Source organism: Paenibacillus sp. 32352 (genome assembly GCF_002042965.1).
GTDB classification, from domain to species: Bacteria; Bacillota; Bacilli; order Paenibacillales; family NBRC-103111; genus Paenibacillus_S; species Paenibacillus_S vulneris.
Genome location: NZ_MZNT01000004.1, coordinates 288,358 through 346,028 on the forward strand (window position 1 = coordinate 288,358; position 57,671 = coordinate 346,028).

General features: G+C 50.1%; 57 protein-coding genes and 1 other annotated feature (2 of these 58 only partly in view). Of the genes, 13 read left to right on the forward strand and 44 right to left on the reverse strand.

All coding sequences use genetic code 11. The features are described from left to right. The 5 genes from asnS to B1728_RS11990 all read right to left on the reverse strand — a co-directional run. Positions 1–210 carry the 5' portion of an asparagine--tRNA ligase gene (gene asnS / locus B1728_RS11970; protein ID WP_079910438.1) on the reverse strand. It extends 1,089 nt beyond the left edge of the window, so 210 of the gene's 1,299 nt are visible here — the first part of the coding sequence; the start codon lies at positions 208–210; its stop codon lies beyond the left edge, outside the window. A gap of 40 nt (positions 211–250) precedes the next feature. Continuing rightward, the gene (locus B1728_RS11975) at positions 251–1,465 is read right to left on the reverse strand and encodes an acetate/propionate family kinase (RefSeq protein ID WP_079910439.1); all 1,215 of its coding nucleotides are present in this window, start codon (positions 1,463–1,465) and stop codon (positions 251–253) included. Further along, a complete protein-coding gene (locus B1728_RS11980) occupies positions 1,462–2,334 on the reverse strand; it encodes a 3-hydroxyacyl-CoA dehydrogenase family protein (RefSeq protein ID WP_079910440.1) in 873 nt (290 codons plus the stop codon). Before B1728_RS11980 ends, B1728_RS11975 begins: the two co-directional genes overlap by 4 nt. A gap of 235 nt (positions 2,335–2,569) precedes the next feature. Then, positions 2,570–3,589, reverse strand: coding sequence for a Gfo/Idh/MocA family protein (locus B1728_RS11985; protein ID WP_079910441.1), 1,020 nt, complete (start codon positions 3,587–3,589; stop codon positions 2,570–2,572). Positions 3,590–3,636: 47 nt separating this feature from the next. Further along, a complete protein-coding gene (locus B1728_RS11990; protein ID WP_079910442.1) occupies positions 3,637–4,407 on the reverse strand; it encodes a sugar phosphate isomerase/epimerase family protein in 771 nt (256 codons plus the stop codon). A 214-nt stretch (positions 4,408–4,621) separates the two neighbouring features. Here B1728_RS11990 and B1728_RS11995 point away from each other — a divergent pair, with 214 nt between their 5' ends. After that, positions 4,622–5,473 carry an AraC family transcriptional regulator gene (locus tag B1728_RS11995; RefSeq protein WP_079910443.1) on the forward strand — a complete coding sequence of 284 codons (852 nt, stop codon included), beginning with the start codon at positions 4,622–4,624 and terminating at the stop codon, positions 5,471–5,473. Positions 5,474–5,670: 197 nt separating this feature from the next. Further along, entirely contained in the window at positions 5,671–6,087 is a 417-nt protein-coding gene (locus B1728_RS12000; protein WP_079910444.1) for a YjdF family protein, read from the forward strand. Between the two features lie 75 nt (positions 6,088–6,162). Here the strand turns inward: B1728_RS12000 and B1728_RS12005 are convergent, their stop codons facing one another. The 4 genes from B1728_RS12005 to leuC form a co-directional block, all read right to left on the reverse strand. Beyond that, on the reverse strand, positions 6,163–7,539 hold the full coding sequence (locus B1728_RS12005) for a UDPGP type 1 family protein (RefSeq protein ID WP_256865334.1): 1,377 nt from the start codon (positions 7,537–7,539) through the stop codon (positions 6,163–6,165). 18 nt (positions 7,540–7,557) lie between these two features. Further along, the gene (locus B1728_RS12010; RefSeq protein WP_079910445.1) at positions 7,558–8,433 is read right to left on the reverse strand and encodes a GNAT family N-acetyltransferase; all 876 of its coding nucleotides are present in this window, start codon (positions 8,431–8,433) and stop codon (positions 7,558–7,560) included. A 216-nt stretch (positions 8,434–8,649) separates the two neighbouring features. After that, on the reverse strand, positions 8,650–9,255 hold the full coding sequence (gene leuD / locus B1728_RS12015) for a 3-isopropylmalate dehydratase small subunit (protein ID WP_079910446.1): 606 nt from the start codon (positions 9,253–9,255) through the stop codon (positions 8,650–8,652). A 30-nt stretch (positions 9,256–9,285) separates the two neighbouring features. Beyond that, entirely contained in the window at positions 9,286–10,704 is a 1,419-nt protein-coding gene (gene leuC / locus B1728_RS12020; protein WP_079910638.1) for a 3-isopropylmalate dehydratase large subunit, read from the reverse strand. A 470-nt stretch (positions 10,705–11,174) separates the two neighbouring features. On the opposite strand from leuC, the gene B1728_RS12025 reads away from it, so the two are divergent. Next, positions 11,175–12,077, forward strand: a complete 903-nt coding sequence (locus B1728_RS12025) for a LysR family transcriptional regulator (RefSeq protein ID WP_079910447.1) — start codon at positions 11,175–11,177, stop codon at positions 12,075–12,077. Between the two features lie 32 nt (positions 12,078–12,109). Here B1728_RS12025 and B1728_RS12030 read toward each other — a convergent pair whose 3' ends face one another. From B1728_RS12030 to B1728_RS12045, 4 genes are all read right to left on the reverse strand, one after another. Continuing rightward, the gene (locus B1728_RS12030) at positions 12,110–12,640 is read right to left on the reverse strand and encodes a GrpB family protein (protein ID WP_079910448.1); all 531 of its coding nucleotides are present in this window, start codon (positions 12,638–12,640) and stop codon (positions 12,110–12,112) included. Further along, positions 12,637–13,146: a GNAT family N-acetyltransferase gene (locus B1728_RS12035; RefSeq protein ID WP_256865335.1), complete on the reverse strand. Its 510-nt coding sequence runs from the start codon at positions 13,144–13,146 to the stop codon at positions 12,637–12,639. Before B1728_RS12035 ends, B1728_RS12030 begins: the two co-directional genes overlap by 4 nt. A gap of 120 nt (positions 13,147–13,266) precedes the next feature. Next, the gene (locus B1728_RS12040) at positions 13,267–14,064 is read right to left on the reverse strand and encodes a carbon-nitrogen family hydrolase (protein ID WP_079910449.1); all 798 of its coding nucleotides are present in this window, start codon (positions 14,062–14,064) and stop codon (positions 13,267–13,269) included. 61 nt (positions 14,065–14,125) lie between these two features. After that, a complete protein-coding gene (locus B1728_RS12045; protein WP_079910450.1) occupies positions 14,126–14,914 on the reverse strand; it encodes a class I SAM-dependent methyltransferase in 789 nt (262 codons plus the stop codon). A 202-nt stretch (positions 14,915–15,116) separates the two neighbouring features. Between B1728_RS12045 and B1728_RS12050 the strand changes: the two genes are divergently transcribed. From B1728_RS12050 to mtnB, 7 genes are all read left to right on the forward strand, one after another. Further along, a complete protein-coding gene (locus tag B1728_RS12050; protein ID WP_079910451.1) occupies positions 15,117–16,319 on the forward strand; it encodes a pyridoxal phosphate-dependent aminotransferase in 1,203 nt (400 codons plus the stop codon). Positions 16,320–16,682: 363 nt separating this feature from the next. Next, complete coding sequence (proB, locus tag B1728_RS12055; protein WP_079910640.1) at positions 16,683–17,798, forward strand: glutamate 5-kinase; 1,116 nt, start codon at positions 16,683–16,685, stop codon at positions 17,796–17,798. Between the two features lie 41 nt (positions 17,799–17,839). Further along, positions 17,840–19,108: a glutamate-5-semialdehyde dehydrogenase gene (locus B1728_RS12060; RefSeq protein WP_079910452.1), complete on the forward strand. Its 1,269-nt coding sequence runs from the start codon at positions 17,840–17,842 to the stop codon at positions 19,106–19,108. A 37-nt stretch (positions 19,109–19,145) separates the two neighbouring features. Next, on the forward strand, positions 19,146–20,012 hold the full coding sequence (gene proC / locus B1728_RS12065; protein WP_079910453.1) for a pyrroline-5-carboxylate reductase: 867 nt from the start codon (positions 19,146–19,148) through the stop codon (positions 20,010–20,012). 15 nt (positions 20,013–20,027) lie between these two features. After that, positions 20,028–21,305: a 2,3-diketo-5-methylthiopentyl-1-phosphate enolase gene (locus B1728_RS12070; RefSeq protein ID WP_079910454.1), complete on the forward strand. Its 1,278-nt coding sequence runs from the start codon at positions 20,028–20,030 to the stop codon at positions 21,303–21,305. Beyond that, entirely contained in the window at positions 21,302–21,964 is a 663-nt protein-coding gene (locus B1728_RS12075) for a 2-hydroxy-3-keto-5-methylthiopentenyl-1-phosphate phosphatase (RefSeq protein ID WP_079910455.1), read from the forward strand. The genes B1728_RS12070 and B1728_RS12075 overlap by 4 nt, the downstream gene beginning before the upstream one ends. After that, complete coding sequence (mtnB, locus tag B1728_RS12080; protein WP_079910456.1) at positions 21,961–22,602, forward strand: methylthioribulose 1-phosphate dehydratase; 642 nt, start codon at positions 21,961–21,963, stop codon at positions 22,600–22,602. The genes B1728_RS12075 and mtnB overlap by 4 nt, the downstream gene beginning before the upstream one ends. Positions 22,603–22,753: 151 nt before the next feature. Here mtnB and pyrE read toward each other — a convergent pair whose 3' ends face one another. The 7 genes from pyrE to pyrR form a co-directional block, all read right to left on the reverse strand. Then, complete coding sequence (gene pyrE / locus B1728_RS12085; protein WP_079910457.1) at positions 22,754–23,416, reverse strand: orotate phosphoribosyltransferase; 663 nt, start codon at positions 23,414–23,416, stop codon at positions 22,754–22,756. A 42-nt stretch (positions 23,417–23,458) separates the two neighbouring features. After that, positions 23,459–24,154: an orotidine-5'-phosphate decarboxylase gene (gene pyrF / locus B1728_RS12090; RefSeq protein WP_079910641.1), complete on the reverse strand. Its 696-nt coding sequence runs from the start codon at positions 24,152–24,154 to the stop codon at positions 23,459–23,461. Between the two features lie 139 nt (positions 24,155–24,293). After that, complete coding sequence (gene carB / locus B1728_RS12095) at positions 24,294–27,509, reverse strand: carbamoyl-phosphate synthase large subunit (RefSeq protein ID WP_079910458.1); 3,216 nt, start codon at positions 27,507–27,509, stop codon at positions 24,294–24,296. Then, on the reverse strand, positions 27,496–28,683 hold the full coding sequence (locus B1728_RS12100) for a carbamoyl phosphate synthase small subunit (RefSeq protein ID WP_079910459.1): 1,188 nt from the start codon (positions 28,681–28,683) through the stop codon (positions 27,496–27,498). Before B1728_RS12100 ends, carB begins: the two co-directional genes overlap by 14 nt. Positions 28,684–28,800: 117 nt before the next feature. After that, the gene (locus tag B1728_RS12105; RefSeq protein ID WP_079910460.1) at positions 28,801–30,087 is read right to left on the reverse strand and encodes a dihydroorotase; all 1,287 of its coding nucleotides are present in this window, start codon (positions 30,085–30,087) and stop codon (positions 28,801–28,803) included. 98 nt (positions 30,088–30,185) lie between these two features. Continuing rightward, positions 30,186–31,094: an aspartate carbamoyltransferase catalytic subunit gene (locus B1728_RS12110; RefSeq protein ID WP_079910461.1), complete on the reverse strand. Its 909-nt coding sequence runs from the start codon at positions 31,092–31,094 to the stop codon at positions 30,186–30,188. After that, positions 31,091–31,627 carry a bifunctional pyr operon transcriptional regulator/uracil phosphoribosyltransferase PyrR gene (pyrR, locus tag B1728_RS12115; RefSeq protein WP_079910642.1) on the reverse strand — a complete coding sequence of 179 codons (537 nt, stop codon included), beginning with the start codon at positions 31,625–31,627 and terminating at the stop codon, positions 31,091–31,093. The genes B1728_RS12110 and pyrR overlap by 4 nt, the downstream gene beginning before the upstream one ends. A 398-nt stretch (positions 31,628–32,025) precedes the next feature. On the opposite strand from pyrR, the gene dapD reads away from it, so the two are divergent. Then, on the forward strand, positions 32,026–32,736 hold the full coding sequence (dapD, locus tag B1728_RS12120) for a 2,3,4,5-tetrahydropyridine-2,6-dicarboxylate N-acetyltransferase (RefSeq protein ID WP_079910462.1): 711 nt from the start codon (positions 32,026–32,028) through the stop codon (positions 32,734–32,736). Between the two features lie 78 nt (positions 32,737–32,814). Further along, positions 32,815–33,975, forward strand: coding sequence for an N-acetyldiaminopimelate deacetylase (locus tag B1728_RS12125; RefSeq protein WP_079910463.1), 1,161 nt, complete (start codon positions 32,815–32,817; stop codon positions 33,973–33,975). Between the two features lie 62 nt (positions 33,976–34,037). Here the strand turns inward: B1728_RS12125 and B1728_RS12130 are convergent, their stop codons facing one another. The 5 genes from B1728_RS12130 to lspA form a co-directional block, all read right to left on the reverse strand. After that, complete coding sequence (locus B1728_RS12130) at positions 34,038–34,433, reverse strand: ArsR/SmtB family transcription factor (protein ID WP_079910464.1); 396 nt, start codon at positions 34,431–34,433, stop codon at positions 34,038–34,040. Next, the gene (locus B1728_RS12135; protein WP_079910465.1) at positions 34,430–34,852 is read right to left on the reverse strand and encodes an SRPBCC family protein; all 423 of its coding nucleotides are present in this window, start codon (positions 34,850–34,852) and stop codon (positions 34,430–34,432) included. Before B1728_RS12135 ends, B1728_RS12130 begins: the two co-directional genes overlap by 4 nt. Positions 34,853–35,027: 175 nt before the next feature. After that, complete coding sequence (locus B1728_RS12140) at positions 35,028–36,182, reverse strand: aminotransferase A (RefSeq protein WP_179135986.1); 1,155 nt, start codon at positions 36,180–36,182, stop codon at positions 35,028–35,030. A 15-nt stretch (positions 36,183–36,197) separates the two neighbouring features. Then, positions 36,198–37,145, reverse strand: a complete 948-nt coding sequence (locus B1728_RS12145; RefSeq protein ID WP_079910467.1) for an RluA family pseudouridine synthase — start codon at positions 37,143–37,145, stop codon at positions 36,198–36,200. Between the two features lie 5 nt (positions 37,146–37,150). Then, positions 37,151–37,642, reverse strand: coding sequence for a signal peptidase II (gene lspA / locus B1728_RS12150; protein ID WP_079910468.1), 492 nt, complete (start codon positions 37,640–37,642; stop codon positions 37,151–37,153). A gap of 109 nt (positions 37,643–37,751) precedes the next feature. Between lspA and B1728_RS12155 the strand changes: the two genes are divergently transcribed. Next, positions 37,752–38,507, forward strand: coding sequence for a TraR/DksA C4-type zinc finger protein (locus B1728_RS12155; RefSeq protein WP_079910469.1), 756 nt, complete (start codon positions 37,752–37,754; stop codon positions 38,505–38,507). 60 nt (positions 38,508–38,567) lie between these two features. On the opposite strand, the gene ileS is transcribed toward B1728_RS12155, so the two are convergent. The 19 genes from ileS to spoVE form a co-directional block, all read right to left on the reverse strand. Next, positions 38,568–41,336: an isoleucine--tRNA ligase gene (gene ileS, locus B1728_RS12160; protein WP_079910643.1), complete on the reverse strand. Its 2,769-nt coding sequence runs from the start codon at positions 41,334–41,336 to the stop codon at positions 38,568–38,570. A gap of 167 nt (positions 41,337–41,503) precedes the next feature. Continuing rightward, positions 41,504–41,751, reverse strand: a binding site (T-box leader). An 82-nt stretch (positions 41,752–41,833) separates the two neighbouring features. After that, positions 41,834–42,313 (reverse strand): DivIVA domain-containing protein, encoded by a 480-nt coding sequence (locus B1728_RS12165; protein ID WP_079910470.1) that lies wholly within the window; start codon positions 42,311–42,313, stop codon positions 41,834–41,836. 115 nt (positions 42,314–42,428) lie between these two features. Beyond that, positions 42,429–43,211, reverse strand: a complete 783-nt coding sequence (locus tag B1728_RS12170; RefSeq protein WP_079910471.1) for a YlmH family RNA-binding protein — start codon at positions 43,209–43,211, stop codon at positions 42,429–42,431. A gap of 9 nt (positions 43,212–43,220) precedes the next feature. Then, complete coding sequence (locus B1728_RS12175) at positions 43,221–43,490, reverse strand: YggT family protein (protein WP_079910472.1); 270 nt, start codon at positions 43,488–43,490, stop codon at positions 43,221–43,223. Positions 43,491–43,516: 26 nt separating this feature from the next. Next, positions 43,517–43,945, reverse strand: a complete 429-nt coding sequence (locus B1728_RS12180) for a cell division protein SepF (RefSeq protein ID WP_079910473.1) — start codon at positions 43,943–43,945, stop codon at positions 43,517–43,519. Between the two features lie 139 nt (positions 43,946–44,084). Further along, positions 44,085–44,768 carry a YggS family pyridoxal phosphate-dependent enzyme gene (locus B1728_RS12185; protein ID WP_079910474.1) on the reverse strand — a complete coding sequence of 228 codons (684 nt, stop codon included), beginning with the start codon at positions 44,766–44,768 and terminating at the stop codon, positions 44,085–44,087. 29 nt (positions 44,769–44,797) lie between these two features. Beyond that, complete coding sequence (gene pgeF, locus B1728_RS12190) at positions 44,798–45,655, reverse strand: peptidoglycan editing factor PgeF (RefSeq protein ID WP_079910475.1); 858 nt, start codon at positions 45,653–45,655, stop codon at positions 44,798–44,800. A gap of 172 nt (positions 45,656–45,827) precedes the next feature. Beyond that, positions 45,828–46,130, reverse strand: coding sequence for a YlmC/YmxH family sporulation protein (locus B1728_RS12195; RefSeq protein ID WP_079910476.1), 303 nt, complete (start codon positions 46,128–46,130; stop codon positions 45,828–45,830). Between the two features lie 184 nt (positions 46,131–46,314). Continuing rightward, positions 46,315–47,097, reverse strand: a complete 783-nt coding sequence (sigG, locus tag B1728_RS12200) for an RNA polymerase sporulation sigma factor SigG (protein ID WP_079910477.1) — start codon at positions 47,095–47,097, stop codon at positions 46,315–46,317. Positions 47,098–47,269: 172 nt separating this feature from the next. Continuing rightward, positions 47,270–47,992, reverse strand: a complete 723-nt coding sequence (gene sigE / locus B1728_RS12205) for an RNA polymerase sporulation sigma factor SigE (RefSeq protein ID WP_028549292.1) — start codon at positions 47,990–47,992, stop codon at positions 47,270–47,272. Positions 47,993–48,063: 71 nt separating this feature from the next. Beyond that, on the reverse strand, positions 48,064–48,984 hold the full coding sequence (gene spoIIGA, locus B1728_RS12210; RefSeq protein WP_079910478.1) for a sigma-E processing peptidase SpoIIGA: 921 nt from the start codon (positions 48,982–48,984) through the stop codon (positions 48,064–48,066). Between the two features lie 136 nt (positions 48,985–49,120). Next, entirely contained in the window at positions 49,121–49,567 is a 447-nt protein-coding gene (locus tag B1728_RS12215; protein ID WP_079910479.1) for a flavodoxin, read from the reverse strand. A gap of 221 nt (positions 49,568–49,788) precedes the next feature. Further along, the gene (gene ftsZ, locus B1728_RS12220; protein WP_079910480.1) at positions 49,789–50,922 is read right to left on the reverse strand and encodes a cell division protein FtsZ; all 1,134 of its coding nucleotides are present in this window, start codon (positions 50,920–50,922) and stop codon (positions 49,789–49,791) included. 45 nt (positions 50,923–50,967) lie between these two features. Next, on the reverse strand, positions 50,968–52,218 hold the full coding sequence (gene ftsA / locus B1728_RS12225) for a cell division protein FtsA (protein ID WP_079910481.1): 1,251 nt from the start codon (positions 52,216–52,218) through the stop codon (positions 50,968–50,970). Positions 52,219–52,399: 181 nt separating this feature from the next. Then, positions 52,400–53,326, reverse strand: coding sequence for a cell division protein FtsQ/DivIB (locus B1728_RS12230; RefSeq protein WP_079910482.1), 927 nt, complete (start codon positions 53,324–53,326; stop codon positions 52,400–52,402). A gap of 281 nt (positions 53,327–53,607) precedes the next feature. Then, a complete protein-coding gene (gene murA / locus B1728_RS12235) occupies positions 53,608–54,876 on the reverse strand; it encodes a UDP-N-acetylglucosamine 1-carboxyvinyltransferase (RefSeq protein ID WP_079910483.1) in 1,269 nt (422 codons plus the stop codon). 15 nt (positions 54,877–54,891) lie between these two features. After that, positions 54,892–55,797, reverse strand: a complete 906-nt coding sequence (gene murB, locus B1728_RS12240) for a UDP-N-acetylmuramate dehydrogenase (protein WP_079910484.1) — start codon at positions 55,795–55,797, stop codon at positions 54,892–54,894. Between the two features lie 219 nt (positions 55,798–56,016). After that, entirely contained in the window at positions 56,017–57,084 is a 1,068-nt protein-coding gene (locus B1728_RS12245) for an undecaprenyldiphospho-muramoylpentapeptide beta-N-acetylglucosaminyltransferase (protein ID WP_079910485.1), read from the reverse strand. A gap of 5 nt (positions 57,085–57,089) precedes the next feature. After that, positions 57,090–57,671, reverse strand: partial view of a stage V sporulation protein E gene (gene spoVE / locus B1728_RS12250; RefSeq protein ID WP_079910486.1) — the 3' portion only. Its footprint extends 516 nt past the window's final position; only the last 582 of its 1,098 coding nucleotides appear in the window; its start codon lies off the right edge, out of view; the stop codon is at positions 57,090–57,092.

Below are 57,671 nucleotides of genomic sequence, written 5' to 3' on the forward strand. Positions count from 1 at the left end.
GCTTTCTTGCGTCAGCTTGCCAGCCGTTTCCCAGACCTCCTCAGGCACTTCGCTCTTAACGACTACCGCCTGTATAAACCCCGAGCCGTCACGCAGCTGCAAAAACTGGATTTTACCGCTTGAACGCTTATTATGCAGCCAGCAGCCGATCGTCACTGTACCATCTTTATGCTGATCGACATCACGAATCATGGACAAATTTCGGCTCATCCAATGGATCATCCTTCCTACATACAGAATCGTTATTTCATTATACTACATTTCTGCTATTTAACAGGAGCTGGTGCGTATCGCGGGCAATAACCAGCTCTTCGTTCGTCGGAATTACAAGAACCTGTACCCTGGATTGCTCGGTAGAGATGATGCGCTCTTCATTGGAACGCTGCTCATTAGCCTTCTCATCCAGCTCCAGTCCGAGGAACGTCAAATTGCGGCATACAGCCTGACGCAGTGCAGCCGAATTTTCACCGACTCCGGCCGTGAATACCAATACATCCACTCCGTTCATAGCCGCTGCGTATGAACCGATGTATTTTCTTAACCGGTACTCATACATATCGAAGGCGAGCGAAGCGTTGCGGTCGCCTTCCTTCATAGCATCCAGTATTTCCCGCATATCGCTGCTGATACCCGAGATGGCCATAAGTCCGCTATGTTTGTTCAGCATCGAATTGACTTCGCTCAGCGTCAAGTCCTCTTTTCCCATTGCAAAAGGAACGATCGCCGGATCAATATCACCGCTGCGTGTTCCCATCATCAATCCTTCCAGAGGTGTCAGACCCATGCTCGTATCGAAGGATCTTCCGTTCAATACGGCGGTGCAGCTGGCCCCGTTACCGATATGGCAGGAGATCAGCTTCAGCTGCTCAAGCGGCTTTTGCACCAGCTCGGCGGCTCTTTCGCTTACATAAGCGTGGGAGATGCCATGGAAGCCGTATCTGCGGATTTTATGCTTTTTATATAGCACCATAGGGATTGGATACAAATAAGAGCCCCTCGGCATCGTCTGATGAAACGCCGTATCGAAAGCGACCACTTGAGTCACCTCCGGCATATTCGCTTCCACCGCATTGATGCCGAGCATATGCGCCGGATTATGCAGCGGTGCCAGATCGAACAGATTGCGAATTTCTCGTTTCACATTCTCATCGACAATCACTGAGCCTGTGAACGATTCTCCGCCATGAACAACCCTGTGTCCAACGGCCTGAATCTCCTGAATGGATTCTAGAACGCCGTACTTGGGATGCGCAATCATCTCAAGCACCTTGCGGATGGCAGTCGTATGCTCCAAGATTTCCGATACTTCACGTACCTCCGAGCTGCCTGCGGGCTCGTAGCACACAATAGCGGAATCCATTCCTATGCGTTCTACTTTGCCCTTGGCAAGAACCTCTTCATTCTCCATATTATACAGCTGGAATTTAAGCGAGGAGCTGCCTGCATTGATTACGAGGATCTTCATAGACGGTCACCATCCTTATCATAACGGAAGAAGCCTTGTCCTGTCTTTACTCCAAGCTGGCCTGCGCGTACCATTTGCTTTAGAATCACGGCAGGACGGTATTTAACATCACCGAATTCCCTGAACATCCGTTCCATGGCTACCAGCAGAGCGTCCAAGCCCATTCGATCCGCTGTTTCGAGCGGCCCGTAATGGAAATCGTAACCCATTCGCATCGCCGTATCAATATCCTCTGCACTCGCTACCCGTTCCGACAGCGTATGCATGGCTTCATTAATTAAAACGCAAATCAGCCTGGTCGTGACAAAACCCGGCGATTCATAGACCTGAATCCCCGTTCTTTGGATCGTATTTTCAACAAATTGCTTCGTAAACGAAAACGTTTCTTCCGACGTTTTCAATCCTCTAATAATTTCCACCAAACGAATTTTTGATACAGGGTGTAGAAAATGGATGCCAATGACTCGATCCGGGCGCTTCGTGGCGGCGGCGATTTCCGTTAAGCTTAGCGTGGACGTGTTGCTCGCCAATATAGTCGATGATGGACATATGTCGTCCAAGCGCTGGAACAGCTCTTTCTTTTGCTCCAAATCCTCACTGATCGATTCGATAACCAGGTCGCAATCCGCAAGACTGTACATGACGGTATCTTTATGAATTCTGGATAAAACAAGCTTTTTTTCTGCTGTGGTGATAGCCCATTTCTCCAGCTGTCTATCAAGGCTCAGTTCAATCTGCTCCAAAGCCTGCTCCAGCTTCTCGTATGTACGGTCAATTAATAGTACATCCATTCCTTGTGCTGCCAGCATCTCAGCGATGCCTTGGCCCATTGTACCGGCACCGATAACTCCGACTTTGCTGCAATGCATGCCGTTCCCCCCTTAACCGCTTTCATTCGCAATATTTCATTATAAACCAGTGGTTAATTAAGACAGGCCGCTTAACCTGCTTGAGCTTATTATACACCCCTGAAAGCCCAAATGAAAAAACTTCTTGTGGCATTGTTGTGAAGTGCTGGCATACCGTACAGCCCCCTTGGGGCACACAACAAATAAGCCCTGCGCCGCGGCTGCAGCACAGGACTCGAACATTCCCTTTGATTATTTAAAGGCTTATTACTTTCTTTGTATCTTGCGAGGCAAAAGCAGCCAAAATCACATTCAGCGACTTCAGGCCTTCCTCTCCGGAGATGCTTGGAGGCGTATTTGTCGTAATGCAGCGAACGAACTCATCGATAACGCCGCTGGCCGTCTGCTTCTCATTAGTAGCCATGGCGCCTACCTTGTATTTCTCGACGGAGCCGTTGCGCAGCTCGACAATGACCTGATCATCCGCATGAGTGCCGATTTTCATAACCCCGTTCTCGCACCACAATGTCGTGCTGTTATCGCCGCCCTTGTAATAAGTCCAGCTGGCCACCAGCGTTCCTATCGTGCCGCTTTTCATCCGAAGCACGCAGGTCGCATTATCGTCCACATCGGTATCTTCCTTATGGAGAGTGCTGACGAAAGCAGCCACTTCCGCCACTTCATCCTCGAGCAGCCAGCGGATCAGATCGGATTTATGAACGCCCAGGTCGCCCATAGCCCCCATGATCGCCTCTTCCTTGCGGAAAAACCAGCTCTCCTTGCCATCCACGCTCCAGCCTTCAGGACCCGGATGACCGAAGGCGGTGCGGAATGTGAGCACCTTGCCCAGCTTGCCTGACTGCAGAATTTCTTTAGCCTTCATATGAGGCGGCATCAGGCGTTGATTATGGCCTACCATCAGGTAAACCCCGTTGTTCCGCGCCGCTTCGATCATGGCCAAGCCTTCCTCTTCGGAGACGGCCATCGGCTTTTCTACCAGGACATGGGCTCCAGCTTTCGCCGCTGCAATAGAGACAGGAGCATGGAGTGCATTCGGTGTACATACGCTGACTGCATCCGGCTTGATTTCATTAAGCATTTCATTGTAATCGGTATAGGCTTTAGCGCCATGCTTCTCAGCAAATTTGTCCGCCCGTTCCTTGATAATATCAACAAAGGCAACCAGCTCAACATTCGGATTCGCCTCATATTCCGGAATATGTCTACGCTCGGAAATCGCGCCGCAGCCTACTACGGCAACTCTCAATTTACTCATGATCGATCTTGCTCCTTCGAATTTAGAATGGGAGAAATGGTTCATTATTAGAATTGGTTCAAATAGTTTTGTTGAAGCCACTTCAAGCTGGTGCCGATGCTTTCCAAAGGCGGATTCTGACAGCGGTCCTGCTCGACGATCAGCCACTCCACTCCTGCTTCGGAAGCCGCTTCAATCACAGCCGGCAAGTCGATTTCCCCTTGGCCCAGCTCTACCGTATTAATCTGGTTATTGATCATGCCTTTAAAATCCTTCAGATGAAGCAGCGGCAGTCTTCCTGTATAGTCCGCCATGTATTGAAGCGTATCCAAACCGGCATATTGCACCCAACCGGCATCCATTTCCACCAGAATATCCTCCGGCGCGGAAGCATACAGAGCATCGAATACATACTGGCCTTCGATTTTCGTCTCAAATTCGAAAGCATGGTTGTGGTAGGCGAACTTCAATCCTTTAGCTTTAGCCTTGCGGGCCGCTTCACCCAGGAAAACAAACAAGCTTTTCCACGCTTCCGCATTCTCCCGTTCCTCGGCCGCTACATAAGGACAAATTAAATACTCGGCTCCGATAGCAAGCAAGTAATCGATTTCTTTATCCAGATCCTCACGCATTTGATTCAAGCTGACATGAGCTCCGATAGGCTTCAAGTTCAATTCATCCAGCAGCTGCTTCAATTCTTGGGCTGGAAGCCCGCCGTAACCGGCAAATTCGACCCCTTCATATCCCAGCTCGGCTACTTGCCGCAGCGTTCCTTTGAAATCCTTCGACAAATCGTCGCGAACCGTATACAGCTGTACGCCAATACCCATTCTTCTCATTTGCTCATCCTCCAGGAAAATTGATCTATTTGATATTATTTTAATCCTAAATGCCCTATAATGACTATGAACGATGTGCTTGTTACATGAACTATTTTGCTATAATCACTTACATTCTAAGTGGGGCCTTGGCTTTTAGAGCGGGTTTAAATACTTTGCGTGGAGCCTCGAAATTTTGAGAAATTCTATACTTTTAAAAAGAAGGTGTCCCGCTATGCAGTCTCAAATTCTATCTTGCGGCTACTCCTATCATTCGCAAAAATTCCAGACCGGACATAGGGAAAAAATGAAGCATTACTTGTTTCGACTGCAAACAGAAGGGTTCTGCCAAGCATGGGTCAACGGAACCATGTCGGGAGTGGAAACGGGCGATTTGCTGCTCTACCAGCCCGGTGACGTGTATGACCTGAAAATTGACGAGCATACGAATAAGCTCGGGCAAACGCTGATCTCCAGCGGAGATTATTACATCATGTGTAAGGGGGAATGGCTCGAGGCCTGGTGGAGAAAAAGCAAAAAACCGCAGAAGGTCAGAATCGCAGCCGCCGAAAGGCTGCTTTCCCTGTGGCGGCAAATTATATTGGAAAAGCGCCGGATCGAGGACGAGAATAAAGAGCTGTCCGATTACTTGCTGAAAGCGCTCTGTCTATACATCGACCGTGCCATCACGGAAACGCGGACCCTGCACGGAAGCTCGTTCCTGGCTTCGCGCATGAAAAGCTTTATCGAGGAGCATGCGATACTGCCGTTCAAGGTGGAGGACGTCGCCCAGCACGTCGGGCTCAGCGTTTCGAGGGCCGTGCATTTGTTCAAGGAATGTTTCGGCAAAACCATGATTCAATATACGCTGGAGATCCGTTTATCCACCTCCATCGAGCGAATGAACTATACCGACATGACGCTGGAACAAATCGCCGAAACATCCGGCTTCGGAAGCTACTCATATTTCCACCGGGTCTTTCGAGAGAAGTACGGAATTTCGCCCAAGGCATTCCGGATGCAGCAGGCTGCGGGAGAGAAGAATCCTTCCTCCCCGGATGCGAATCCGCATACTTCGTCATTATGACTGCTTGCCCACGGATGATCCGAGATAGGGATTTTCCTGCTTGAAGACCGGCGATCTGCTGCTATATACTGCACATAGGAGTGTAAAAACACGGTCCGGTCGGTAGTCCGGGCGCACTGGGCTTTTGCCTCGTGTCAGTAACCTTCCCCCCTCGGGATGTCCCTCACTCCGCACTACACATAGAGGGGGAAGCTTAGATGAAGCTAACCGTTTTTTTCGATGAACAGCTCCAATTCTGGGTAGGTGTCGTGGAATCCGAGGACGACCAACGTCTGAGGGCCGTCAGGCATATCTTCGGCAAAGAGCCGAAGGAAGCTGAGATTCTCGATTTTATCCATCTTGAGTTGCAGCGGCTGTTGGATGCAACAACCCAAACCGTACAAACCTCGCCTCGCGAGGAACGGCGGATCAATCCGAAGAGGATGTCGCGACTTGCTGCGCAGGAGATACGCCAGCGGGGAGCATCCACCTATGCCCAACAGGTCATGAGTATGGAGTATGAGCACCGGAAATTAGAACGAAAGAGCGATTCCAAGCGCCGGCAAGAGGAATTAAAGGAAAGAAAATATGCTCTGAAGGTGCAGAAAGCGAAGCTCAAGCACCGGGGCAGGTAGCAAGAAAGCAAGGCTGCATATCGGCAGATGGAATAGGAAAACGTCCTATCCCATCAGGCTGATATCAGCCTTTTTTCATATCCCGAGGCTCCGTAACACATCCTGTGTCAAACCTTCTCCCGCATACGAGACCAAAGGGGAAATTTCTACCTGTCGATCGTCTAATCTTTCCGCCGTTACACCTGCTTCCAGCAGCCATTTACGGTGAAGCTCAAGCAAGAGAAGTCTGGCGGAATCCGGACTGTCCTCACCTTCCCTATTTTTCACAGGAGCAAATTCCTCCTCACGCCGAACCTTCCAAACCGTCATATCGCCGGCTGCCGGGTAAAAGTCGAAGACAAAACGTTCCATCTTGTAGGCATTCGGCTCCGACGGATTGATTAGAGCCCCTGATGTATCAAAATGCCGGATTTTTTTGTGGGCCAGTTCATAAGGCAGATTCAGGTCGGCTGCTTTCTCGATGAAATCAAGGCGAAACAGCTGAATCGAGATATGACCCTGACGGTACAGAAGACGGCCCTGATCGTCCTTCGCATACATTACTTCCTCCGGGATAACCGTGTACTCGACGACCGACGGCAGCCCGTTACGATAGCAAAAGATGCCTACCGGTTCCTCGGGATACAGCTTATCCACCGATTTTGCAGCTACCGGAAAGGGATGGCTTGCAGCAGCCCCAATGAACAAAGGATCAGCGACCCTCACCAGCGCATTATCTACATTATAGTAAAACAACCATTCCAGACCTCGCCGCTTCATGTCGAGCATGGCTCCCGTTCTCTTAAGAGCTGCGAAGCAATCGCCGTTCCCGCTTGGCGCAAGGCATATTTCGTCTTTGGCCGACATCAGGATTTTGCCATGCTCATCTATCGCAGGCATAGCCCCCTGTACGAAAAACGTACAGTGTTCCCTGGGATAGCCAAAATAGTAATGCTGTTCGAAAAAATGGACGGTCTGTTCGTGGTTTTCCGGACTTGTCATGATATACCATGCAATAGGCTTCCCCGCTTTTTCCGACAGATGGATCAAGCGCTCGGCCTGGAGCTGGAACAGCGATTTGCCAGACGGAAGCCCGATATCATATGCACCCTTCGGTCCTTCATAGCCCAGACGGCTTCCCTGGCCTCCTGCTACAACGATGGCGCCGACTTTCCCCTGTTCTAGCAGGTTCCAGCCTGCAGAGGCATACCTCTCACGCTCCTCCTCAGTATACTCGTCCCAGCTTGATGCCTGCATGGGTGTCAATTCCATGCCCGCCAATGATTGCGCCGGTGAATCCTTCCAGCGCTGCCATGCCTGCTCGACAGCCTGCAAGTCCAGCTGCATGATCCTGCTAATCAGCTTCCGTCTGGACGCATCGTCCAGCTCGTCGTAGTGCCGAAGCAGATGCTCCTGACCATACCGGCTTAATAGCATTTGTGCTTCTTCTTTTCGTGTGTCCATCGTGTTCATTGCTGCGGCTCCCCCTTATTACTCCTGCTTGCCGCCAGGCTCTCCGGCGAAACGGTACATGACAGAATCCCTGACAGGATGGTAGCCAATTTGAGAATAAATATGGTTAGAGGTCGGATTCGCCAAGTCTGTGTATAGGCTGCAAAAGGAATAGCCTTCGTCCAGCATGCGCTGGCTAAGCGCCGCAACACAGGAGGAGGCATAGCCTTTGTTCCGGTGCTCCGGGGGTGTATAGACATTGCTCAAGACGATGCCGTGCTTCGTCGGCCGGGTTGTTTTGGCCATGCTGACCGCCCCATCATCATCCCAAAGATAGACGGCTGCTTGTCTAATGAAGCCGACCGTCTTGTTGGACGCTTCCTCCGCCGTGATCCGCTCATGAATGGAATCGGCGAATTGCTTGATCCAGGCTGCTATGAGTTCCTGATCAAGTGCGGTAGCCAGCCTCAACCGTCCTTTGCTTCCGCTGACGGGAAGCACCCGATCCAGCTGGTAAATTCGTTGATTCATCTTAAGGACCGGCACCAGACGATTGCTCTCCGCCCATTCCTCTGCAAAGCTTCTCGCTATCTCGTTAGGACCTATTACGCCGGGTACCTGTGCTCCCCTTGCTCTAAGATCGGCCACCGCCGCTTTTACAGCTTCAAGACTAAACGGCTCTGTTCCGTACAGAATGGCATTCTTGGAATTTATGAGTACAATGAGCCGGATTCGTTCATCGCCGTCCTCTACAACCATCTTGTAAGAATCCAGGGCAACTCTTCCTTCCGCTTCCCCCTTAGCTTCCATATGAAGCAGGCCCAGAAGAAGGTTGTTCACGGCTTCATGCTTTTCCAAAACAGGCTCCACCTTCTCAAGGAAACGGGAAGCACGGTCATAATGGTACACATTCATCGCCTCTCTACCCCCCTCGGATAATAGTAAATTTTATCCATGTTATCATATGATCCTGGAATCAACAATAGGAAACTCAACTCCTCCTGCAACCACTTGCCCCTATAAAGTGGGACCTTGCCTTCGAAGCTGGTTGGAGGTGCTTCGCAGGAGCTCTCTAATAAAAAAACGGTTTTTGCCCCATGGGAGCAAAAACCGTTATAAAGGATTTCGTTCTTATTTATACGCAAGACGTGCTTTATGAGCTTCTTCATAAGCAGCGATTGCATCTGCGTGCTGAAGAGTCAAGCCGATGTCATCCAAGCCTTGCAGCAGGAATTGACGACGGTGCTCATCCAGGTCAAAATCAATGCTCAGACCTTGGTCGTCCGTAATTTTTTTGTTTTCCAGATCCACTGTCAGCTTGTAGCCTTCAGTCTTAGCCGTGCGTTGGAACAGCTCTTCCACTTGCTCCTCGCTCAGCTTGATCGGCAGGATGCCGTTTTTGAAGCAGTTGTTGTAGAAAATGTCCGCATAAGACGGAGCAATGATAACTTTGAATCCGTAATCCTGGATTGCCCAAGGAGCGTGCTCACGGGAAGATCCGCAGCCGAAGTTGGCACGGGAGATCAATACGGAAGCACCTTGATAACGAGGCTGGTTCAAGGAGAATTCCTTAATAACCTCACCTTGCTTGTCAAAACGCCATTCAAAGAATAGAAATTGTCCGAACCCGGAACGTTCAATCCGTTTCAAAAATTGCTTAGGAATAATCGCATCTGTATCTACGTTTACGCGGTCAACCGGACCTACGAGGCCTGTATGCTTGCTAAAAGCTTCCATGTCGTTATCTCCTCACTCAAATAAATTGAATTAAGCTTCTTGCTTCACTTTGAAATCCCACTTGCGAACATCATAGAAATGTCCTTTGATTGCTGCGGCAGCGGCCATAGCCGGGGATACCAGGTGCGTACGTCCGTCGCGGCCTTGGCGGCCTTCAAAGTTACGGTTGGATGTCGATGCGCAGCGTTGACCTGGTTTCAATACGTCCGGGTTCATCGCCAAGCACATGCTGCAGCCCGCATCGCGCCACTCGAAGCCAGCTTCGGTGAAGATTTTATCCAAGCCTTCTTTTTCCGCTTGAATTTTAACGCGTCCGGAGCCCGGAACTACGATTGCAGTCACATTCGGGGATACTTTATGTCCTTGAGCTACTTTGGCAGCAGCGCGAAGGTCCTCGATGCGGCCGTTCGTACAGGAACCGATAAATACATAATCAACAGCCAAGTCCGTCATCGGAGTACCTGGAGTGATGCCCATATATTCGATCGCTTTTTCAGCGGCTTTACGTTCGTTCTCTGTTGCGAAGCTTTGAGGATCCGGTACAAGCGCTGTAATATCCGTACCCATACCAGGGCTGGTTCCCCAGGTTACTTGCGGAATCAGGCTGTCCGCGTCGAATTCTACCACACGATCGTATACGGCGCCTTCATCGGTAGTCAGCTGCTTCCACTGTTCTACTGCTGCGTCGAAAGCAGCGCCTTGAGGAACGTATTCACGTCCGCGCAGGTAATTGAAAGTGGTTTCGTCTGGTGCGATCAAGCCTGCTCTTGCACCTGCTTCGATGGACATGTTACATACTGTCATGCGCTCTTCCATCGACAGATTGCGGATCGCTTCGCCTGTATACTCGATAACATAGCCGGTAGCGAAGTCCGTACCGTATTTGGCAATAACGCCCAAGATCAAGTCTTTAGCGGTAATACCAGGGTTCAGCTTGCCGTTGATGCGAACTTCCAGCGTTTTGGCTTTCGATTGCTGCAAGCATTGAGTAGCCAGAACGTGCTCCACTTCACTGGTACCGATACCGAATGCCAAGGCACCGAAAGCACCGTGAGTGGAAGTGTGGCTGTCGCCGCACACGATGGTCTTACCAGGATGAGTCAAGCCAAGCTCAGGACCCATAACGTGAACAACGCCTTGATCGATGCTGTCCAGGTCAAACAGCGTTACGCCGAAATCCTTACAGTTCTGCGACAAAGTGTCGATTTGCTGCTTGGAGATAGGATCCGTAATATTGTAACGGTCTTTGGTAGGAACGTTGTGGTCCATCGTTGCGAAAGTCAAATCCGGACGGCGCACTTTGCGGCCGGACAAGCGAAGCCCTTCAAAAGCTTGCGGAGACGTTACTTCGTGCACCAGCTGCAGGTCGATATAAATAATGCTAGGTTTGCCTGCTTCCTGATGAATTACGTGATTGTCCCAAATTTTCTCGAACATTGTTTTTGCCATCAGTTTCACCTCATTGTCATGAATGCGAATCAATTCATCTATGCCACTTAGTTTAGCATTTCTTTATTCATTGTTCCAAGATATAATATCTATAAGCTTGATAGGATAAACTTATAAATAAATCCTCCAATGCGACTAGAAACCTCGACAAGCTAGGATTGCTCCTTCATGGATTAATTGAAATGGGAAGCATAGAGCTAAAGTAAGTGCCGGACTCTTTTTCTACCATCCGCGGAACCCCCATTTTTAATAGGCAGCCCTTCTTTACCCCAAAAAAAGACCTCCGAAAAGGGAGGTTGAGGAGTGAATCATATGGGATGCTAATATCTTATGCAGCTTGTTTAAAAGAGTTCTAGATTCCCATCTATTTGCAACCCCCAAGATCACTTTGAATCAGCGGAAGTATTCAACTATAATATGATTATGTTTGATAGGTATTAACTATCAATTACACAAAGGAGTATTTCCCTATGGAATTAAGACAGCTTCAATATGCGCTGCAAATCGCTATAGACAAAAACTTCTCCCGCGCCGCAGAAAAACTGCATATCGCCCAGCCATCCCTGAGCCAGCAGCTATCGAAACTGGAAAAAGAAATCGGTGTCCTGTTGTTTCAGCGGACCACGAACTCCGTCGAGGTAACCTATGCCGGATCCTTATTCGTTGAAAAGGCTCAAGCTATCCTCGACATGGTCGAGCAGCTGAAGCGGGAGATGGAGGATATCTCGCAGATGCGCAAGGGCAAGCTGGTCGTTGGCAGCCTTCCGATAACGGGCGCTCATGTCCTGCCCCTCGTTCTTCCCGTGTTCCAGGCACGATACCCGGAAATAGAAATCATGCTGGTCGAGGAAACGACTGCCAATCTGGAGCATCTCACCGCCAGCGGTCAAATCGACATCAGCCTGCTCTCTCTCCCGTTAATGGATGAATCCCTGGCCTATGAGCCTCTGATTGAAGAGGAGATCATGCTTGCGCTGCCCCGGCATCATCGGCTTGCCCAGGCAACCCAAGGCGCCCATCCAACCGTTCAGATCGAAGAGCTGGCTAACGAACCTTTTATCGCGTTAAAAAAAGGGCAGGGCTTCCGGCAAATCGCCATAGAATTATGCCTTAATGCCGGCTTCACCCCGAACATTGTGTTTGAAAGCAGCAATATCGAAACCGTACAGTCGCTGGTCGGCGCGGGCATGGGCATTGCCTTCGTCCCTCACATGATTACGCGGAGCGCATGGAGCGACATGGCACCGGCTTACTTGTCCTTGTCCCACCATCCGACACGAACGCTAGTTATTGCTTACCGTAAAGGCCGTTACATGTCCAAAGCCGTAGAAGCTTTCATGGACACCTTCAAGGAAGTTGTCAATCAGCAATAAAGTACAGGCCGCCAACTGAATCTGATTAGAGATTAACGGTTATTACGCTGTTCTTCCGCCCAAAGGGAGGCTTTCTGCACAAGGCTGTTCAGCATGGCTTCCTTGCCGTCCTGATATAGATGAACGCTCTCAGGAAATTGCTTCATGAGCTTCAGCTTCAGCTGTCCATATTCCGCTGCCTCTTGGGGGTGGTTCATCATATAAGCCTTAAACTCCAAATGGGCCGCGATGGCAGCGTGACCAGCTTCAAACACATGAACGTGATGCGTTCTTTGCTCCCCGCCTTTTGCATAATACCTCCGCCCGGGTATCCCGTTCTCCCCTTTCGGCTCAAAGCCTGCCGCCAGCATAGCTTCATTCAACAAACTTACGTTCTCAAGATTCCTGACTTCAATCAGAATATCAATGATCGGCTTCGCATAACCGATAGGCGGAATGGAGGTGCTGCCAATGTGATGAATACGAACCAGTTCTTCGGCAAACATTTCCTGTAGAATCTCCGCCATTTGGGAATATTGCACGGCCCATTCCGGAGTCCACTCTTGAATTACCGTTTTCCTCATGGATGACTCCTCCTGAAATCTCCGGTGAAAAACTCGAATGTCGGAAGTCCTCTGAAGATCGTCTCCGTCCGTTCCCCCCGGGAGCAGCTGCCAATCACTTTTCTCCAAAATTTCTCCGACACGGTATTTCTCGGCAAATACGACAGGCTCCATTTTCCTTGAAAATGGGCGAAGATCTGCTGCGCGGCCCGGAATCCGATCCCCTTTTTCCGATAAGCACGCATAATGAAGAATTCAGCCACAGAGTAGCACGGCGTCCCGTCCGCTAGCGGCTCGTGCTCGCGAATCAGCGCAAAGCCAGCCATTTTGCCATCAACCTTAAAGAAAAAGGCGAAGCGTCCTTCCTCTGTCCAGTAGTTATCGATGTATTTGTAATCGTACAGCCCATGCGAATTCACATCCACGTTATCTTCAAATTCGCTCATATCATATTGATAGAGCTCCATAATATGCCGCAAAACGGATTTCTCTTCATAAGAAACAGGCTGCAGCTGCAAGTTCAGCATTGTATCCTCACCCCGAGTAGAATCATTTCATATCTACATTACAGCAAGATGGCATGAAATCCACGGGATACTTTAACTATAATAGAAAAAGCAGCCTAGCGGCTGCATTATAATAAGGTATTAATATAGGGCTGGACGACGGTCCTCGAACACCGGAATTTTATTGCGGACCTGGCTGACAAGCTCCCGATCGATTTCTGCGCGCAGAACCGCCTCCGATTCGCCGCCTTCGACCAGAATCTCGCCCCATGGATCTATGACCATCGAGTGGCCAAAAAATTCGGTTGTTCCGCTAGTTCCGACACGATTGCACGAAACGACGAACATTTGATTCTCGATCGCTCTCGCGGTTAACAACGTACGCCAGTGATGCAGGCGCGGGTTAGGCCACTCTGCAGGCACGAACAAGATTTGTGCTCCTCCAAGCGCCAGCTTGCGGCTCAGCTCCGGAAAACGAATATCATAGCAGATCATCATGCCGGCAGGTACCCCATCCAACTGCAGCTGCCCGATACGTCCGCCTTCCTTCAAATATTTTTCCTCGTCCATCAAACGGAACAAGTGAATTTTGGAATAGTCCGCAACCGGTTTCCCTTCGCGGTCAAAGGCATAGATGGTATTAAAGATGTCATCGCCCTTTTTCTCGGCAATAGATCCCCCAATAATATTTACACCGTGCTTGCGGCTGAATTCCGACAGCAATGCTGCCGTCCGCTCTCCATTAGGGTCCGCAAGCTCATGAATTTGCTCCAATGCGTAGCCGGTATTCCACATTTCAGGAAAAATAATTACATCCGGCTTAGGCCCGCCTTCTACAGCTTCACTAAGCATCGTTTCCAGCTTGGAGAAATTTTTCTCCGGTTCGCCAATAGCGACATCCATTTGTAGAAGTGCAACGTTCCAGCGTTTTTGTGTCATAGCATCCTTCACCCTTTATCAGATCTGTTACCCTCTATCATAGTCGAAGAAAGTATGAACTTCAATGCTTCCCGGCTATCCATACCGTCCAGCGGTCCCGTTCTTCAACGGGCTCGCCATCTTGATGCCCGGTCATGTCCTGAATATACCGCGTGAGAGTTACCAGTTCCTCGTCCGTCAATTCATGCAGGATGGAGCGCCCCGTGCGCCTCCTTATATCGTCACAATAATCGGAGAAATGTAGATAGGCGCGTCTTAACTCCCATAGCTTAAGCTCCCTGATTTCCGTGAAGCCTGCCGATGCCAAGGCTCGCCCAACTTGTTCCGAACGGTATCTTCGGTTAACCTCCCTATCTGATAGCCTGGGAAACATCTCGAATAAATAGCCGCGCAAATGATGTCTGCTGCCCTCAAGCAAGCAATCGTCGGGCGTTCGGTCCTGAACCACCAGCGCTCCATCTTCCTTCAAGATTCGGTACGCTTCTTGAAAGGCATCCGACAGCTCCTCGGGGGATAAATGATGGATCAGCGCCCGCTCCAATATCAGTTCTACCGATTCATCCCCGAGCCCAGTCTCCCACGCCTTCCCCAGCTGGAATCGAATTTCGGGATGTGCTGCGCATTGAACAGCCGCCGCTTCCAGCATAGCCATAGAGAAATCGATGCCGATCACCGATGCGGCACCCAATCTCACAAGGGCTTGGGAATAAATGCCTCCACCGCATCCGATATCCGCGGCTTGAACGCCCTTTACATTGACTTCTTCATTCATTAGCTGTTCCCAGCTGATGTCAGCCTTTCGCCCTGTATACATGGAACGTTGCTCTGGATCGTGAAAATTCATCGGCATACACTATTCCTCCTTATCCATTGTCCCGCCAAATGAAACTCGATACTATATAATGAAACCATTATTCTTATTCTACCACGGTTCTCCTTAATATGAAAGGGAACCGATCGGAGTTGTATACATGCATTTGGATTCGTGATACATTAATGCTAGTTCGGTGGAACGACTATACTACAGAAAAATACATGGAGTGTGACCATAGATGAGTGCTTCTTCATCCAACATTTCCGGCTTTACCATTCAGCCCGCTCTACGTATGCAGGAGCTGCCTGCACAATTTTTCGCCAAGCTGGTTGGAAAAGCTAATTTGCAAATAGCCGCAGGACATGATGTCATCAATCTCGGACAAGGCAATCCCGATCAGCCTACTCCGCCCCATATAGTAAAAAAGCTGCAGGAAGCCGCGGAAAATCCGCTGTATCACCGCTATCCTCCTTTTAACGGCTTCTTGTTTTTAAAGCAGGCCGTCGCTCAGCGGTACAAAGAGGATTACGGAGTGGACCTTGATCCGGAAACGGAAGTAGCAATCCTGTTCGGCGGGAAAACCGGACTCGTCGAAATCAGCCAATGCTTGCTGAACCCAGGCGATGTATGCCTGGTGCCGGACCCGGGCTACCCTGATTACTGGTCGGGCGTCGCTCTCTCCGGAGCGCGTATGTCCTTCATGCCGCTTCGCGAATCCAATGCCTTCCTTCCAGATTACAGCTCCATCCCAGCCGATGATTTGAACAAGGCCAAGCTGATGTTCATCAATTATCCTAATAATCCGACGGCCGTGAACGCACCGGCTTCCTTTTACGAGGAGACGATCCGCTTTGCGGCCAAACACGGAATCGTCGTTGCAAGCGACTTCGCCTACGGCGCGCTAGGATTTGACGGGCAGAAGCCGGTAAGCTTCCTGCAGCTGCCAGGGGCCAAAGAAGTCGGAGTCGAGTTCTACACGCTCTCCAAAACCTATAATATGGCAGGCTGGCGGGTCGGCTTTGCGCTGGGAAATAAAGAAATTGTCCGCCTGATCAACCTGATTCAGGACCACTATTACTGCAGCCTGTTCGGCGGCATTCAAGAAGCCGCTGCTGCCGCTTTGACGGGTCCGCAGGACTGCGTCAGCGATCTTCTTGCCATGTACCAAGGACGCAGAGACGCTCTTTATACGGCACTGGATGCCATTGGCTGGAAAGCCCCTCGCTCGCAGGGCTCTTTTTTCACCTGGCTCCCTGTACCGAAGGGTCATACGTCCGCTTCTCTTTCCGATCTGCTGCTGGAGGAAGCCAAAATTGTCGTCGCCCCCGGAATCGGATTCGGCGAAAGCGGCGAAGGCTACGTGCGGCTGGGCTTGCTGACTCCGGAGGCTCGGCTGCAGGAAGCGGTAGAACGTGTTGCAAGGCTGAATCTGTTCGGCTGAGCGGAAGCGGACGAACCTTTACAAATCGGTCTGCAGCATGCTATGCTATAAGGAATAGTAAAAAACGTGATGATGGGAATAGTAAGAAGTCCCTTCGCGCTCAGAGAGTAAATTCCACCGGCTGAGAGAATTTACCGCGAACACTATCCGAACCCGCCCCGGAACGGCCAACGATGAGTTGGACGGCTGTTGTCCTTGCCGTTAAGAAGGCTATCAGAGCTGGATGTTTATCATCAATTAAGGTGGTACCGCGGAAGTGACAAGCTTCCGTCCTTAGAGGACGGGAGCTTTTTGTGTTCTTATCTTTTCCAGCGTTGTTGATCACTTGATTATTTATTCAGGTAGAAAGAAGTGATTCATTCCATGCAGCAAACCATCGTCATTAAAATCGGGAGCAGCTCTCTAACGTCCGACGAAGGAGGTCTGAACCGCAGTAAAATCGTATTTTTCTCCGCCGAGTTGGCGCGGCTTCATGCTCAAGGCTATCAGGTGCTGCTCGTTACCTCAGGCGCTGTCGCCGCAGGGTTTCGCGAGATGGGATACATAAGCCGGCCGAAGGTGCTGCACGAGAAGCAGGCGTCTGCGTCGGTAGGCCAAGCGCTGCTGATGCAAGCCTATCATGAGGCGTTCGCAGCGCACGGCATCGGAGTCGCGCAAATTTTGCTCACGCGGTCTGATTTCTCCAATCGCCAGCGGATCCATAATGCTTCAATGACCATTGAAGAACTGCTTCGTCATCGCATCATTCCTATCATTAACGAGAACGATACCGTAGTTGTCGACGAGCTGAAATTCGGGGACAACGATATGCTCTCCGCCCTGGTAGCGAATCTGGTCCGTGCCCGCCAGCTGGTCATCATTACAGACATTGACGGTCTGTACAGCGATAATCCCCGCAGCAACCCGAATGCCAGAAGATTCGATCGCGTTACCGAAATCGGCGAGGACATCTATCGGATTGCCGGCGGCTCCGGCTCCTCCGTCGGTACAGGCGGCATGCGTTCCAAAATCGAAGCGGCACGAATCGCCATGCGAGGTGGCGTACCGGTATTTATCGGACGTGTCACGGACGAAGGCGATCTGGCGGCTGCCATCCAAGAGGAAGGCAAGGGAACGTATTTCGTCACCAGCGAGCATAATCTGCCGATGAAGAAGCAGTGGCTCGGGTTTCATTCCATGCCGCAGGGACGCATAACGGTGGATGAAGGAGCAGAGACCGCGCTTGTCATCGGAGGCAAAAGCTTGCTTCCCGCCGGTGTGAAGGAAGTATCCGGGGACTTCCACCCGGGTGACGTCGTGGAGGTGGTGAATCTCGAGCAGCAAACGATCGGCCGGGGAGTCGTCAACTATGCCGGCTGGCAGCTGCAGGCTGTAGCCGGTCTTAGCACCGATGAAGTACAAAAACGGATCGAGGTTCACCGGATGGAAGTAATCCACCGCGACGAATGGATCACGCTGACCGTCCATAAACAAATCTGACTTTCCCTAAAATGAACTTTTATAAATAAGGAGGAAACACTATGTCAACTCAATCCGCAACTTCAAGTGAAGTCGTTCAGAAAGCGACTCTGGCCAAACAAGCCGCACCAAAGCTAAGCATATTAACGACAGAGCAGAAAAACCGCGCCTTGCTTTTAATGGCGGACGCGCTTGTAGCCGAAGCCCCATCCATTATCGAAGCCAATGCGGTGGATTTGCGTGAAGGCAGAGCTAACGGAACCAGCGAGTCGCTGCTTGACCGCATCGCTCTCAACGTGCAGCGAATTGAAGGGATTGCACAAGGCTTACGCGAGGTCGTCGAGCTGGACGATCCTATCGGCAGCGTCTTGGATGAATTCACCCGTCCTAATGGTCTGCATATTCGTAAAATCCGCGTTCCTCTCGGCGTCATCGGCATCATCTATGAAGCCCGCCCGAACGTTACCGTAGATGCCGCAGGCCTCTGCCTTAAGACTGGCAATGCCGTCGTACTGCGCGGCGGCTCTGCAGCTTTGCATTCCAATAAGCGGATTGTTGAGATCATGCACGAAGCGCTTCAACGCTCGGATGTCCCAGCGGACGCTATTCAGCTCATTCTCGATCCGAACCGTTCCTCGGTTGACGAAATGCTTAAGCTGAACGGCCTGCTTGATGTACTGATCCCTCGCGGCGGCGCTTCCCTCATTCAAAACGTCGTCAAGAACGCGACAGTGCCTGTCATTGAAACCGGAGCCGGCATTTGTCATACTTATATAGACGAAACCGCACAATATGATATGGCGTTAAATATTGCCCTAAATGCCAAAGTACAGCGCCCTTCCGTGTGCAACTCCATGGAAACCTTGCTTGTCCATGAGAGCTTTGCGGAGAAGCACCTGGCCTCCATTGCGGAGCAATTCGCCAACAGCAAGGTAGAGCTTCGGGGCAGCGATTCCGCAAGGCGGATCGTTTCCGGTATGAAGGCGGCTTCGGATGAGGATTGGGATACCGAATACAACGACTATATTCTCAATGTTCGCGTCGTTCGTAATCTAGATGAAGCGCTGGAGCATATTCAATTGCACGGAACGAAGCATTCCGAATGTATCGTGACGGAGAACGCAGAGCACGCGTCCCGCTTCCTCCAGGAGGTGGACGCCGCCGCTGTCTACCATAATGCTTCAACCCGATTCACCGACGGATTCGAGTTCGGCTTCGGAGCGGAGATCGGCATCAGCACGCAAAAGCTTCATTCACGCGGTCCTATGGGGCTTCCTGAGCTGACCTCCAGCAAATACTGCATCCAGGGCAGCGGACAAATTCGCGGCTAACCATTACTAACTTCCTTAATAAAAGGAGACTTTCCCTATGTCTTTATCCAACGCTAAAATTACCTTTGTAGGTGCAGGCTCTATGGCGGAAGCGATTGTTCGCGGTCTCACCTCCCAGAAGGACGCCGATGCTTCCCGCATCACCATGTTAAACCGGCAGGATACGGAGCGCCTTCAGAAGCTTCACGAAAGCTACGGAGTCAGCTATGTTACTGAACTTACAGACAAAGACCGGGTAACTTCGGAAGCGGACGTTGTCGTGGTCGCTTTCAAGCCTAAGGATGCCATTGAAGGCCTGAAGGCGCTGGCTCCTCTGCTCAACCGCTCCCAGCTGCTTGTCTCTGTCATTGCTGGTCTTTCCATTGCAACGATAGAAGCCATTTTGGGCTCTGCCGGTCAACCTATTGCCCGCACCATGCCCAATACCTCCAGCTCGATCGGGCTGGGCGCTACAGGAATCAGCTTCTCTTCCCAGGTGACAAAAGAGCAGCAGCAGCTGGCGATCGATATGTTCGCATCGACAGGTATCGTCTCCGTCGTCGAGGAGTCTAAGCTCGATATCGTAACGGGAGTATCCGGAAGCGGGCCCGCTTATATTTACTATATGATGGAAGCCATGATCGAAGGAGGCATCCGGGGAGGTCTATCCCCAGAAGCGGCAAGAGAGCTTACGGTTCAGACAGTCTTGGGCGCAGCCAATATGGTTAAGCTCACCGGTGAAGAACCTGCCGATTTGCGCCGCAAGGTCACTTCCCCTAACGGTACGACACAAGCTGCGATTGAGATGCTCGATCAGTACGATTTTTCTTCAGGAGTGGCCAAGGCCGTGCTGCGCGCCGCTGAGCGTGCAGGTGAGCTGGGAGAAGCTATAACCTCTCAGGCTGCAGCCGTTCAATCTAAATAAAAGTAGGTGTGCCTCATGTCCAATTCTTACTGTGTTGCAACATACCGCTGCTATGATGAAAAAGCGGATTTCGCAAAAAAAGCGCAAGGGATTGCTGTCGGCCTTACCGTCGGCAGCTGGACGGACCTGCCCGAAGCCAAAAAAGCCGAAATGGAGCGTCATCTTGGAAAAGTCATCGACGTCCAGGTCCATGAGCCCGGGGCGAACGCTCCGTTATCGGAGCGCTATGCGGACATCTCCATTGCTTATCCGGATGCCAATTTCAGCCGGGACATCCCTGCCTTGCTCGTAACCGTGTTCGGCAAGCTTTCGATGGACGGCCGTATCAAGCTGATCGACCTGTCCTTCTCCGAAGCTTTCCTGTCCGCTTTTCCGGGTCCTAAATTCGGCCTGCAGGGTGTTCGTGATCTCCTTGGTGTCCACGATCGGCCTTTATTAATGAGCATTTTCAAATCCGTAATCGGTCACGATTTATCTACCCTTCGCGAGCAATTTTATTTGCAGGCGGCAAGCGGTGTCGATCTTGTGAAGGATGACGAAATTTTGTTCGAAAACCCGCTAACGCCGATTGAAAAGCGTGTGGAAGCCTGCATTCAAGCTGCCAAACAAGCAGAAAGCGAAACCGGTCAAAAGCTTCTCTACGCAACGAACCTGACCGGACCTACGTTCAACCTGCTGGATCAAGCGCGGAAAGCTATTGACGCAGGGGCTAATGCACTGCTGTTCAATGTGCTCTCTTACGGCTTCGATGTGTTAAGCGAGCTGAGCCGCCATCCGGACATTAAAGTACCGATTATGGCTCATCCCGCTATGGCAGGGGCTTTTTATCCGTCGCCGCATTATGGCATTGCTGCAAACGTGCTCTTAGGCAAGCTAATGCGTCTGGCAGGAGCCGACCTTGTGCTGTTCCCTTCTCCATACGGATCGGTTGTCATGCCGCGTGAGGAGAATATGGCTATCAAGGAAGTGCTGCTCACTCAGCAAGCATCCGACTATGTATACAGCTCTGAAGCTTCTTCTTCGAATGGTGCATTAAGCTTAAAGACCAGCTTCCCTGTCCCTTCTGCCGGCATCCATCCCGGTCTGGTGCCTCTCATTCTGAGAGATTTCGGCGAGCAAGTGATCGTGAACGCCGGAGGAGGCATTCATGGCCATCCTATGGGAACTATCGCCGGAGGACGAGCCTTCCGTCAAGCAATAGCCGCCTGCCAAGCTGGAATTCCGCTTAGACAATATGCGGAGAACCATCCCGAGCTTCAAGCCGCCATCGACGCCTGGGGGATTAAAGAATGAGCAATAAAACGATCATCTTTTGCGATTTTGACGGCACCATCACCGTTAACGACAATATCGTCGCCATCATGAAGCATTTTCAGCCGCCAGGCTGGGATCAGCTGGTAGAGCAGGTTCTCTCCAAATCGATCTCGATTCGCGAAGGTGTCGGTAAAATGTTCGCCTTGCTGCCGACCTCCCGCAAACAGGAGGTTGTCGATTATGCCATCAACAACGTCGTCATTCGTCCCGGATTTAAAGAGCTGCTTGACTACTGCAAGCAGCAGGGCATCGAGTTTTATGTTACCAGCGGGGGCATTGATTTTTTCGTCTATCCGGTTCTGTCCTCCTTCTCGATCCCTACGGATCATATCTACTGCAACTCCAGCGACTTTAGCGGAAGCCATATTGAAATTTTATGGCCTCATGCCTGCGACGACCAGTGCCACAATGAATGCGGAATGTGCAAAACAGCGATTATCCGCAAATATTCACATGACGAATACCACCGTATTCTGATCGGGGACAGTGTCACTGACTTTGAAGGAGCCAAGCTGGTCGATACGGTATTTGCCCGCTCGATCCTCATTGACTTATGCCGGGATTTAGGACTGAATTATTATGCATTTCAAGATTTTCATGATATTATCAAGCAGCTTGAGGAGTTGAAAGGAAAGTGAGCGGTATCTTGAAATTGGAAGAAAAGCAGCAGGCGTTTGCCGAGCTGAAGGAAGTCAAAACAATTTTGGCGGCAAAAGGGTGGTTTCCGGCTACGAGCGGCAACCTGTCTATCCGTGTAGGCGATTTTGCTCCGGAAAACTTTACTTTTGCCATTACCGCGAGCGGTAAAGATAAATCTGTTAATACCCCGTCGGACTTTTTGCTTGTAAATGAAAAAGGACAGCCAACCGATGCAACGGGACTTAAGCCGTCCGCAGAGACGCTGATCCACTGCGAGATTTATAAAGCGACCGGCTGCGGAGCTATTTTTCACGTTCATACCGTATTTAATAACCTGGTGTCCGAGCTGTTCTGGGAGCGTAAATCCATTCCCGTGGAAGGCGTAGAGCTCATCAAAGCGTTCAACATCTGGGAGGAAGACGCGAAGATCGAAGTGCCGCTCCTTCCTAACTATGCCGACATTCCTAAAATCGCCGAGCTGGTTCAAGATGCTATCGTCCCCCGTGTTCCGGGCATCATGCTGCGGAAGCATGGGATTTATGCATGGGGAGCCAATGCTTTCGAGGCGAAGCGGAACCTGGAAGCCTTCGAATTTTTATTCGAATACGTGTACCGTTGGGAGCTTTTGAAAAAATAATATGCTATCAAAATAAGCGGCTTCGCCCTTTTGGGAGATGAGCCGCTTTTTTGCATCTCCTCATCATTTTCCAGACACGACAAAAAAACCTTCAACCCGCTGCCATTTAGGGCAGCAGATTGCAGGTTTGGTTTTTCTTAATGTATGGATTTTACGCCTGTTTCCCATACTCGCTCGGATTTAAGCGCCATGCCTTCAAAAGCTCAAGATCCTGCTGTTGAATGCTGCCTTGTCTTAAAGCCACATCCACCAAAGTCGTATAGTTGCTCAACGTTTCGAAAGGAATTCCGGCGCCTTCAAACGCTTCTTTCGCTTTCTCGAACTGATAGGAGAAGATCCCCAGTACGCCTTGCGTGTGTGCTCCCGCTTCGTTAACAGCAAGGGCAACCTTCAGCGAGCTGCCGCCGGTAGAAATCAGATCCTCGATAACGACCGTCTTTTGACCTGGACGAATCACGCCTTCGATCAAGTTTTCTTTGCCATGGCCTTTGGCTTTATCCCTTACGTAGACCATAGGCAGGTTCAGCTTTTGCGCAACCCATGCCGCATGCGGAATCCCTCCAGTAGCTGCTCCGGCAATCACTTCGACATCCGGGAAGTTGTCACGGATTAAGGCAATGAAGCCTTCGGCGATCAGCTCGCGAATCTCCGGATAGGAAATCGTTAAACGGTTGTCGCAATAAATCGGGGATTTCATACCCGATGCCCAGGTGAACGGCTGATTCGGACGAAGCGTTACCGCTTGAATGCGGAGAAGAGCATCGGCGATTTGCTCTGCCAGTAATGTATTCGTTTTGATAGTATTTGCGCTCATTGAGATAGGTCTCCTTTTTGACGGTTATTCATGGATTCATTCTTATTGGCTGACAGATTGAATGATCGCTTCCAATGCAGCTCTAGGGTCTTTTGCAGCCGTTATGGGTCTACCGATAACAATGTAGTCCGTTCCTTGCTCAAAAGCCTCTGGCGGGGTCATTACACGCGTCTGGTCGCCCATATCTGCGCCGGCAGGACGTATTCCCGGTGTTACGGTTATAAAGCCGCTGCCGCATGCTTCTTTAATCCTAATCACCTCTAAAGGAGAAGCAACGACTCCATGAAGCCCTGCGCTTTGAGCCAGCCGTGCATATCGAAGCACAGCCTCCTCCACACTGCCTGAAATGCCGATTTCTTCATTCATGACCGTGAGGCTGGTGCTGGTCAGCTGGGTGACTCCAATCACGATAGGCTTGGTTGTATGGCCTGAACCTAATGCCTTGTCTACGCCTTCAAGAGCCGCCTCCATCATTTGCTTGCCTCCGGCCGCATGGACGTTGAACATGTCGACTCCCAGCCTTGTCACACTCTCAGAGCCGCCTTTGACCGTATTGGGAATGTCGTGCATTTTCACATCGAGAAACACCTTATAGCCCTGCTCCTTCAAGCTGGCTACGAATTCAGGTCCAGCGCTATAAAACAGCTGCATTCCTACTTTCATATAGCACGGGATTCCTTTCAAAGCCTCGATCAATTGCCGGGCCTCCGCCGCGCCTGGATAATCCAGCGCAACCATTATTCTCTCCGCTACATTCGTTTGTACTTGCACGTCAATTGCCTCCCGATTGGTTTTGACGCCTATGGACGCCTAATCAAGGGATTAGCACAGCATCCCTCATGGTGACTGGAGCACTGTGCTAATCATTTCATTATATTTATGCGTGATGCGCAGGCATCGGTCTGGATTGGAAGTTGATCGCTTCGAGCATATGCCACAGCGCTCTTACCGTATCGAGAGAGGTCATGCAGACTATCCCGTTCTCAACCGCTTCACGGCGGATACGGAACCCGTCGCGTTCAGGCGTTTTGCCTTTCGTCAACGTGTTGACGACAAAGTGTGCTTCGCCATTGCGGATCAAATCCAGAATGTTCGGAGAGCCTTCGCTCAGCTTGTTCACACGCGTTACATGCAGACCCGCTTCTTCAAGCGCTTTGGCGGTGCCGCCTGTAGCCACGATTTTGTAACCCAGCTTGTAGAAGCCGGTCAAAATCTCAATGGCTTCTTCTTTATCTTTGTCCGCTACGGTTGCAATGATAGCGCCGGTTGGCGGGATTTTCATTCCGGAGCCAATCAAGCCTTTATAAAGAGCTTTCGCGAAAGTATGATCGCGTCCCATAACTTCCCCTGTAGACTTCATCTCAGGTCCGAGGGTTGTATCTACCCGGCGCAGCTTAGCGAAGGAGAATACCGGAACTTTTACAGATACATACTCATCTTCAGGCCACAAGCCAGTTTGGTAGCCTAGATCGGCAAGCTTTTCGCCCATAATGACGCGGGTTGCCAGGTTGGCCATCGGAATCTTCGTTACCTTGCTCAAGAATGGAACCGTTCTGGAAGAACGCGGATTCACTTCGATAACGTAGGCTTGGTCTTGATAGATGACGAACTGAATGTTAACCAGACCGACGACTTGCAAGCCTCTTGCAATTTTCGTTGTAATATCGATAATTTGCTGCTTGATTTCTTCCGAGATCGATTGCGGCGGATACACTGCGATGGAGTCACCGGAGTGAACGCCTGCTCTCTCAACGTGTTCCATAATACCAGGGATCAAGACGGTTTCTTTATCGCAGATCGCGTCAACCTCAACCTCTTTACCCAGCATATAACGGTCGATCAACACCGGATGCTCCGGATTGATTTTCACAGCATATTCCATGTAGTTCAGGAGATCCTGGTCGGAATATACGATTTCCATCGCGCGGCCGCCCAATACGTAGGATGGACGAACGAGCACCGGATATCCGAATTTGGAAGCCATACCTACAGCCTGGTCAACCGATGTTACGGTGCCACCTGGAGGCTGTGCGATGTTCAAGCCGCGCAGCAGCGCTTCGAACTTCTTGCGGTCTTCTGCCGCATCGATGTTTTCCAGATCGGTACCCAGGATCTTCACGCCTGCTTTGGCAAGCGGAGCCGCGAGGTTGATTGCTGTCTGACCACCGAATTGTACGATAACCCCGATTGGATTCTCGCGTTCGATAACGTTCATTACATCTTCGAAGAACAGCGGTTCGAAGTAGAGACGGTCGGAAGTGTTAAAGTCTGTCGATACGGTCTCCGGGTTGTTGTTAATAATGACCGCTTCATACCCTGCCGCTTGAATTGCCCATACGGCATGTACGGTGGAGTAGTCAAACTCAATCCCCTGTCCGATACGGATAGGACCGGAGCCCAGAACGACAACCTTAGGCTTCGAGGTTTCCTTCACTTCATCCTCTGTCTCGTAAGTCGAGTAGTAGTAAGGTGTTGTAGCCTCGAATTCAGCCGCGCAAGTATCTACCATTTTGTAAACCGGCTTCAGATTGAAGCTCAGACGATAAGCACGAATGTCGGCTTCTTGAGTGAAGTTCAGCCCTTTATCCGCATTGCTGCGAATTTCGGCAATTGCACGGTCAGTAAAGCCTTTGCGCTTGGCTTCATACAGCAGCTCCTGCGTCAATTCAGGCTGAGCCAGCTGCTCTTCGAATTGAATGAGTCCTTCCAGCTTGCTCAAGAACCACCAGTCGATCTTGGTCAAGTCTTGAACTTGCTGAAGCGTGTAACCGCGGCGGAATGCTTCCGCAATCAGGAACATACGCTCGTCGTCCGGCTTAACAAGACGCGCTTCCAGTGTTTCCTTGTCCAGCAGGTCCGTTTCTTTCAAATACAGACGGTGAACGCCGATTTCAAGGGATCGGATCGCTTTGTGTATCGATTCCTCGAAGGTACGGCCGATAGCCATAACCTCCCCGGTCGCTTTCATTTGCGTACCCAGCTTGCGGTTTGCCGCTGTAAATTTATCGAACGGCCAGCGAGGAATTTTCGATACGATGTAGTCAAGAGTCGGCTCGAAGCAAGCGTAAGTCTGACCCGTTACCGGGTTCATGATTTCATCCAAGGTGTAGCCGATAGCGATTTTGGCAGCCATCTTGGCAATCGGATAGCCGGTTGCTTTGGATGCAAGCGCCGAGGAGCGGCTTACACGAGGATTCACCTCGATAACATAATATTGATAGCTGAATGGATCCAGCGCGAATTGCACGTTACATCCGCCTTCGATGTTCAAGGCGCGAATAATTTTGAGTGAAGCGGAGCGGAGCATTTGATACTCACGGTCGGACAGCGTTTGGCTTGGTGCCACAACGATACTGTCGCCCGTATGCACGCCCACCGGATCGAAGTTTTCCATGTTACATACCACGATACAGTTATCGTTGGCGTCGCGCATAACCTCGTACTCGACTTCCTTCATGCCGGCGATGCTCTTCTCGATCAAGCATTGTCCGATCGGGCTGTAGCGAATACCGGATGCTACCGTCTCCAGCAGCTCCTCTTCGTTGGCGCAAATACCGCCGCCTGTACCGCCCAATGTATAAGCCGGACGGACGATAATCGGGTACCCGATTTCGTTGGCGAAATCAACTGCCTCTTGTACGGTCGTTACGATCGTGCTATCTGGAACCGGTTGTTCCAGCTCTCTCATTAAATCGCGGAACAAGTCGCGGTCTTCCGCTTTTTCGATAGCTGTCAGCTGAGTACCGAGCAGCTTCACGTTCTCACGCTCAAGCACACCTGCACGCGCCAATTCTACCGCCATATTCAAGCCGGTTTGGCCGCCAAGCGTAGGCAGCAAACCGTCAGGACGCTCTTGACGAATGATTTGAGTTACGAAGTCCAGTGTAATAGGCTCGATGTAGACTTTGTCCGCCATGTTGGTATCGGTCATGATCGTAGCCGGGTTGCTGTTGATCAGAACGACTTCCATTCCCTCTTCCTTCAAGGCTTGGCAGGCTTGTGTGCCGGCATAGTCGAACTCTGCCGCTTGACCGATAACGATAGGACCGGAACCGATAACGAGTATTTTTTTCAAGCTATTATTTTTTGGCATAGTGCAGTTCTCCTTTCGATGCAGGGGCAGCAGAGCCCGCAGGTTGAGCGCCTAGCTTGGAAGCAGCCGAAATTTGCGCTTGTCTCGGCACTTTAGGCTTCGCTTCCTTAAAGTCACGAATCATAGCTACGAAATCATCGAACAAGTAGCTGGAGTCATATGGACCAGGTGCCGCTTCCGGATGGTACTGTACCGAGAAGGCAGGATGCTTCTTATGCTTCAAGCCCTCGATCGTATGGTCGTTGTTGTTGATATGTGTTACTTCCAGCTCCGTATTGGCGATGGATTCTTCTTTAACCGTATAGCCATGGTTCTGAGATGTAATGTAGCAGCGATTTGTACTGAGATCCTTAACCGGATGGTTGCCGCCGCGATGACCGAATTTCAGCTTTTCCGTATCCGCGCCGCAAGCCAATGCAAGCAATTGGTGTCCAAGGCAGATGCCGAAGATAGGGAACTCGCCGAGAATTTCGGAAATCATTTTCGCCGCATGAGGAGCGTCTTTCGGGTCCCCAGGGCCGTTGGACAGCATAATGCCGTCCGGTGCCAGCCGGCGGATTTGATCCGCTGTAGTATCTTGCGGCACAACAACGACGTCGCAGCCTCGGCTAGTCAGATCACGAATGATTCCGCTCTTTGCACCGAAGTCAACTACCACTACGCGTTCTTTAGAACCCGGGCAGCTGAATACGCTCTTCGTAGAAACGCGATCCACTTGGTCCGTCATCAGCGGAGTTGCTTTCAGCTGCTCAAGCAGCTCGGCAGCCGATTTATTGGAAGTAGTAAGCAAGCCCTTCATAACCCCATGGTGGCGGATAAGGCGGGTCAGCATCCGTGTGTCCACGCCGCTGATTCCGATAATGCCATATTCCTTCAACAGACTATCGACGGAGTATTCCGCTCTCCAGTTACTAGGAACCGTTTCATGCTCACGTACGACGAAGCCGTGAACGAATGGGCGGATAGATTCGAAATCATCGCGTGTAATTCCGTAGTTGCCGATCAGCGGGTAGGTCATCGTAACGATTTGTCCGCAATACGAAGGGTCCGAAAGAACCTCTTGGTAGCCTGTAATCCCTGTATTAAAAACGACCTCACCTGTCGATTCGCCTTCACTGCCAAATGCTTTCCCGGTAAAAATCGTACCGTCTTCCAATATCAATCTTGCCTGCATCGTCTTCAACTCCTTCTCAGTGTAAAGAACCTTATATGTTAAAAGTGAACGATATGAATCTTTAAGTACCGGAGGCGGCAAGCCTCCATTTCAACCTTTTTTCAACAGCCGTTTAGCTTACGCTTCGGTATAAACTACCTTCCCTCCGAACATGGTCAAGGTCGGCCAGCCTTTCAGCTTCCAGCCGGTAAACGGTGTGTTGCGGCCTTTGGAAGCGAACTCCTCGGGGTTAACCTCTTTTTCCGTCTCCAGGTCAATGATCGCGATATCCGCTTCTTTGCCAACCTCAAGCGTTCCGTAAGGCAATCCGAATACTTGTGCCGGAAGGGACGTCATTTTCTCCACGAGGAACTGCAAGGTCCATTGGCCTGTCGCTACGAATTTGGTGTACAGAAGCGGGAAGGCTGTCTCGAAGCCTACGATGCCGAACGGTGCCAGATCGACGCCGCGGGCTTTTTCCTCTTCGCTGTGAGGTGCATGGTCGGTTACGATAATGTCAATCGTGCCGTCCAGCAAGCCTTCGATACACGCTTGAACATCTCTCGGTGTACGCAGCGGAGGATTCATCTTCCAGTTGGCGTCCATGCCTGGGATATCTTCATCCGACAGCAGCAGATGGTGAGGGCATACTTCCGCAGTCACCTTGATGCCGAACTGCTTTGCATGGCGGATCAAGCGAACCGATTGCTCCGTACTTACGTGGCACACATGGTAGTGTACGCCTGTCGCTTCCGCCAAGAGCACATCGCGGCCGACGTGGATGGCTTCCGACTCATTAGGGATGCCTTTGAGGCCGTGCTTTTTGGAGAACGCTCCTTCGCTTACCCAAGCGCCTTCTACCAGGGTATTATCCTCGCAATGAGCGATAACCGGCATTCCGATAGAAGCGGCCTTGGCCATCGCATCCTTCATCATTTGAGCGCTTTGTACGCCCACACCGTCGTCTGTATAACCGATAACTCCCGCTTCTTTAAGCGCATCGAAATCCGTCAGCTCGCGGCCGAGCTCGTTTTTGGTAATGCAGCCGTAGGGCAGGACGCGGACGACGCCTTCTGTTGCAGCCTTGTCCAGCACATAGTTGACAGTCTCCACCGTATCGATTACCGGACGAGTATTCGGCATGCAGGCAATCGTCGTATAGCCGCCGCGAGCCGCAGAACGGGTACCTGTGGCTATAGTTTCCTTATGTTCGAAGCCAGGCTCACGAAGGTGAACGTGCATATCGATCAAGCCTGGAGTAACCAGCTTACCAGCCGCATCGATCACTGTGTGTCCTGCTGTATCGGGTTGACCGCCGGCGGCGTCAACGATCTTCTCTATGACATTGCCTTCCACTAAAATATGTTGTTTTGCCAGCTCGTTACCGGAAGCAACGACTTGAGCGTTCAAGATCCAGATTCCCATAATGCCCTCCCTGTATTTCGTAAGTACCTATAGTGTGTCCAGTAATTGGATTCAAGCTGATTCCGTTCGCTGTCAAACAGCATTCCATGAATCGTATGTTAGCTTAACGCTCTCTCGATGACCGCCATCCGGATCGGTACACCGTGACCCATCTGCGCGAAAATTTTGGAACGCTCACATTCCACAAGCTCATCGTCGATTTCCACATTCCGGTTTACCGGGGCCGGATGCATGATGATCGCATGCTTTTGCATCATGGCCTCTCTCTTCACTGTCAATCCGTACGCTTCACGATAGTCCTCTGTAGACTTGAAGGTGTTCTCTTCGTGACGCTCCAGCTGAACCCGCAGCATCATCACTACATCGGCCTGGATGGCTTGTTCCATCGATACGTAAGGTGCATAGGCAGCCAGTTCAGGTGCCTGCATACTTACTGGTGCGCACAAGCTTACTTTGGCACCCATCGTTTGCAGCGCCCACAGATTCGAGCGCGCTACGCGGCTGTGCTGAATGTCTCCGATGATCGATACATTCAATCCTTTGAGATGTCCGAAGTGCTTGCGCATCGTGTAGAGATCCAGCAGAGCCTGGGTCGGATGCTCGTTGCTGCCGTCGCCCGCGTTAATCAGCGGCACTTTAATCTTCTCCGCCAGCTCGGCGAGCAGGCCGTTCGGCTTCATCCTGATGACTCCTGCGTCAATACCCATGGATTCCAGCGTTTTAACGGTATCGTAAATCGATTCTCCCTTTTGTACGCTTGAAACGGCCGCCGCGAAGTTCAGAACTTCAGCGCCCAATCTCTTCTCCGCTACTTCAAATGAGAATCGGGTTCTTGTACTGTTCTCAAAAAACATGTTGGCTACAAAACGGCCTTGCAGGTGATTCGCCAGCTTCACCGGATATTGCTCCCAATATGCGGCTCGATCCAGTATGGAAGTGATATCTTCAGCGCTCATACCCTTGGTGCCTAACAAATGTCTCTCTGCTGCAACCTTCAACTGTGTCATCCGTTTTGCCTCCTATATTGCGTTATGACTACCTGATCCGAGCCATCCACTTCTTTCAGCAGCACCTCGATGGATTCAAGCCTCGAGGTAGGGATGTTCTTTCCGACATAATCGGGCCGGATCGGCAGCTCGCGATGACCTCTGTCGACAAGCACGGCGAGCTGAATCATTTGCGGTCTGCCCAGATCCATCAAGGCGTCCATGGCCGCTCTGACCGTTCGTCCTGTGAAGAGAACATCATCGAACAAAATAATTTTTTTATTCTGAATATCCATTCCCGATGCAGCGCCGTCACTCTTCTGAACCGCGCGTTCCATTCGGCCCGAACGGTCATCCCGGTACCGGGTTACGTCGATTTCACCGATGGGAACCGGTACGTTCTCAATTTCCATGATGCGCTCGGCAATTCTTCTCGCCAGGTAAATGCCTCGTGTGCGGACTCCGATCAACATACAGTTTTCGAAGCCTTTATTTCTCTCCAATATTTCGTGGGCGATCCGGGTTAACGCGCGGCGCATGCCCGTTTCGTCCATTAACACATGCTCTTTTTCTTCCGCCAAGGTCTTCGACCTCCTGCTCAGGATGTGATTGGCAAAACAAAAAACCTTGCTTGTTAGGCAAGGTTTGCGTGCACAGAGATAGAAGCGGTCGTGGACACACGAAGTCTGTACGCGCAGACTACGGAGATGTCTCCATTACCGTTCATTCCATTCGTTCACCTTGCCAGCCTCACGGGACTGATCCTTAAAGGTGCTATTCAGTTACGAGCATTATCTCATGATCATTAGCCGTTGTCAATAGCGAGTGTCGATGTATGTCGACAGATACATTGCTAGAACCCCCTCATGTATGCTATAAAGGAAAGGAATGATTTCGTTGCGCCCGACACTGGTCCGGCACACGGTATAATACATAAGGAGTTGGAATTTTCATGGTAGAAATGAACACAGAAGAAGTAATTAATTTTATTAAAACCAGCACGAAAAAAACCCCAGTGAAAGTATATGTAAAGGGTGATCTGGAATCCATCAATTTCGGAGCAGAAATCAAATCCTTCATCTCAGGTAAGAGCGGCGTTCTATTCGGTGAATGGACGGAAGTAAAACGCGTCCTTGACGAAAACCAAGGCAAAATCGAAGATTACGTGGTGGAAAATGACCGCCGCAACTCCGCGATTCCTATGCTGGATCTGAAGAACATCAACGCTCGTATCGAGCCGGGCGCGATTATCCGCGATAAAGTGGCAATCGGCGACAATGCAATCATCATGATGGGCGCTTCCATCAATATCGGTGCTTCCATCGGCGCAGGAACCATGATCGATATGAACGTTGTCGTTGGCGGACGTGCCAAAATCGGCGCTATGTGCCACATTGGTGCAGGCTCCGTCATTGCGGGCGTTATCGAGCCTCCTTCAGCTCAACCGGTTGTTATCGAGGATGACGTGCTTATCGGCGCCAACGCCGTTGTTCTTGAAGGCGTTCGTATCGGTAAAGGCTCTGTCGTTGCTGCCGGTGCTGTCGTGACGGTAGACGTTCCGGAAAACACAGTTGTTGCCGGTGCACCTGCCCGCGTCATCAAAACCGTTGATGCTAAAACCAAATCCAAAACCGAAATTTTGCAAGACCTGCGCACGCTGTAAACCAATGTGCCTGACAAGGGCTCGGCGATTCTCGCCGGGCTTTTTGTATAACGAACACTTGATCAAGGAGGCTGCCCCATGTCTGCATCCGGCAGAAGCATTGTCGACAATCCAAGCCCATTTGTAGCTATTCGCAGGGAGCTGCATCAAATTCCCGAGCCGGGCTTCGCGGAGTTCAAAACCCAGCAGTACTTATTGAACTATATCAAGTCCCTTCCTGAGGACCGCTATGAGCTCCGCACATGGCGTACCGGCATTCTGGTGAATGTAAAAGGGACAGCGCCTGTCCGCCGCTTCGGCTATCGCGCCGATATGGACGGGCTGCCTATACTAGAAGACACAACGTATGAATTCCGGTCCATTCATGAAGGCTTTATGCATGCCTGCGGTCATGATGTCCACATGTCCATTGGATTGGGCGTATTGACACACTTCGTTCATCATCCGATTCGTGACGACATCACGTTTATTTTTCAGCCTGCTGAGGAAGGGCCCGGCGGGGCCAAACCGATGCTCGAGAGCGAGGAGCTCAAGGAATGGATGCCGGATCAAATCATAGCCCTGCATGTTGCTCCGGAATATCCTGTCGGCACGATTGCGACCAGACCCGGAATTTTATTCGCCAATACGTCCGAGCTGTTCATTGATTTGACCGGCAAAGGCGGACATGCTGCCTATCCGCACCAGGCTAACGATATGGTTATCGCAGCCTGCCAGCTGGTAGCCCAGCTGCAGACGATAATCTCCCGCAATGTAAATCCGCTGGATTCGGCGGTCATTACCATCGGCAAGATCGACGGCGGAACGAAGCAGAACATCATCGCCGAGAAGGCTCGTCTGGAAGGGACCATCCGTACTTTGTCTGCCGAGACCATGACCTTGATTAAGTCACGGATCGAATCGCTTACCGCAGGCATGGAAACGGCTTATAACTGTAAGGTGGATATCGATTATGGCGCCAATTACCGTCAAGTCTTCAATCATGCGGAGCTTACGACCGAGTTCATGACTTGGGTACAAGAACAGAGCAAGATGCAGCTGATTGAATGTACAGAGGCGATGACAGGCGAAGATTTCGGTTATTTACTGGAGGCCATCCCCGGCTTCATGTTCTGGCTCGGCGTAGATACGCCGTACGGGCTTCATCATGCCAAAATCGAGCCGAACGAGCAGGCGATAGATCTTGCCATTCAGACAATTACGAGCTATGTGACATGGAAATCCAGCCAGTCCAACTAAAAATATCTCTCTTAAATGAAAGAAGCTCCTTCAGCCCAACCGGGCGAAGGAGCTTCCTTTATTTATAGGGATGATTCGTCTTCCAATGCTTTCTTGGCCTCCACCAACTCGAGGGAGCCCCCGCTTTCCCCGGATTCATCCGCTTCGACATAACGCTTTAATGCCGCCATTTTATTCTCCCAATAGCGTTCATAGAAGCTGAGCCATCGCTTGAGCTCCTGAAGCGGTTCTGTATCCAGACGGTACCGGGTCTCGCGGCCAACCTTTCTTTCCTTCACCAGCCCGGCATCCGATAATATCCGCAGATGCTTGGAAACAGCCGTTCTACTCATAGGAAAATGCCCGCTTATAACCGTAACCGGCATTTCCTCCTCTTGAACCAGCAGCTGCAGCAGCTTGCGTCGGGTAGGATCTGCTATCGCTTGAAACACATCGTGTTTTGGCGATGAAGAGCTCATTGCGCTCCTTCAACATAGGCTGCCAGCTTCTTCTGGATTCCGTTCCAGCCGCCTGCCATATTTTCTCTCACTGCCGTATGCGGTTGACCGAACTCCGTCACCTTGTCCGCATCCCACCCGGAATGAATTAGGGTAAACTCCGTTTGATCACCCTTCTCAATCAATTCGAAGGAAAGCGTCCAGTCTTTTCCCCATCGGAAGGAAAGACGGTTCGGGGGATCAATCACAGTTACCTTGCAGGGTGAATCTCCAAAGGGACCTGCGTTTAAATGAAATTCATATCCTTCGATTGGCTGAAAATTATTCGGCATAAACCAGGCCGCGATACCATCGGAAGTAGCTACAGCATCCCATACCTTCTGTATAGGGGCATTCAAGGTTAAGGTTTGACGAATATCGGGCAATGTATTTTGGCTCATCTTTATAATTCCTCCAAGGTCATTTTATGAAACCAAAAGGTTTCACTTATGATTATACGAAACCATTTGGTTTCACGTCAACCTCCTTATTTTACCCATAAGCCTCTTGATCTTATTCACTTATCCCTACAGCAAAAAACCGCGGAGATCGATTTTCCGCGGTGATAATTAAATATTATAGCTTCTTGACAAAAGTCTCCAAGCGATCCATCGCTTTCTCGAGCACTTCCCTGCTATAAGCATAGGAAATTCGGATGTACCCTTCCCCGTAGATAGAAAAAGCATCGCCAGGAACGACGGCAACGCGCTGTTCCTCAAGGAGCCTCATCGTGAAATCCATCGAGGTAAGCTTGAACCGTTCAATGGAAGGGAACAAATAGAATGCTCCTTCCGGTTTATCCAGCTCAAAGCCCATTTGGAGGAGCCGGTTATATACGAAATCCCGCCGCACCATATATTCTTCCTTCATCGGCAGCGCATCATCTATCCCGTTGGTCAAAGCTTCCAGCGCGGCATACTGGCTGATGGAGCTTGCGCAGGTAACGTTGTACTGGTGGACCTTTACCATATGCTGCGATAAATACTCAGGCGCAAACGTGAAGCCGATCCGCCATCCGGTCATGGAATGGGATTTCGACAAGCCGTTAATCACGATTGTCTTCTCCCGCATTGCCGGGAAGGCAGCCAGAGAAAAGTGAGGCTGATCATAAATGAGCTCGCTGTAGATTTCATCCGAGATAACAAAGATGGATTTATCCTCAAGCAGCCGCGCAATATCCGCCAGCTCCTGCTGACTCAACACCCGTCCCGTAGGATTGGAAGGATAACATAATATGATGCATCTTGTTTTATCCGTAATATGAGGCTCAAGCAGCTCAGCGGTTAATTTGAAGCCATTGGCCCGGGTATCCACATAGACCGGCTCTCCTCCGCATAAGCGGACGAGGGGCTCATAGCCCGGATAAATAGGTCCTGGCAAGATCACTTCGCTGCCCGCATCAAGAATCGTGCGCAGCGTAATATCCAGCGCTTGACTCGCTCCCGTCGTTACGATGACCTCGGTTTCCGGACGGTACTTAAGCCCATACTTCCGGTCTAAGAATTGCGCGGCCGCTTGACGCAGCTCAATCATTCCGGGATTCGGAGTATACGTCGTTTTATGCGCATCGATAGCCGCCTTAGCCGCCCGCATAATATGGTCGGGTGTTGGAAAATCCGGCTGGCCGATCGTCAAGGTGACCGCATCCTTATACGTACTCACCAGATTGGATATTTTACGGATACCTGAGATTTGGATGTCCTTCACTTTGGCATTAATCAAATGTTCCATATCTTCCATCCGTCCTTATCGATTTTTTAGCACATGCAGCAGATGCTGCATATCTTCAGGGAGCTCTGCCTCAAATTGCAGATGCTCTCCCGTCCGCGGGTGCACAAACCCAAGAACAGCCGCATGCAGCGCTTGTCCGTCCATGCCTACATGCTTGCTTTTGACCGGCCCATATGCCGGATCTCCTGCCAGCGGATGCCCGATAAACTTCATGTGAACCCGGATTTGATGGGTGCGTCCCGTCTCCAGCTTTAACTCCAGCAAGGTGAAGTCGCCGAATCTTTCCAGCACGACAAAATGGGTTACCGCATGCTTGCTGTTTTTATCTGTCACCGTGTAGAGCTTACGGTCATGAGGGTCTCTTCCGATAGGTGCATCGATGGTGCCGTTATCGTGCGCCACGTTGCCGTGGACAACGGCCAAATATTTGCGGTTGACGGAATGCTCCTTCAGCTGAGCGGCTAGAGAAACATGCGCCAAATCATTTTTGGCCGCCATCAAAAGTCCGGAAGTATCCTTATCGATGCGGTGTACGATACCGGGTCTCATGACTCCGTTAATGCCGGATAAATCCTTGCAATGATACAGCAGCGCATTAACCAAGGTGCCGGAATAATGTCCCGGTGCAGGATGAACGACAAGCCCCCGCGGCTTATTGACAACAATGACATCGGAATCTTCGTAGACGACCTCCAACAGAATCGGCTCCGGCTCCAGATTAAGCTCCTCCGGCTCGGGAATAGTAAGGAGCAGCCGGTCACCTTCCGCTATTTTATAATTCGCTTTGACGGTGGCTCCATTGACGGTAAGATGCCCGTCTTTAATCCACTGCTGCACTTGCGTGCGAGACACATCCTCTTCCAACGACTCGGTTATGAATTTATCGATCCGCTCTCCCCGGTCTTCAGCTCCGGCGATCCATTCCAACGTTGACTCCAGCTGCTCTTGATCCGAAACTGACATGTCGATTATGCGCCTCTCCTTTCCTTGCTCCAGCTATTGAGCGAATCAATGAAAATAAGTGCAACCCCTACAACAATGGCGGAGTCTGCAATATTAAAGATCGGGTACGTATAGTCTACAGGCGTTCCGAACCAGTTAAACTGAAAACGGAACTGCAGAAAATCAACCACTTCACCGAACAAAGCGCGGTCGATAAAATTGCCTAGAGCTCCGCCCAGCAAGAGGCTTAACGCAAACGGCAGCAGCCTGCGGCCTTCCTTGCGCGTTTTTTGCAGATACCAGATCACAGCGGCAGCGACCACTAACGTAATTACGATAAAAAACCATCTCTGGTTCTGCAAGATGCCGAACGCAGCGCCGCGGTTACGGTGAGACGTAATTTGAAAAAATTCGCCGATGACCGATCTGGACTCGCCTATCAGCAATTTGTTAACGATAAGCCATTTCGTCGCCTGGTCCAAAAGAAGCACAATCAATGCGTAGATGTAATAGATCAATGTTTCATCTCCTTAGTTCGCTTCCTTTACTACAATGATTTTCCTATGTAAAAAGGTCACTATTCGTAAAAAATAGAGGCAACGTGATTCTAAAAAAGGAGGCGGCCCCATGCCGGATCAACCGAACGCAATCAATTCCCGACAGCTGCAAGAACTAAAGCGAACACTGCAGGAAGAAAAGCAATGGCTCGAGGATCATTGGGAGACTAACGAGCACTTCGGTCTGAGCGAATCGCTTCGAAATCAAACCGGTGAGCTGTCCACCAACGATAACCATCCCGCTGACCTGGGCTCAGAGTTATTCGAACGAAGCAAGGATATCGCTTTGCATGAAAACCGGGAGCGCCATCTTATAGATGTGAAGGAAGCATTAGAACGAATCGATAATGGCCGATATGGCTATTGTAACACCTGCGGCGCCCCTATTTCTTTCGAGCGGCTGCAGGCTATACCAACTACACTTTATTGCGTTGAGCATGTCCCTGATCCTCATGCATCGGAAAGACGTCCTGTTGAAGAAGAATTTCTGGCTCCGCCGTTCGGCAGGACCAGCTTAGACGCTCAGGCCGACCAAAATCAGTTTGACGGCGAAGACGCATGGCAAATCGTTGAAAGCTGGGGAACATCCAACACTCCGGCCATGGCCGAAAATCCTAATGTCTCCGACGATTACAATGACATGGAAATCGAGGCAGACGAGCATGACGGGTACGTAGAATCATTCGAAAGCTTCTTGGCAACGGATATGTACGGCCAGCATGTCACTGTAGTACGAAACCGCGCTTATCAAGAATACCTTCACAACGGTGAAGGCGAAGGACTCCTGGAGCCCGATCTGGAAGTATCGGACGAAGGTTACTATTAAGCCCTAAGAAAACAGGTGCTTCCGGCAAAAGATCTCTTCTGCCGGAAGCCTTCCCCAAGATTAAACTCCAGCCGTTTGCTTCATCACACTGGCACATCTTTTACATAGAGTGGAATGCTCCTCGTCAAGACCTACCTCCGGCGTAACAATCCAGCAGCGCTCACATTTCTCGCCTTCGGCTACAACTACTTGAACCGCAAGCCCTTTAAAGGAATGGGCTCCTTCCGGCACTTGCGCACCAGGCTCATGAAGAGCTACTGCAGAGACAATGAACAGCTGATCCAGCTGCTCGAACCTTTGAAGCAGCTTGAAGGTATCTGCATCCGGGTACAAATGTAAGGCGGCACTAAGCGAGTTGCCGATGATTTTCTCCTTGCGCGCTTCCTCGAGAGCCTTCAATACATCGTTGCGAATTCCGATAAATTGCTCCCATTTGCTCTCCAGAGCCGCGTCGAACAATGCCTTGTTCACTTCCGGGAATTCGCTTAACTGAACGCTATCCAGCTCTGCCCCAGGAATGTGCATCCATACTTCCTCGGACGTATGAGGCAGAATAGGCGCAATCAATTTAGTTATTGCCGTTAAAGCGTCATATAATACGGTTTGTGCCGCTTTGCGTCCTGCATCGGCCGGAGCGCTGGCATACAGACGATCCTTGATGATGTCCAGATAGAATGCGCTCAGCTCTACCGCACAGAAATGATGAACGGTTTGATAAACAATATGGAACTCATAGGAGTCATAAGCTTTGATAACCCGATCGATCATCCGGTTAAGCTGTGCAGAGGCAAACCGGTCGAGCTCGTTCATGTTTTCTGCAGCAACCCGGTCCGTGCCCGGATTAAAGTCGTACAGGTTGCCCAGCAGGAAGCGCAGCGTGTTACGGATTTTGCGGTAAACCTCCGTAATTTGGTTCAGAATATTATCGGAGATACGAACATCCGATTGATAATCCACGGAAGAAACCCACAGTCGCAAAATATCGGCGCCCAGCTTCTCGCATACTTTGTTAGGATCCACCGTATTTCCGAGGGATTTGGACATTTTACGGCCTTCGCCGTCCAGCGTAAATCCGTGGCTCAGGATGCCTTTGTAAGGCGCTTGCCCTTTCACAGCTACCCCGGTAATAAGGGAAGAATTGTACCATCCGCGGTATTGGTCAGAGCCCTCCAGATAGAGGTCTGCAGGCCATTGCAGCTCTTCACGCGTCTCAAGAACCGCTACATGGCTGGAACCGGAATCGAACCACACGTCCATAATATCGGTTTCTTTGCGGAAATGGTCGTGGCCGCATTTCGGACATACCGTACCAGTCGGCAGCAGCTCTTGCTCATCCAGCTGGAACCATGCATTGGATCCGTCCTTTTCAAAAATTTGAGCAACGTGCTCGATGGTATCGTTGTTAACAACAGGTTCATTACAGCTGCGGCAGTAGAAAATCGGAATCGGAACGCCCCATACACGCTGGCGGGAAATACACCAGTCTCCGCGGTCCGCGATCATATTATGAAGACGAACCTCGCCCCAATTCGGTGTCCATTGAATCCGTTTAATTTCGTCGAGCATCTCTTGACGGAACTTGTCAACGGAAGCAAACCATTGCTCCGTGGCGCGGAAAATAACCGGCTTCTTCGTCCGCCAGTCATGCGGATACTGATGCTGAATCGTCGTCATGTGCAGCAAATGTCCGGACTCCTGGATCATCTCGGTGACCAGCTTGCCGCCTTTTTCATAGAACATGCCTTCAAATCCTGGAGCCTCGGCGGTAAAATGACCTTGATCGTCTACGGGACAAAGCACACCCAGGTTGTATCGCTGGCCGATGATAAAGTCGTCTTCCCCGTGTCCCGGAGCTGTATGTACGCAGCCCGTACCGGCATCCAGCGTTACATGCTCGCCCATCATCACAAGCGATGTACGGTCATAGAAAGGATGCTTGCAAAGCACAAACTCCAGCTCACTGCCTTTCAGCTGGGAAAGCACCTGTACATCCGTCCAGCCGATTTCTTTAGAGGCCGCCTCCAGAAGACCTGCTGCAAGGACATATTTCTTCCCGTCAGCCAACACAACCGCATAATCGAAGTCAGGATGAACGCTGATGCCCAAGTTAGCAGGAAGCGTCCATGGCGTTGTTGTCCAGATGACAATGGAAGCATCCTCAGGAAGCTTGCCTTTACCATCCTGCACCTGGAAGGCTACATAAATGGAAGTGGATGTCTTGTCCTGATACTCGATCTCCGCCTCTGCCAGTGCGCTTTCGGAGGATGGAGACCAGTAAACCGGCTTCAGGCCTTTATAAATGTACCCTTTATTCACCATTTCTCCGAACACACGAATTTGTTGAGCTTCGTATTTCGGCTGCAAGGTAATATACGGATTATCCCAGTCGCCGCGAACCATAAGGCGCTGGAATTGGCTTTTTTGCTTCTCCACCCATTGCAGTGCGTATTCCTTACAATATTCACGGAATTCATGAACGCTCATTTTTTTGCGGTCTACTTTGCCGCCGTTTGCAATAGCCTGCTCGATAGGCAGCCCATGGGTATCCCATCCAGGAACATACGGCGCATCATAGCCCTGCATCGTTTTGAAGCGGACAATGATGTCCTTCAAAATTTTGTTCATCGCATGTCCGATATGAATGTCCCCGTTGGCATAAGGAGGTCCGTCATGCAAAATAAATTTTGGCTTTCCTTTACGGCTCTCCTGAACCTTGCGGTAAATGTCCATTTCATTCCAGCGTTCCAGCATTTTCGGCTCCGCCTGAGGCAGGTTGCCGCGCATCGGAAAATCCGTCTGCAGCAGGTTTAATGTTTTTCCATAATCCATTTGTTGCTTCCATCCCTTCAATAAAATCATATAGCCTCGTAACAGGAGCCTCTCTGTCTCCCCATGAAGAAGAGCTGATTAAAGGCGTTTGCAGCCCTCTGCAGATGCCCTTGGTTCAGCAGGATCGCAATCGATCGATACGAGAGAACAAAAAAAGACCCTCATCCCCTAGGGACGAGAAGTCTCGCGGTACCACCCTGATTAAGACATTATGCAGTCTGGCATTAGAACAACCATATGCTGCTATTAGTCTCCACTCTTATGATCTGTAACGGAATCACCCGATCTGCTTTACTAAGGGTTCAAGAGATGCTCATGGGTGATTTTCCTATTACTGCGGAGGCCGGGCTCCCACCATTATCCCGACTCGCTGATCACGCTTACGTAAAGTACTCGTCCCAATCATCGTTTTAATTGTCATTTAGTTTTACTCATTACGGAGTATAACGAAAATACAAGACAGAGTCAACCAAGCTTCTTAAGGAGACGGACCCGGCCTAGGTGTGCTCGATCTCCATTCGTTCCAGTGAGCTCCAGTCTTCCTTGCCGAGCAGCTCCAGCTGCGCTTCAAGCAAAGTGCGGAAGCGGGTACGGTAGATGGAAGCCTGCTTTTTCAACTCCTCGATTTCAACCGCAATTTTCCGCGATTTTGCCAACGACTCATTGATAATACGATCCGCGTTCTTTTCCGCTTCTTTTATAATCAACTGCGCTTCCTTCTTAGAATTGGCTTTGACTTCGTCCGCCGCTTCCTGTGCTATGATGATCGTTTTGCTCAACGTCTCCTCAATATTGGAGAAATGATCGAGCCGTTCTTGTATGGCGGCCAACTGATTCTGCAAATCCTTATTCTCACGGATCAGCGCCTCGTAATCCTTAATCACTTGATCCAAAAATTCATTGACCTGATCTTCATCGTAACCGCGGAAAGAACGGCCAAATTCTTTATTATGTATATCCAACGGTGTTAACGCCATTGCTGCACCTCCTGAATATTTGCAACATTCCGAAATTGTTCTATGTCAGACACGTATTGCTATATTCGACAGCAGGCTGCATTTTCCTTCAATCTCCATAAAAAAAATCGGCAATCTATACATATTTGCCGATTTTAACGCGGAATCTGCCTTTTTTGGTTAATCCTTCAATTTCGAGCACTTTAAAGCGTCCGAAGCCTTGCAAGGAAACGACGTCTCCGGCCCTTAAAGGCTTGCTCGGATCCTCTTCCTGCTTCCAATTCACCTTACATCTCCCGGCCTTGATCGGAATTAGGATTTTGGCGCGGCTCAAATGGTATACATCGCTTACAATGCCATCCAATCGCAAGGATGCAACCGACAAGCCTATCTCCTCAAGCTTGGTATCGGCTACCATGAGCTTCTCCATCGGCAGCAGCTCCGTCTGGACATGCACCCGATGAACCTGCTGCAGGTTAAGCCGCATGTAATCCGCAACCTCATCAGCTACCAAAAAGTGGCAACCCTGATCCGATACGTGGATATCGCCGATTTTGTCCCGTTTGATGCCAAGAGCCAGAATCGAGCCCATGTAATCGCTGTGATCGAGCTCCTTCAGCTTATCATCCAGCGATGTGACAGAGATGAGGCTGATCCCCATATCCTCATCCTCAAGGACACGATAGTCTGGAGCCACCAGTGCCCGCCGGCGCTCCGCATGCTCATGCCCCCCATCGAAGCGTACCTGTACATCCATGGTCCGATTCACCAGAGTGGAGAGAATGAACGCTTGCCGGGGATCCAGGAAATCGGTCAGCTTGACCGAATGCTGCTGAGCCCGTTCGACCCATTCCGCCGCTTTGTCTACAAACCGGTGCTCGTCTGGATGAAAATGCGAGTAAATTTGATCTACATTCAATGCCATCACCTATACAAAAAAGTTCACAATGGCACGAATGCCTTCGCCAATGAAACGAAGAGCGATTAATGCGATAATCGGGGAGATATCGATCATGCCGCCGATAGGTGGAATAAACCGTCTGAAGATGGACAAGTAGGGCTCGCACAGCTTGCCTAAAATCTCACCAATAAAGCTATCTCTTGCGCTTGGAAGCCAGGAAAGCAGCACATAGGCGATCAGCATATATGTATAAATTTCTATGAGCGTGTAAATGTATCCGTCAATCGTGGAATACAAGCTGTTCACCCCGTTTTCAGTTAATGTTAATACCCGTCATGACCCAGTATTTCCGAGATGGAGCCATGAATTTCAACCGTATCCGGCGTACACAAAAAAATGTTAGGTCCAATCTTCGAAATCGAGCCGTTGAGCGCATACACCGTACCGCTAAGAAAGTCTACGATCCGTGTTGCTTGATCCGGCCGGACCAAATGCAGATTGACGACAACTGGACGGCGGGAGCGCAGATAATCGGCAATCTCCTGAGTGTCATCATAGGATTTGGGCTCGGTCAGCATCACCCTCACATTTTTTTGCGAGTGGATACTCACGACGTTATTCTTATTTCTACGCATTTCGGTCGGATTGGTTTCAGGTTCTTCCGGCTGCTGCTCGACAACCCGCTCGCGCTCCACCACTTCTTCTTCATCTTGTAATCCCAAGAAGTTCATGAATTTGTTCATGACGCTCATGTCCTCTCCTCCTTAGAGTTTCACCGTAGGTGAAACTAACTTCGTAAGCATTCTCCGAGTTTCACCGTAGGTGAAACTTACTTCGTAAGCATTTACTGAGTTTCACCTACGGTGAAACTTGCATCGCAAGCTTATCTTGTTATTCCTTACCCACGAGAACGGATCCCAAACGGACCCAGGTTGCTCCTTCTTCAATCGCAATCTCGAAATCGTTGGACATTCCCATCGATAAATGAGGCACCTCGTAGCCGAGAGCTTTCTCGAGATTCATTTCATCCCTCAATTCCCTAAGCCGGCGGAATACCGGACGGGTCGCTTTCGGCTCAGCCTCATAAGGAGCCATTGTCATGAGACCGACGATGCGGATGTTCTTCAGTTCCCGGATCGCCTCGATAAATGCATTCAGCTCTTCCGGAGGCAATCCGTACTTCGTCTCCTCCCCGGAAACATTCAGCTGGATGAAGCATTGGGCCGTTATCCCCATAGCGGCTGCCTTTTTATCCACTTCCTTGGCAAGGGAAAGCCTGTCCAGAGAATGGATATAAGCGAATTTCCCCACGACATCCTTGACTTTATTCGTCTGCAGATGACCGATAAAGTGCCAGGTCCCTTGATGGCCGAACGCTTCCCATTTGGCCTGTGCGTCCTGCCACCGATTTTCCCCGATATGATGGAGTCCCTGCTCAAGCACCCTTCCCGTGGTTTCCAGCGAAACATATTTGGTTACCGCAATAATATGAACCTCGTTACGATCACGTCCGGCACGGGCGCATGCTTGGGCTATTCTGTCTTCTACATATGGTATAGTTTGCGTCAATTGCAAAACGTGAAGTCACCTCAATTCCTATCCACCTATTCATGCAGGCCGATCCATGCAGCCATTCTGCCCGTCTTCCCGCCTTCCTTGCGGTGCGAAAAAAACAAATCGGTGCGGCAGCTCGTGCATAAACTACTTATTTCGATATGTGACGGCAAAATTCCTGCTTTTATCATAATTTGTCGGTTCATTTGTTGCAAGCTTAAGTTATATTTCCCGTTTTCCTTGATTTCATAGATAGGTGCCGCTTGCTCCCCTTGCTGATTGACCATATTCAATTCATCCATCGTATGTTGAATCTGGGAAATCACCTTATCGTCAACCTCATAGCAGCAGGCTTGGATGGAAGGACCTATTGCCGCAAGCAGCCTCTCCGCCTTGGTCCCATATTGACGTTCCATAGCTTCCACCGTCTTGCGGGCGATCTGCAGAACGGTACCTTTCCAGCCTGCGTGAGCCAAACCGACAGCCCGATGGACCGGGTCGAAAAAAAACAACGGAACACAATCCGCAAACAAGGCATGTAAAAAAATTCCCGGCTCATTCGTAATAAAGGCGTCCTTGGATTGAATCGCCTCTTCCCTAGACAATGTTCCCGCACCCGCATGCTCGCGCGTCACAACCTGAACCTCGTTTCCGTGAACCTGCTCAGCGTATGTGCTGTCTTGCAGCTCTATGTTCAAGGCTTCGGCCAGCCGTTCCCTATTGACGATGACATCCTCTGGCTGATCCATGACATGAAGTCCGCAGTTCAGGCTGCTGAACTCCTTCTTGCTTACGCCACCGTGACGGGAAGTAAAGCCGGCCGTTAAACCTATTGCCTGATCCATCCATTGCTTGATAAAAAACAGCTCGCATCCGTTCTCCACTTTTTGCAGCACAAATGGTTCCATCCTTGCGACTCCCTTCGTCTCTCGGTATCCGTTTACCAAACACTCCCTATCAGTATACACGAAAATTAGGCAAAACCTCAAAAAAACTATAACGAAAAAACAGCACACTACCCGATAAGCTCCGCTTGATTAACGGCATGCTCTCGTTCGTGTGCCTTTCCATGAAGTTCATTTATCCCCGATACTGCCGGTTATATTCATACACAGTCGTATCCGTTTCCTCCTGCTGCCGGTAACTGCGAACATCATCCAGCTTCACCAGCACGACATCCATTCCGATTTTTACAATGTTTTTCCACGGGATCACGACATCCGTAGAGCCGCCGAACCAGCCAAACAATCGGCCGCTGCTCGGCACAACGATGGACTCGATTCTTCCCTGGCGGAGATCCAGCTCCAAGTCGCTAATTTGCCCGAGCTTTTTACCGTCCACAATATTGATAACGTCCTTGGTTTGAAAGTCCGATATTTTCACGCTGCAACCACCACGTATTCTCATGGATTCTTGACCTGCCGCATAACCTCGCTTTTCCTGCCTCTTATAGATACTATATGTGAGAGTTGGGCAAAATGTCCTTCTTCATGAAAAAAAGACCCACTCCTTGTTGCTTTATGAGTCGGTCTAGTTTGGTTTTAAGGTCAGGCGCTCTAAGCGCGAATTAATTTTTCACATGCTTCTGCATTTGTGAAATAGCTGATTTTTCCAACCGGGATACTTGTGCTTGTGAGATACCAATCTCATCTGCGACCTCCATTTGGGTCTTACCGTCAAAAAAGCGCATGGACAAGATCATTTTTTCCCGGTCATTGAGCTTCCGCATCGCTTCCCGCAGGGCAATGCCTTCAATCCACGATACATCCTTGTTGCGGTCGTCGCTGATCTGATCCATCACGTAGATCGGATCTCCTCCGTCGTGGTAGATCGGTTCAAATAACGATACAGGGTCCTGGATGGCATCCAGCGCAAATACCACGTCTTCCTTAGGCACGTTAAGCGCTTCGGAAATTTCATAAATCGTTGGCTCACGTGAGTTCTGATTCGTCAGGCTATCGCGGACCTGCAGCGCCTTGTACGCAATATCACGCAGGGAGCGCGATACCCGGATCGGATTGTTATCGCGTAAATAGCGGCGGATTTCACCGATAATCATCGGTACGGCATACGTAGAAAATTTAACATTTTGACTCAAATCAAAGTTATCAATTGCTTTCATCAGTCCGATACAGCCTACTTGAAACAGATCATCCACATATTCACCACGATTGTTAAACCGCTGGATAACGCTGAGCACCAACCGCAGATTGCCGTTTACCAATTTCTCTCTTGCCGTTCGTTCATTATTAGTTTGAAGCTGAACGAATAATTCACGCATTTCCGCGTTGGTCAGAACAGGTAGCTTTGCAGTATCGACACCGCAAATCTCGACTTTGTTTCGGGTCACCGTGATTACCTCCCAAGGAGAAACATTACTGTTAATTATCTCCTTGAGATGCTTTTTTATGCGCTGTCTCCCCCTGCCCTGTACCCTTGCGGGAAGGACCGATGCGTTTCAAAAACCAATCAAATCAAGCACGGATTCGCTTACAAACGATTTAAAAAAACTTTTTTCCAGTTTACACCATTTTATTGAACTCTTTGCGCAGCCTTTTAATGATGCGTTTTTCCAGGCGTGATATATAGGATTGAGATATGCCCAGCATATCGGCCACATCTTTCTGCGTCTTCTCTTCCCCGTCCTGCAGACCGAATCGAAGCTCCATAATAGTGCGCTCGCGTTCCGTCAGCTTATCCAGCGCCTTATGCAGCAGCTTGCGGTCCACCTGCTCCTCAATGTTCCGATAAATCGTATCATTCTCGGTGCCCAGTACATCGGATAGCAGCAGCTCGTTGCCGTCCCAATCGATATTTAGCGGCTCATCGAAGGATACCTCGGTACGAATTTTACTGTTACGGCGCAAGTACATCAAAATTTCATTTTCAATGCATCGCGATGCGTAGGTGGCCAGCTTGATTTTTTTCTCCGGATCAAACGTATTGACCGCTTTGATTAAACCGATCGCGCCAATGGACACAAGATCTTCTATGTTGATCCCCGTGTTCTCAAACTTCCTGGCTATGTAGACAACCAGCCGCAAATTTCTTTCTATGAGCATCGCACGGATGGCCGCATCTCCGGAAGGAAGCTTTTCCAGCAAATATTCTTCCTCTTCGCGTGTCAGTGGAGGCGGCAGCGCTTCACTTCCGCCTATGTAATAGATTTCCTCCCCTTTTAATCCAAGAAACAGCAAAAGACGGAAATAATAGATTTGCAGAATGAGCTTCAACTTCAAGAGCATAATCGTGTTCCTCCTTAGCGTTTGCGGTTTGGTTTCTCTAAGCTGTAAGCCTAGAACGGGGCAAGCATGAGCTATTCGTTGTGCAGCAAATTCGGATGAATAATGGCCTGGTACGCATTGTCTGCGCTTAATTTGCCTCCATCTAGTCCGATCAGAACCTTAAGAGCTTCAAATTGCTTGTCATTATGAGTAATGACTACGCGATCCGGTTTAATTGCAAGCATGAACTGTGTACTGCGGTTGACGCCACGGTAAGGAACCAGCCGCAAGCGATCCTGCCATTCAAATTCGTCAGTTCCAATAGCGCTCACAATCTGATCGACCTCGGACCGCTCGATCCGTTTTTTCCAAGATTCAGGGATTTTCTCCCCCCATTGGGACAGCTCCATGACCATGACTGGCGTTTTCGTCAGCGGATCGTACAGCTGATTCCCCGTATCGATCAATCCGGTGCAGCTGGATTCAAACTGGTCGATATGCACGTCCACTTTTGCCATATACGAGGCCATTTCTTCCTTTCGTTTGGAGGCTTGCTGGACATGGCGAAACAGCCAAATCGAGAGAAACAGCACTACAATGATGAACAGCAGCCCTATTTGCAGCCTGTGCTCCACACCTCCGGATTGCGTAAACAAAATACCGTTTATGACCTCGCCGGACGACATCCAGAAATAATGCACTCCTATGATAGCTCCGGCGGCAACAAAGTTAATAACGTAAAAAGCACCTACGTTTCGCCAAAAATGCTGAAGCCCGCCATAGCCGTATGCGGTCAATATCATAATGAGGGACAATATAAATTTGACGGCAAACGTGAACATAAACGACAATGGAGGAAAAAACAAAAGCACTACGTAAGCTCCCCCAATAGCAGCGGAACAGAGCAGCCTCCACCAGCGGAACTGCAGCCTTCTCACTTTGGTCGTAGCCATTAGCAGAACCGCATCAATCAGCATGTTGACCAGGAAAATGAGATCTACATATACTACCATTTTCCCTACCTCCCGGTACCCTCTGCATCGGTTGAGCATTCATGTGATGAGACAAGTATATAGTAAGCTTATTCCAAAGTCTGTCTAAACTTGCCGAGCCGGGAGTACTTTTTTTGTCAATTGGTGGAATCGGGTTCTATTCCTTCAGCTTCTCTATAAACCTCACTCCATACTGCCTGCACAGCTCTTTCTCGGCCTGTGAAGGGGATAGCTCGATCTTGAGTCCATCCAGCGCAATCTCTGCTCCGAGCTCCTGCAGCTTGGCTGTAAGAGTGTCTACGGCAGCGCCGTACTCGGCGTAGGAGGAATCGCAAGAGCCGAACACAGCCGCCTTCTTGCCGCTCAGATCCAGCTCATCAAGCTCCTCAAAGAAATCGAGAAACTCATCTGGCAGTTCGCCGTCTCCCCAGGTATAGGCGCCCAGCAAAATGCCGTCGTATTGCAGCAGCTCGCTACCGCTGGAATCCATCACGTATTTTTGCGTTACATCGCCGCCAGCTTCACGTATCCCTTCTGCTATTTCATCCGCTATAGCCTCGGTGTTGCCTGTCATGCTTGCGAAAATCATGACGATCTTTGACATGGTAATCCCTCCACGATAATATTTTAACAAGACACTTAATTGATAATGATTATTATTATCAATAAATTAGTGCCGTTGTAAATGATAATGATTATCAATTGTCTTGTCAACACTTTCCTTTCTATCATTTATGCATTAAAGAAACAACAAAAGCCCCTCAAACCATCCAAAATGGTTAAGGGGCTCTTACATTCGAAATTTAGTTATTGCCTCGGAACAGATTACTTATCAAAGTTACTTCTGCCGCGATTGCGAAGGAAAGTCGGAATATCCAGCTGATCGTTGGAGGTTTGTCCACCGAACGGACGGAGATTGTTTAACCCCCCGCGGTTATCATTGGCCGCTGCATCACTCGAAGGCGAACTGCTGCTTGCAGGCTTGCGCACTTGCTGAGTCTCAGTCTTATGCTCGAATCCTGTTGCAATGACCGTAACTTGAATTTCATCCTTAAACTTCTCGTCGATAACAGCACCGAAGATCATGTTTACTTCCAAATCGGAAGCTGAAGCTACGATATCGGCTGCTTCGTTGACTTCATACAAGGAAAGGTTGATTCCACCCGTAATGTTCATCAGAACGCCTCTCGCTCCATCGATCGAGGTTTCAAGAAGCGGGGATTGAATAGCCTTTTTGGCGGCTTCGGCTGCTCTGTTCTCACCTGTAGCAACACCGATTCCCATCAGAGCGGAGCCGCGCTCCGTCATAATTGTTTTCACGTCCGCAAAGTCCAGGTTGATTAGTCCCGGAACGGCGATCAAGTCGGAAATCCCTTGAACCCCCTGACGAAGCACGTTATCCGCAACACGGAAAGCTTCGAGCATCGGAGTTTTCTTGTCGACAATTTCCAGCAACCGGTCATTCGGAATGACAATCAGCGTATCTACCTTTTCCTTCAGCGCAGCAATTCCTTGCTCCGCCTGCATAGCACGCTTACGTCCTTCAAAAGTGAACGGCCTGGTCACAACGCCAACCGTTAAAGCTCCGCATTCTTTAGCAATCTCTGCGATTACTGGAGCCGCACCAGTTCCTGTACCGCCTCCCATACCCGCAGTGACGAATACCATGTCAGCGCCTTTCAGCGTGTTGAAGATCAGCTCTCTCGATTCTTCAGCCGCTTTCTTACCTACTTCCGGATTTGCGCCGGCACCAAGACCGCGAGTCAGCTTGTCGCCGATCTGCATCTTCTGATCCGATTTGGATAGCTGAAGCGCCTGGGCATCCGTATTAACGGTGATAAACTCTACACCCTTCACTCCGTTGTCAATCATTCGGTTGACCGCGTTGCTTCCGCCGCCGCCAGCACCGATAACCTTTATCTTGGCAAGACCTTCCATGTCCATATCAAATTCAAACATAGCCTTCATTTTCCCCCTCATTAAGCCTAAAAAGTCATGTGTACCTTAAATAAACTCACTCAACCAATTTTTAAAACGTTCCATGACCGAAGGCCTTTGTTCGCTGGTAGCGGTAGATTTTTTTGGATTCGAGACGGATTTTTTTACTGCACTCGTTTGTTTGGCAATTCGTAAATACTTGAAAGCGTATTGAATAATTCCAACACCACTGGTATAGGACGGGTCGCGTACGCCGATGAAATCCGGCACGGCGATTCGTACTGAAGTCGCTAATTCTGCCTGTGCGACCGCCAGCATTCCCGGCATAGAAACCGTACCGCCTGTCAGCACGTAGCCTCCCGGCAGTTCGGAGAAGCCCAATCGCTGCACTTCCAAATGAACCAAATGAAAAATTTCCTGCACGCGCGGTTCGACGATATTCGCCAAATCTACCTGCGAGAATTCCTTGTCAACGTTACTGCCAATTCGATTTACTTTAAATACTTGATCAGGCGCCGCATGCTCGATAACCGCACAGCCGAATTTCAGCTTGATTTTCTCAGCGATATCGACCTGGGTTCGCAAGCCGATCGAAATATCATTCGTGATATATTCTCCGCCTATTGGCAACGTAGATGTTGCTACTAGATTGTTTTGTTCGAATACCGCGATAGTTGTCTGTCCGGCACCGATATCCACCAGGACGGTTCCTATTGCCTTCTCGTCCTTGGACAGGCACAGATGCCCCGCCGCCAGCGACATCAGGATTAACCCGCTAACCTTAACTCCTGCTTTTTCCACTACGCGGAGCAGATTATGTATGGCTGTCTTCGCCCCTGTGATGATGGTGGCTTCCACTTCAAGACGAACGCCTATCATACTGCGCGGATCGTGAATTTCATCCAATCCGTCAACCAAGTATTGGTTTGGCACTACACCGATAATTTCGCGCTCCGGTGCAAGAGGAATGACCTTAGCTGCCTGAATGACACGCTCGATGTCCTCGTCACCGATTTCGCGGTCCTCATTCGAAACCGCTACTACGCCATGGCTAGATTGCAAAGCTACATGATTCCCGGAAATCCCAACGTATACCTCTGTTATTTGAATACCAACCATACGTTCAGCATGATCGATCGCGTTGCGAATCGATTGTACCGTCTGATCGATATCGACAATGGCTCCCTTGCGAATACCTTCCGAGTCGGCAGATCCAACCCCTATTATATTAATGGCGCCGTTAACGACTTCCCCAATAATAGCACGAACTTTGGATGTACCGATGTCCAAACTAACAATGATGTCATTGCTGCTCAACCCGTGGCACCTCCTATGTCTTAATAGATATAAGCTTTGATGAAAAGAAAGCTTCTGTACTTATTCCACACGGTTAGGGTTTTCCCTCTTTTTTCACAAACTTTTTTCACACAAACTTGTAGCTAAATATACCATAACGTTAATTCTACCATTAAATCCCTAGATTGAGTAGAGCTTTCTATCAATTCCGGGTCGTTTCTTTGCCGGAAGCAGGCTTGACAGGATCCTTCTTGGAATCGGTCGAACCGCTCTGGGCGTTGGAGGTTGTTTTCTTGTCAGATTTGTTGTCTTTCGGGTTCTGGTTCTGGTTCTGGTTCTGGTTCTGGTTCTGGTTCTGGTTTTGGCCTTTATTTCCATCCACTTCAAACGGGGCGTGGGTATCCACCTCGAGCAAGGTTAAGACACCCGTATTGACCTTATTTTCCTTCAAATTGGAAATATAAGAATCCAGATATTGCAGCTTCTCCGGCAAATAACCGATGGTAGTCACCACTTCAAACTGTGAACGGGTATACATCTTGATTCGATCCGGATAGGAACTGGATGGATCCGGCTTAATCTCGGAAATATCCGTCAAAGTAGATTCGGGTGCCGAAGCCAACGCTTTGCACAGCTGAAGCTTCAGTTCCAGGCTGTTCCCCCAGCCGGTCAGTATAGGCTTGTCCATAATGAATTTGAAATCTCCGGACATAGGAATCACGCTTCCGTCGGCCAATATGGCCTCAGGCTGATTCGCATTGCCGAACTGATAGGCGACGCGGGGATATTCCTTGACTTCAATATGTATCACACCAGGAAAATGCTTGGTTACTGTGGCGGATTCTACCATTTTCAAAGCCTTGACCTGCTGCTCTACGTTAGAGGAGGAGACGGCAAAAAAATGATCTCCCGCCTTCACCCCGGAGGCTTGCTCAATGGCATCCGCTGTAAGGAGCTCCTGCCCTTCTACCTCGATGGCCGTAATTTTGCTTAAGGACGATTGAAAGAATAGGATGCACAGCAGTGTGATGAAGAAGAGGAATAAGAACAGGAGCAGCCTTTTGCTGCTTCTGGAACGTTTTTTGGTTTTGGGCTTTTGGATGACGGGCAATCTTTGTTCTTGTTGCAAGGTTGTCCCTCCTAAGGGCTTTCCGAAGGAAAGCCTTACTTCGTAAGCATATGCTTGAGTTTTGCAGGATGCAAAACTTACTTCGTAAGCGTTACTCGGCTTTCTGAAGGAAAGCCTTACTTCGTAAGCATATGCTTTGAGTTTTGCAGGATGCAAAACTTACTTCGTAAGCAAACTATCGAACGAACTATGTAAACCGCCGATATCCCCGTCTAGAAAAAGAGGGGATAAATCAGCGGTAATGGTCATAGGAATCATATATAGATAAGTAAGATAAGAGCTTATTCGGAAGGTACCGGCGATACGCGATGAATATTGGCTCCAAGACGCGACAGCATGAGCTCAATCCTATCGTAACCCCGGTCAATATGATGAATCTGCTCAATCACCGTAGTTCCTTGAGCGGCAAGGCCGGCAATGACAAGGGCTGCGCCCGCCCGCAAATCCGTTGCTTCCACCGTGGCACCGTACAACCGGGGCACACCTTTGATGAAGGCCGAATTCAAGTCCAATCGTATATCCGCACCCATGCGGGAAAGCTCATCAACATGCTTGAATCTTCCTTCAAAAACCGTTTCTTTCACAATGCTGAGTCCATCCGCCAAAGATAACAATACCATAATCTGGGATTGCAAATCCGTAGGGAATGACGGATGAGGCGATGTGACAATACGTTCCACCGATTTAGGTCTCGCTAAGCAGCTTACGTTTATTATATCACCGTGAATGCCTATTTGAACACCTGCGCGCTTGAGCACGTGAATCGCAGACGTCAAGTGAGCGGGACATACATTTTCCAATGTTACATTCCCTCTCGTTACCGCTGCGGCGATCATCATCGTGCCTGCAACAATACGGTCCGGAATAATGCGATATGCGCATGGAGTTAAATTCGATACCCCTTCTATCGTGATGGTATCCGTACCCGCTCCTATAATTTTGGCGCCCATGGCATTCAAGAAATTTTGCAAATCTTGTATTTCCGGCTCCCTGGCGGCATTCGAAATCGTAGTCATGCCTCTGGCCATTGCTGCGGCCATCATAATATTCTCTGTTGCTCCGACGCTGGGGAAGTCCAGCACGATCTCGGCTCCTCGCAGCTCTTTGGCCGTACAGACAATCGTATTAGCGGTTTCTTCAATTTCAGCTCCGAGCGCCGTAAGACCGCTCAAATGTAAATCTATTTTCCTTTCTCCTATGGCACATCCGCCCGGCTGATAGACTTGAACCCGGCCAAAGCGCGCCAACAACGGCCCCATCAAGAAAATGGAGGATCTCATTTGACTCATCAGGCTTTCGGGAATGTGATGCGAGTTCGCAGTGGATGTATCGACGGTTACCGTATCTTCATGATGATCGGTTCGGCAGCCTAATGCTTGTAAAATGCCCAGCATCACTTGAATATCCGACAGGTCAGGCACGTTGCTGATTTCAATCGTCCCCTCCGCCATCATGCCCGCCGCCAATATGGGCAGCGCCGCATTTTTTGCACCATGAATCTTGATGGCTCCCGATAGAGGTCTCCCGCCTTCGATAACCAACTTTTCCAAAGTCCCACCTCCGATTTACCGCTCACCCACCACCAATACCTCGGGCACCAGCTTAATGCCGTTCTTTTCAAAAACGATACGCTGTACCTGTTCGATGAGAGTGAGCACGTCCTGAGCTGTCGCTTTCCCGGTGTTGACGATGAAATTGGCATGCAGCGGTGAAACTTCGGCCCCTCCGACTTTGTACCCCTTCAATCCCGCTTCCTCAATCAGCTTTGCGGCATAATGTCCTTCCGGATTCCGGAACACACTTCCACAAGTAGCCAATTGCAGTGGTTGAGTCCGTAAACGTCTTTCTTTGTAGGCTGCCGTAGTCTCTGTAATTTCTTTTTTGTTGCCGTACTGCAGCTGGAATACAGCCTCGGTGACGATCCCCGGTTCCTTCTGCAATAAAGAATGACGATAATCATACTCGAAATCGGCCTGCTGCATCGTTACCAATTCTCCTGTCGGGAGCAGCACTTCAGCTCTTAACAATATGCGTGACACATCGGACCCGTGAGCCCCGGCGTTCATATAGACGGCGCCTCCCACCGTTCCCGGAATGCCTCCGGCAAACTCGAATCCGGTCAAACCTTCCTTGCTGGCCATGACGGACAGCTTAATCAAGGAATAAGCTCCTCCGGCATAGGCAATATCGCCTTCAAACCGCAGTGTCTCCATAGACGGGCCAAGCTTGAGGACGATGCCGCGTATTCCTTTATCCGCAACCAGCATGTTGGAGCCGCGTCCGAGAACGGTCCAGGACGTCTGGTGCCGATGCAGCAGCTTGACGGCTTCGACCAGCTGCTCCTTCGTCTCAGGGATAAGCAGCACATCGGCCGGCCCGCCGATCTTCCAAGTGGTATGAGGCGCGAGCGGTTCATTCAGCAAGCATTCTCCGTATGCTCCGCTCAGCAATTGTGATATGACCTGTTGCATGGGAAAACCTCCTTCACAGAACTCCAGGGCATCCGTTTTGGGGCACAGCGCTATCGTAACGATGAACAACAGATTAAACACTATTGGATCATCTCGCTTGAACGCCGGCCCTATCATCGTAAAAGCTCGGGTGTCTGTCACGGTTATAGTGTAGTTTATGTAAAATCGGTAATAGTGTGACAATCGCCCAGACAGTTTCTTCAAACTGCAGGAGCCGCATTATTTTAGACATGTTTCTTCTATCAGCCGGATAATGGTATCCGTGGCGCTGTTTTGTTCGGTGGATCTAATGTTGGCCGCCATCCGTTCCCGGTTAGCGTACACGCCATGAATCCCTTCTATTAAGGATTCCGGAGTCAAATTCTCTTCGTACAGCACTTCCGCATAGCCTTTCTTTTGAAACGAAGCCGCATTCAACAGCTGGTCGCCCCGGCTTGCCTGCTTGGTCAGCGGAATCAGCAGCATCGGCTTGCCTAATGACAGAAACTCGAAGATCGACGTAGCGCCCGCACGGGATACCACAAGATCCGTCATAGCCAATATATCGGCCAATTCCTCATTGATATATTCAAACTGCTTGTAACCCCTGCGTTTGGCGTAGGCTTCATCCGTTAGGCCTTTGCCGCAAATGTGGACGATCTGATAATGCTCCAGTAATGTATCAAGCGAATCACGAACCGCGCTGTTGATTTTTTGTGCGCCAAGGCTTCCACCCATGACAAGAAGGACGGGCTTTTGCTTGTGAAAATCACACAGATCCAGGCCCCGATGGGCTTTTCCTTGCAGGATCTGCTCGCGTATCGGCAAGCCTGTGCATATGCCTTTACCGCTTTTGATGTATTTAAGCGCTTCGGGAAAGTTAACGCAGATTTGATTGGCGAAAGGAACCGATATTTTGTTGGCCAGCCCTGGAGTAATATCCGACTCGTGGCAGATAACCGGGATCCGGTTCAACCAGCTTGCCACAATGACTGGAACGGAGACGAATCCGCCCTTGGAGAACACAATGGACGGCTTAAGCTTGCGAAGCAGCCTATAGGCGTCTCCAACACCCTTAATCACCCTGAAAGGGTCCTTTATATTTTTCAAATCAAAGTATCGCCGCAGCTTGCCTGATGAGATAGAATGATAGGGAATTCCGGCATGCTGAATGATGTCTTTTTCGATTCCCTGCTTGGAACCGATATATTGAATGTCCCAACCCTGCTTTTTCAATCTTGAAATGAGCGCGAGGTTAGGAGTGACATGTCCTGCCGAACCGCCTCCTGTAAAGACGATAGTTTTCAAGCCGTTCACCTCGCATAGCGGGAAATATTTAATAGGATGCCGATAGAGGTTAGCATCAGAGTCAGTGATGAACCGCCTGCACTAATTAGCGGCAGCGTAATGCCCGTAACCGGGAACATGCCGATGACGACCCCGATGTTAATCACAACCTGAACGGCAATCATGCCGACAATGCCCGTTGCCAGCAGGCTGCCGAACGTATCGGGAGCAGTAATCGCAGTCCGCATACCGCGCCAAACCAACAGCATAAACAAAATAAGAACAAAAGAGCCCCCAATGAAGCCAAGCTCCTCCGCAATAATAGAGAAAATAAAATCCGTCTGCGGCTCGGGAAGATAGCTGTACTTTTGCCGGCTCATCCCAAGCCCTAATCCGACGAGTCCTCCCGGACCGATGGCATACAGCGATTGTATGGCTTGGTATCCGGCGCCCAGCGGGTCCTGCCAGGGATCGAGGAATGCCGTTATCCGCTTTAAGCGGTACGGAGCGGCGATGACAAGCCCGACAAACCCGGCGACACCTACCATGCCTAAATACGATAAATGGAGCAGTCTAGCGCCTGCCGCATAAATAATGAGAAGAGAGGC

What these genes read in the sequence shown, in the direction of transcription:
- leuC (WP_079910638.1), bottom strand. Translation starts at nt 10,704, where the DNA reads ATGGCAAAAACAATGTTCGAGAAAATTTGGGACAATCACGTAATTCAT.
- B1728_RS12125 (WP_079910463.1), top strand. Translation starts at nt 32,815, where the DNA reads ATGTCTGCATCCGGCAGAAGCATTGTCGACAATCCAAGCCCATTTGTA.
- B1728_RS12155 (WP_079910469.1), top strand. Translation starts at nt 37,752, where the DNA reads ATGCCGGATCAACCGAACGCAATCAATTCCCGACAGCTGCAAGAACTA.
- B1728_RS12105 (WP_079910460.1), bottom strand. Translation starts at nt 30,087, where the DNA reads ATGGGAATCTGGATCTTGAACGCTCAAGTCGTTGCTTCCGGTAACGAG.
- B1728_RS12145 (WP_079910467.1), bottom strand. Translation starts at nt 37,145, where the DNA reads ATGTCAGTTTCGGATCAAGAGCAGCTGGAGTCAACGTTGGAATGGATC.
- B1728_RS12040 (WP_079910449.1), bottom strand. Translation starts at nt 14,064, where the DNA reads ATGACACAAAAACGCTGGAACGTTGCACTTCTACAAATGGATGTCGCT.
- ileS (WP_079910643.1), bottom strand. Translation starts at nt 41,336, where the DNA reads ATGGATTATGGAAAAACATTAAACCTGCTGCAGACGGATTTTCCGATG.
- B1728_RS12050 (WP_079910451.1), top strand. Translation starts at nt 15,117, where the DNA reads ATGAGTGCTTCTTCATCCAACATTTCCGGCTTTACCATTCAGCCCGCT.
- B1728_RS12165 (WP_079910470.1), bottom strand. Translation starts at nt 42,313, where the DNA reads ATGGCGTTAACACCGTTGGATATACATAATAAAGAATTTGGCCGTTCT.
- B1728_RS12060 (WP_079910452.1), top strand. Translation starts at nt 17,840, where the DNA reads ATGTCAACTCAATCCGCAACTTCAAGTGAAGTCGTTCAGAAAGCGACT.
- pyrR (WP_079910642.1), bottom strand. Translation starts at nt 31,627, where the DNA reads ATGGACGAAACGGGCATGCGCCGCGCGTTAACCCGGATCGCCCACGAA.
- B1728_RS12135 (WP_079910465.1), bottom strand. Translation starts at nt 34,852, where the DNA reads ATGAGCCAAAATACATTGCCCGATATTCGTCAAACCTTAACCTTGAAT.
- pyrF (WP_079910641.1), bottom strand. Translation starts at nt 24,154, where the DNA reads ATGGTTGCGCTGGATTATCCAGGCGCGGCGGAGGCCCGGCAATTGATC.
- B1728_RS12075 (WP_079910455.1), top strand. Translation starts at nt 21,302, where the DNA reads ATGAGCAATAAAACGATCATCTTTTGCGATTTTGACGGCACCATCACC.
- B1728_RS12100 (WP_079910459.1), bottom strand. Translation starts at nt 28,683, where the DNA reads ATGCAGGCAAGATTGATATTGGAAGACGGTACGATTTTTACCGGGAAA.
- B1728_RS12140 (WP_179135986.1), bottom strand. Translation starts at nt 36,182, where the DNA reads ATGGAACATTTGATTAATGCCAAAGTGAAGGACATCCAAATCTCAGGT.
- B1728_RS12045 (WP_079910450.1), bottom strand. Translation starts at nt 14,914, where the DNA reads ATGCCGATGAATTTTCACGATCCAGAGCAACGTTCCATGTATACAGGG.
- pyrE (WP_079910457.1), bottom strand. Translation starts at nt 23,416, where the DNA reads ATGAGCGCAAATACTATCAAAACGAATACATTACTGGCAGAGCAAATC.
- B1728_RS12035 (WP_256865335.1), bottom strand. Translation starts at nt 13,146, where the DNA reads ATGCTGAACTTGCAGCTGCAGCCTGTTTCTTATGAAGAGAAATCCGTT.
- B1728_RS12000 (WP_079910444.1), top strand. Translation starts at nt 5,671, where the DNA reads ATGAAGCTAACCGTTTTTTTCGATGAACAGCTCCAATTCTGGGTAGGT.
- B1728_RS11980 (WP_079910440.1), bottom strand. Translation starts at nt 2,334, where the DNA reads ATGCATTGCAGCAAAGTCGGAGTTATCGGTGCCGGTACAATGGGCCAA.
- carB (WP_079910458.1), bottom strand. Translation starts at nt 27,509, where the DNA reads ATGCCAAAAAATAATAGCTTGAAAAAAATACTCGTTATCGGTTCCGGT.
- proB (WP_079910640.1), top strand. Translation starts at nt 16,683, where the DNA reads ATGCAGCAAACCATCGTCATTAAAATCGGGAGCAGCTCTCTAACGTCC.
- dapD (WP_079910462.1), top strand. Translation starts at nt 32,026, where the DNA reads ATGGTAGAAATGAACACAGAAGAAGTAATTAATTTTATTAAAACCAGC.
- B1728_RS12110 (WP_079910461.1), bottom strand. Translation starts at nt 31,094, where the DNA reads ATGACACAGTTGAAGGTTGCAGCAGAGAGACATTTGTTAGGCACCAAG.
- B1728_RS12215 (WP_079910479.1), bottom strand. Translation starts at nt 49,567, where the DNA reads ATGTCAAAGATCGTCATGATTTTCGCAAGCATGACAGGCAACACCGAG.
- proC (WP_079910453.1), top strand. Translation starts at nt 19,146, where the DNA reads ATGTCTTTATCCAACGCTAAAATTACCTTTGTAGGTGCAGGCTCTATG.
- B1728_RS11990 (WP_079910442.1), bottom strand. Translation starts at nt 4,407, where the DNA reads ATGAGAAGAATGGGTATTGGCGTACAGCTGTATACGGTTCGCGACGAT.
- B1728_RS12005 (WP_256865334.1), bottom strand. Translation starts at nt 7,539, where the DNA reads ATGAACACGATGGACACACGAAAAGAAGAAGCACAAATGCTATTAAGC.
- B1728_RS11985 (WP_079910441.1), bottom strand. Translation starts at nt 3,589, where the DNA reads ATGAGTAAATTGAGAGTTGCCGTAGTAGGCTGCGGCGCGATTTCCGAG.
- B1728_RS12180 (WP_079910473.1), bottom strand. Translation starts at nt 43,945, where the DNA reads ATGAGCGTCATGAACAAATTCATGAACTTCTTGGGATTACAAGATGAA.
- B1728_RS12030 (WP_079910448.1), bottom strand. Translation starts at nt 12,640, where the DNA reads ATGAGGAAAACGGTAATTCAAGAGTGGACTCCGGAATGGGCCGTGCAA.
- ftsZ (WP_079910480.1), bottom strand. Translation starts at nt 50,922, where the DNA reads ATGTTTGAATTTGATATGGACATGGAAGGTCTTGCCAAGATAAAGGTT.
- murB (WP_079910484.1), bottom strand. Translation starts at nt 55,797, where the DNA reads ATGCAACAGGTCATATCACAATTGCTGAGCGGAGCATACGGAGAATGC.
- B1728_RS11995 (WP_079910443.1), top strand. Translation starts at nt 4,622, where the DNA reads ATGCAGTCTCAAATTCTATCTTGCGGCTACTCCTATCATTCGCAAAAA.
- sigE (WP_028549292.1), bottom strand. Translation starts at nt 47,992, where the DNA reads ATGCTCTTGAAGTTGAAGCTCATTCTGCAAATCTATTATTTCCGTCTT.
- B1728_RS12010 (WP_079910445.1), bottom strand. Translation starts at nt 8,433, where the DNA reads ATGAATGTGTACCATTATGACCGTGCTTCCCGTTTCCTTGAGAAGGTG.
- B1728_RS12130 (WP_079910464.1), bottom strand. Translation starts at nt 34,433, where the DNA reads ATGAGCTCTTCATCGCCAAAACACGATGTGTTTCAAGCGATAGCAGAT.
- leuD (WP_079910446.1), bottom strand. Translation starts at nt 9,255, where the DNA reads ATGGAAGCTTTTAGCAAGCATACAGGCCTCGTAGGTCCGGTTGACCGC.
- B1728_RS12025 (WP_079910447.1), top strand. Translation starts at nt 11,175, where the DNA reads ATGGAATTAAGACAGCTTCAATATGCGCTGCAAATCGCTATAGACAAA.
- pgeF (WP_079910475.1), bottom strand. Translation starts at nt 45,655, where the DNA reads ATGGAACCATTTGTGCTGCAAAAAGTGGAGAACGGATGCGAGCTGTTT.
- B1728_RS12070 (WP_079910454.1), top strand. Translation starts at nt 20,028, where the DNA reads ATGTCCAATTCTTACTGTGTTGCAACATACCGCTGCTATGATGAAAAA.
- spoIIGA (WP_079910478.1), bottom strand. Translation starts at nt 48,984, where the DNA reads ATGGTAGTATATGTAGATCTCATTTTCCTGGTCAACATGCTGATTGAT.
- B1728_RS11975 (WP_079910439.1), bottom strand. Translation starts at nt 1,465, where the DNA reads ATGAAGATCCTCGTAATCAATGCAGGCAGCTCCTCGCTTAAATTCCAG.